General features: G+C 62.4%; 49 protein-coding genes (1 of these 49 running past the window's edge). 30 read left to right on the plus strand and 19 right to left on the minus strand.

Going from position 1 to position 56,970, the window contains the following annotated elements; translation table 11 throughout:
- The first annotated feature begins 95 nt into the window (after window positions 1-95).
- Entirely contained in the window at window positions 96-302 is a 207-nt protein-coding gene (locus QWY79_RS11595) for a cold-shock protein (protein ID WP_141317549.1), read from the plus strand.
- 187 nt (window positions 303-489) lie between these two features.
- Window positions 490-1,164 (plus strand): alpha/beta hydrolase, encoded by a 675-nt coding sequence (locus QWY79_RS11600; protein WP_290272870.1) that lies wholly within the window; start codon window positions 490-492, stop codon window positions 1,162-1,164.
- A gap of 119 nt (window positions 1,165-1,283) precedes the next feature.
- On the opposite strand, the gene QWY79_RS11605 is transcribed toward QWY79_RS11600, so the two are convergent.
- Complete coding sequence (locus QWY79_RS11605) at window positions 1,284-2,696, minus strand: PhoH family protein (protein ID WP_141317551.1); 1,413 nt, start codon at window positions 2,694-2,696, stop codon at window positions 1,284-1,286.
- A 398-nt stretch (window positions 2,697-3,094) separates the two neighbouring features.
- On the opposite strand from QWY79_RS11605, the gene QWY79_RS11610 reads away from it, so the two are divergent.
- Window positions 3,095-5,230, plus strand: coding sequence for a PhoX family protein (locus tag QWY79_RS11610; RefSeq protein ID WP_290272873.1), 2,136 nt, complete (start codon window positions 3,095-3,097; stop codon window positions 5,228-5,230).
- A gap of 139 nt (window positions 5,231-5,369) precedes the next feature.
- On the opposite strand, the gene QWY79_RS11615 is transcribed toward QWY79_RS11610, so the two are convergent.
- Entirely contained in the window at window positions 5,370-5,783 is a 414-nt protein-coding gene (locus tag QWY79_RS11615) for a GNAT family N-acetyltransferase (protein ID WP_290272874.1), read from the minus strand.
- 17 nt (window positions 5,784-5,800) lie between these two features.
- Between QWY79_RS11615 and QWY79_RS11620 the strand changes: the two genes are divergently transcribed.
- The 3 genes from QWY79_RS11620 to QWY79_RS11630 all read left to right on the plus strand — a co-directional run bounded on the left by QWY79_RS11620 (window position 5,801) and on the right by QWY79_RS11630 (window position 8,789).
- Window positions 5,801-6,256: a hypothetical protein gene (locus QWY79_RS11620; RefSeq protein ID WP_290272876.1), complete on the plus strand. Its 456-nt coding sequence runs from the start codon at window positions 5,801-5,803 to the stop codon at window positions 6,254-6,256.
- Between the two features lie 59 nt (window positions 6,257-6,315).
- The gene (locus QWY79_RS11625; RefSeq protein WP_290272878.1) at window positions 6,316-7,563 is read left to right on the plus strand and encodes a trypsin-like serine peptidase; all 1,248 of its coding nucleotides are present in this window, start codon (window positions 6,316-6,318) and stop codon (window positions 7,561-7,563) included.
- A gap of 140 nt (window positions 7,564-7,703) precedes the next feature.
- Window positions 7,704-8,789 carry a helix-turn-helix transcriptional regulator gene (locus tag QWY79_RS11630; RefSeq protein WP_290272880.1) on the plus strand — a complete coding sequence of 362 codons (1,086 nt, stop codon included), beginning with the start codon at window positions 7,704-7,706 and terminating at the stop codon, window positions 8,787-8,789.
- A gap of 78 nt (window positions 8,790-8,867) precedes the next feature.
- On the opposite strand, the gene QWY79_RS11635 is transcribed toward QWY79_RS11630, so the two are convergent.
- On the minus strand, window positions 8,868-10,733 hold the full coding sequence (locus QWY79_RS11635; RefSeq protein ID WP_290272882.1) for a putative bifunctional diguanylate cyclase/phosphodiesterase: 1,866 nt from the start codon (window positions 10,731-10,733) through the stop codon (window positions 8,868-8,870).
- A gap of 330 nt (window positions 10,734-11,063) precedes the next feature.
- Here QWY79_RS11635 and QWY79_RS11640 point away from each other — a divergent pair, with 330 nt between their 5' ends.
- From QWY79_RS11640 to QWY79_RS11650, 3 genes are all read left to right on the plus strand, one after another.
- Window positions 11,064-12,650, plus strand: coding sequence for a sensor histidine kinase (locus tag QWY79_RS11640; protein WP_290272884.1), 1,587 nt, complete (start codon window positions 11,064-11,066; stop codon window positions 12,648-12,650).
- A 3-nt stretch (window positions 12,651-12,653) separates the two neighbouring features.
- Window positions 12,654-14,873 (plus strand): GGDEF/EAL domain-containing response regulator, encoded by a 2,220-nt coding sequence (locus tag QWY79_RS11645; RefSeq protein ID WP_290272886.1) that lies wholly within the window; start codon window positions 12,654-12,656, stop codon window positions 14,871-14,873.
- Between the two features lie 72 nt (window positions 14,874-14,945).
- Window positions 14,946-15,722 (plus strand): substrate-binding periplasmic protein, encoded by a 777-nt coding sequence (locus tag QWY79_RS11650; protein WP_290272888.1) that lies wholly within the window; start codon window positions 14,946-14,948, stop codon window positions 15,720-15,722.
- A 10-nt stretch (window positions 15,723-15,732) separates the two neighbouring features.
- Here QWY79_RS11650 and QWY79_RS11655 read toward each other — a convergent pair whose 3' ends face one another.
- The 4 genes from QWY79_RS11655 to QWY79_RS11670 all read right to left on the minus strand — a co-directional run bounded on the left by QWY79_RS11655 (window position 15,733) and on the right by QWY79_RS11670 (window position 20,070).
- A complete protein-coding gene (locus QWY79_RS11655; protein WP_290272889.1) occupies window positions 15,733-17,640 on the minus strand; it encodes a putative bifunctional diguanylate cyclase/phosphodiesterase in 1,908 nt (635 codons plus the stop codon).
- A 259-nt stretch (window positions 17,641-17,899) separates the two neighbouring features.
- Complete coding sequence (locus QWY79_RS11660) at window positions 17,900-18,331, minus strand: GFA family protein (RefSeq protein ID WP_290272891.1); 432 nt, start codon at window positions 18,329-18,331, stop codon at window positions 17,900-17,902.
- Window positions 18,332-18,528: 197 nt separating this feature from the next.
- Window positions 18,529-19,002, minus strand: coding sequence for a peroxiredoxin (locus QWY79_RS11665; RefSeq protein ID WP_290272893.1), 474 nt, complete (start codon window positions 19,000-19,002; stop codon window positions 18,529-18,531).
- Window positions 19,003-19,341: 339 nt separating this feature from the next.
- Window positions 19,342-20,070, minus strand: coding sequence for a murein L,D-transpeptidase catalytic domain family protein (locus tag QWY79_RS11670; protein WP_435389788.1), 729 nt, complete (start codon window positions 20,068-20,070; stop codon window positions 19,342-19,344).
- Between the two features lie 153 nt (window positions 20,071-20,223).
- On the opposite strand from QWY79_RS11670, the gene QWY79_RS11675 reads away from it, so the two are divergent.
- Entirely contained in the window at window positions 20,224-21,858 is a 1,635-nt protein-coding gene (locus QWY79_RS11675) for a L,D-transpeptidase family protein (RefSeq protein WP_290272895.1), read from the plus strand.
- A 72-nt stretch (window positions 21,859-21,930) separates the two neighbouring features.
- On the opposite strand, the gene QWY79_RS11680 is transcribed toward QWY79_RS11675, so the two are convergent.
- Window positions 21,931-23,670, minus strand: coding sequence for a peptidoglycan DD-metalloendopeptidase family protein (locus QWY79_RS11680; RefSeq protein ID WP_290272898.1), 1,740 nt, complete (start codon window positions 23,668-23,670; stop codon window positions 21,931-21,933).
- A 407-nt stretch (window positions 23,671-24,077) separates the two neighbouring features.
- Window positions 24,078-24,932, minus strand: a complete 855-nt coding sequence (locus QWY79_RS11685; RefSeq protein WP_290272901.1) for a pirin family protein — start codon at window positions 24,930-24,932, stop codon at window positions 24,078-24,080.
- Window positions 24,933-25,032: 100 nt separating this feature from the next.
- Here QWY79_RS11685 and QWY79_RS11690 point away from each other — a divergent pair, with 100 nt between their 5' ends.
- Together QWY79_RS11690 and QWY79_RS11695 are read left to right on the plus strand one after the other, a co-directional pair.
- Window positions 25,033-25,950: a LysR family transcriptional regulator gene (locus QWY79_RS11690; protein ID WP_290272903.1), complete on the plus strand. Its 918-nt coding sequence runs from the start codon at window positions 25,033-25,035 to the stop codon at window positions 25,948-25,950.
- A gap of 75 nt (window positions 25,951-26,025) precedes the next feature.
- Window positions 26,026-27,033: a glutathione S-transferase family protein gene (locus tag QWY79_RS11695; protein ID WP_290272905.1), complete on the plus strand. Its 1,008-nt coding sequence runs from the start codon at window positions 26,026-26,028 to the stop codon at window positions 27,031-27,033.
- On the opposite strand, the gene QWY79_RS11700 is transcribed toward QWY79_RS11695, so the two are convergent.
- Both QWY79_RS11700 and QWY79_RS11705 read right to left on the minus strand, forming a co-directional pair.
- The gene (locus QWY79_RS11700; protein WP_290272908.1) at window positions 27,014-27,241 is read right to left on the minus strand and encodes a hypothetical protein; all 228 of its coding nucleotides are present in this window, start codon (window positions 27,239-27,241) and stop codon (window positions 27,014-27,016) included. The genes QWY79_RS11695 and QWY79_RS11700 overlap by 20 nt on opposite strands.
- Window positions 27,217-27,669, minus strand: coding sequence for a YaiI/YqxD family protein (locus tag QWY79_RS11705; RefSeq protein ID WP_290272910.1), 453 nt, complete (start codon window positions 27,667-27,669; stop codon window positions 27,217-27,219). Before QWY79_RS11705 ends, QWY79_RS11700 begins: the two co-directional genes overlap by 25 nt.
- Window positions 27,670-28,062: 393 nt before the next feature.
- On the opposite strand from QWY79_RS11705, the gene QWY79_RS11710 reads away from it, so the two are divergent.
- Window positions 28,063-29,706 (plus strand): DEAD/DEAH box helicase, encoded by a 1,644-nt coding sequence (locus tag QWY79_RS11710; protein ID WP_290272912.1) that lies wholly within the window; start codon window positions 28,063-28,065, stop codon window positions 29,704-29,706.
- 132 nt (window positions 29,707-29,838) lie between these two features.
- The gene (locus tag QWY79_RS11715) at window positions 29,839-30,822 is read left to right on the plus strand and encodes a DMT family transporter (protein ID WP_290272914.1); all 984 of its coding nucleotides are present in this window, start codon (window positions 29,839-29,841) and stop codon (window positions 30,820-30,822) included.
- On the opposite strand, the gene QWY79_RS11720 is transcribed toward QWY79_RS11715, so the two are convergent.
- Together QWY79_RS11720 and argE are read right to left on the minus strand one after the other, a co-directional pair.
- Window positions 30,819-31,562: a glutamine amidotransferase gene (locus QWY79_RS11720; protein ID WP_290272916.1), complete on the minus strand. Its 744-nt coding sequence runs from the start codon at window positions 31,560-31,562 to the stop codon at window positions 30,819-30,821. The genes QWY79_RS11715 and QWY79_RS11720 overlap by 4 nt on opposite strands.
- Window positions 31,559-32,725: an acetylornithine deacetylase gene (gene argE / locus QWY79_RS11725; RefSeq protein WP_290272918.1), complete on the minus strand. Its 1,167-nt coding sequence runs from the start codon at window positions 32,723-32,725 to the stop codon at window positions 31,559-31,561. The genes QWY79_RS11720 and argE overlap by 4 nt, the downstream gene beginning before the upstream one ends.
- Window positions 32,726-32,954: 229 nt before the next feature.
- On the opposite strand from argE, the gene QWY79_RS11730 reads away from it, so the two are divergent.
- Window positions 32,955-34,073, plus strand: coding sequence for an alkene reductase (locus QWY79_RS11730; protein WP_290272920.1), 1,119 nt, complete (start codon window positions 32,955-32,957; stop codon window positions 34,071-34,073).
- Window positions 34,074-34,138: 65 nt separating this feature from the next.
- Here the strand turns inward: QWY79_RS11730 and QWY79_RS11735 are convergent, their stop codons facing one another.
- Window positions 34,139-35,344 carry an ROK family transcriptional regulator gene (locus QWY79_RS11735; RefSeq protein WP_290272921.1) on the minus strand — a complete coding sequence of 402 codons (1,206 nt, stop codon included), beginning with the start codon at window positions 35,342-35,344 and terminating at the stop codon, window positions 34,139-34,141.
- A 169-nt stretch (window positions 35,345-35,513) separates the two neighbouring features.
- Between QWY79_RS11735 and QWY79_RS11740 the strand changes: the two genes are divergently transcribed.
- From QWY79_RS11740 to QWY79_RS11800, 13 genes are all read left to right on the plus strand, one after another.
- Window positions 35,514-36,284, plus strand: coding sequence for an SDR family NAD(P)-dependent oxidoreductase (locus QWY79_RS11740; protein ID WP_290272923.1), 771 nt, complete (start codon window positions 35,514-35,516; stop codon window positions 36,282-36,284).
- Window positions 36,284-37,813, plus strand: a complete 1,530-nt coding sequence (locus QWY79_RS11745) for a sugar ABC transporter ATP-binding protein (RefSeq protein WP_290272925.1) — start codon at window positions 36,284-36,286, stop codon at window positions 37,811-37,813. The genes QWY79_RS11740 and QWY79_RS11745 overlap by 1 nt, the downstream gene beginning before the upstream one ends.
- On the plus strand, window positions 37,806-38,807 hold the full coding sequence (locus tag QWY79_RS11750) for an ABC transporter permease (protein ID WP_290272927.1): 1,002 nt from the start codon (window positions 37,806-37,808) through the stop codon (window positions 38,805-38,807). Before QWY79_RS11745 ends, QWY79_RS11750 begins: the two co-directional genes overlap by 8 nt.
- 52 nt (window positions 38,808-38,859) lie before the next feature.
- On the plus strand, window positions 38,860-39,858 hold the full coding sequence (locus QWY79_RS11755) for an ABC transporter substrate-binding protein (RefSeq protein ID WP_290272929.1): 999 nt from the start codon (window positions 38,860-38,862) through the stop codon (window positions 39,856-39,858).
- Between the two features lie 78 nt (window positions 39,859-39,936).
- Window positions 39,937-40,992, plus strand: coding sequence for a sugar phosphate isomerase/epimerase family protein (locus tag QWY79_RS11760; protein ID WP_290272931.1), 1,056 nt, complete (start codon window positions 39,937-39,939; stop codon window positions 40,990-40,992).
- 29 nt (window positions 40,993-41,021) lie between these two features.
- The gene (locus tag QWY79_RS11765; RefSeq protein ID WP_290272933.1) at window positions 41,022-42,185 is read left to right on the plus strand and encodes a Gfo/Idh/MocA family protein; all 1,164 of its coding nucleotides are present in this window, start codon (window positions 41,022-41,024) and stop codon (window positions 42,183-42,185) included.
- Window positions 42,186-42,280: 95 nt separating this feature from the next.
- Window positions 42,281-42,787 carry a GFA family protein gene (locus QWY79_RS11770; protein ID WP_290272935.1) on the plus strand — a complete coding sequence of 169 codons (507 nt, stop codon included), beginning with the start codon at window positions 42,281-42,283 and terminating at the stop codon, window positions 42,785-42,787.
- A gap of 222 nt (window positions 42,788-43,009) precedes the next feature.
- Window positions 43,010-44,119, plus strand: coding sequence for a protein adenylyltransferase Fic (gene fic, locus QWY79_RS11775; protein WP_290272937.1), 1,110 nt, complete (start codon window positions 43,010-43,012; stop codon window positions 44,117-44,119).
- A gap of 91 nt (window positions 44,120-44,210) precedes the next feature.
- A complete protein-coding gene (locus tag QWY79_RS11780) occupies window positions 44,211-44,411 on the plus strand; it encodes a type I restriction-modification system subunit M N-terminal domain-containing protein (RefSeq protein ID WP_290272939.1) in 201 nt (66 codons plus the stop codon).
- Window positions 44,411-46,126, plus strand: a complete 1,716-nt coding sequence (locus tag QWY79_RS11785) for an SWIM zinc finger family protein (RefSeq protein ID WP_290272941.1) — start codon at window positions 44,411-44,413, stop codon at window positions 46,124-46,126. Before QWY79_RS11780 ends, QWY79_RS11785 begins: the two co-directional genes overlap by 1 nt.
- A 119-nt stretch (window positions 46,127-46,245) precedes the next feature.
- Window positions 46,246-46,629, plus strand: coding sequence for a lysozyme inhibitor LprI family protein (locus QWY79_RS11790; protein WP_290272942.1), 384 nt, complete (start codon window positions 46,246-46,248; stop codon window positions 46,627-46,629).
- A 76-nt stretch (window positions 46,630-46,705) separates the two neighbouring features.
- Entirely contained in the window at window positions 46,706-47,014 is a 309-nt protein-coding gene (locus QWY79_RS11795; protein WP_290272944.1) for an iron chaperone, read from the plus strand.
- Between the two features lie 255 nt (window positions 47,015-47,269).
- Window positions 47,270-48,676: a bifunctional diguanylate cyclase/phosphodiesterase gene (locus tag QWY79_RS11800; RefSeq protein ID WP_290272947.1), complete on the plus strand. Its 1,407-nt coding sequence runs from the start codon at window positions 47,270-47,272 to the stop codon at window positions 48,674-48,676.
- A gap of 67 nt (window positions 48,677-48,743) precedes the next feature.
- Here QWY79_RS11800 and QWY79_RS11805 read toward each other — a convergent pair whose 3' ends face one another.
- Window positions 48,744-49,601, minus strand: coding sequence for an SDR family oxidoreductase (locus tag QWY79_RS11805; RefSeq protein WP_290272949.1), 858 nt, complete (start codon window positions 49,599-49,601; stop codon window positions 48,744-48,746).
- 142 nt (window positions 49,602-49,743) lie between these two features.
- Here QWY79_RS11805 and QWY79_RS11810 point away from each other — a divergent pair, with 142 nt between their 5' ends.
- Entirely contained in the window at window positions 49,744-51,171 is a 1,428-nt protein-coding gene (locus QWY79_RS11810; RefSeq protein WP_290272951.1) for a Glu/Leu/Phe/Val family dehydrogenase, read from the plus strand.
- A 96-nt stretch (window positions 51,172-51,267) separates the two neighbouring features.
- On the opposite strand, the gene QWY79_RS11815 is transcribed toward QWY79_RS11810, so the two are convergent.
- Window positions 51,268-51,798: a PadR family transcriptional regulator gene (locus QWY79_RS11815; RefSeq protein WP_290272953.1), complete on the minus strand. Its 531-nt coding sequence runs from the start codon at window positions 51,796-51,798 to the stop codon at window positions 51,268-51,270.
- A 101-nt stretch (window positions 51,799-51,899) separates the two neighbouring features.
- Between QWY79_RS11815 and QWY79_RS11820 the strand changes: the two genes are divergently transcribed.
- Entirely contained in the window at window positions 51,900-52,271 is a 372-nt protein-coding gene (locus tag QWY79_RS11820; RefSeq protein WP_290272954.1) for a DUF2306 domain-containing protein, read from the plus strand.
- 39 nt (window positions 52,272-52,310) lie between these two features.
- Here the strand turns inward: QWY79_RS11820 and QWY79_RS11825 are convergent, their stop codons facing one another.
- The 3 genes in view from QWY79_RS11825 to QWY79_RS11835 are tightly spaced (at most 19 nt apart) and all read right to left on the minus strand, a layout consistent with a single transcriptional unit that may run on beyond the window.
- Window positions 52,311-53,300, minus strand: a complete 990-nt coding sequence (locus QWY79_RS11825; RefSeq protein ID WP_290272956.1) for an alpha/beta hydrolase — start codon at window positions 53,298-53,300, stop codon at window positions 52,311-52,313.
- A 19-nt stretch (window positions 53,301-53,319) separates the two neighbouring features.
- Window positions 53,320-56,625, minus strand: a complete 3,306-nt coding sequence (locus tag QWY79_RS11830) for an AAA family ATPase (protein WP_290272958.1) — start codon at window positions 56,623-56,625, stop codon at window positions 53,320-53,322.
- On the minus strand, window positions 56,622-56,970 hold the 3' portion of the coding sequence (locus QWY79_RS11835) for an exonuclease SbcCD subunit D C-terminal domain-containing protein (protein WP_290272960.1). The gene runs 881 nt beyond the window's last position; only the last 349 of its 1,230 coding nucleotides appear in the window; its start codon lies beyond the right edge, outside the window — the gene reads right to left on this strand; it ends in the stop codon at window positions 56,622-56,624. The genes QWY79_RS11830 and QWY79_RS11835 overlap by 4 nt, the downstream gene beginning before the upstream one ends.

Below are 56,970 nucleotides of genomic sequence, written 5' to 3' on the forward strand. Positions count from 1 at the left end.
GCTCTAGTGTCGATTTCCCGGTGAAACGATTCTTGTTTTACCCACTGCAACTCGGGTATTTCCCGGTAAATCTTCGCTATTGAGGAATTCGCAAAATGGCTACTGGTACAGTTAAGTGGTTCAACGACACTAAAGGCTTCGGCTTCATCTCTCCGGACGACAACGGTGACGACCTGTTCGCTCACTTCTCCGAGATTCAGGCTGAAGGCTTCAAGTCTCTGCAGGACGGTCAGAAGGTCTCCTTCGACGTCACTCAGGGTAAGAAAGGCCTGCAGGCTTCCAACATCAAGGCTCAGGATTAATCTCCTGATTTGATGTTTGTCGTGCTCCTTGCAGCATGACACCCAGGTGGGGCTCGCGAAAGCGGGCCCCACTTGCGTTATGGCCCCCGAAATTCCGCGCGTCGCGTCAGCCCGAGGCTGTCAGTGATTTATTCGCTCCGGCCAGTGCGCTAGGGTGTGTCCTTTGTCTTGTGTAGAGGATGTCGCCATGAGCGCCCCGGAAGAGCTGATCATCGAGCCACGCAACGGCCAGGTAGCCGACGCCTGTGTGTTCATCCTGCATGGCCTGGGGGCCGATGGCCGGGATTTCGAACCCCTGGTACCGGCCCTGCAGCTCCCCCCCGATGCCAATGTGCGTTTCATCCTGCCCCATGCGCCGCGTCTTGCGGTTACCGTCAATGGCGGCATGGTCATGCCGGCCTGGTACGACATCATCGAGATGAGCCTCGACCGCCAGGTCGATGAAGCCCAGCTGAAAGAGTCCGCGCAGCGCATACAGGCACTGATCACCGAGCAGATCGGCCATGGCATCGCGCCCGAGCGGATCATCGTAGTCGGGTTTTCGCAGGGCGGCGCCGTGGCCTATGAGGCGGCCTTGAGCTTTCCCGAGCGACTGGGCGGACTGCTGGCGCTGTCCACCTACCTCGCCACCGCCGACAGTCTCGACTATGCCGAAGCGAATCGGCAACTACCCATCGAGGTGCATCATGGCAACATGGACCCGGTAGTGCCCGAATCCCTGGGCCGTTCCGCCGTGGAGCGTCTGCAGTCCATGGGCTATGCGGTGGAGTTTCGCCAGTATCCCATGGCGCATGCGGTCTGCCCGCAGCAGATCGGTGATATCAGTCGCTGGTTATCGGCGCGGCTGACCGCAGCTGGCTGACCGGCGAGCCACGAGCCACGAGTTACGATCTGCTAGCTTCTAGCTTCTAGCTTCTAGCTTCTAGCTTCTAGCTTCCAGCTTCCAGACGAGGCCGGCCGTGGGGCCGGCCTCGTGCTGTGTCAGAGCAGCTCTTCGCCGGCGAGTGCCAGGCGCGAGCGTTCGACGCTCATCAGGGTGACGTGGCCGGCGTGTGGCCAGTCGCGGAAGTTCTGCACCACGGCGGCCATGCCGCAGGTGTTGGCGGTCAGATAAGGCGTGTCGATCTGCCCCACGTTGCCCAGGCAGACGATCTTGGTGTTGCGCCCGGCGCGAGTGATCAGTGACTTGAGCTGTTTGGGCGTGAAGTTCTGGGCCTCGTCGATGATCAGGAAGGTGTCGTTCAGGGTGCGGCCACGCATGAAGCCCGGAGCGCGGATCTGTACGCGGGAGCCCAGCAACTGGCGCGTGGCTTCCTGATTCCATGTGGTGCTGCCGTCGTGCTCGTCGCGCAGCAGGTTGTCCATGTTGTCGTGGAAGGCGCCCATCCAGGGCGACATCTTTTCTTCCTCGGTGCCGGGCAGGTAGCCGATGTCCTCGCTCATCGAGATCGGGGCGCGGGTGAAGACCACACGCTCGAAGCGCTTGGTGTCCAGCGTCTGCTGAAAGGCCGCGGCCAGCGTCATGAAGGTCTTGCCGGTACCGGCACTGCCGGCGATGGTGACCAGGTCGATGTCGTCGTCCATCAGCAGGTTGAGGGTGAAGTTCTGGCGGCTGTCGTGGGCATGCACTCCCCAGACGCTGGCGCCGTGGCGATAGTCGGTGAGCAGCTCGAGCCTGGCATGCTGCGGGCTGACCTCGCGGATCACGGCCTCGAAGCTGGCGCCGTTGTCACTGTCCGAGACCAGCATGCCTAGGTGCCAGTCTTCCGGAATCTCGCCGTTGAGATGGTAGATGACGCGGTCGTCCTCGCGCTCGACCTTGACCTCGACACGCAGGTCTTCCCACAAACCGCGGCCGTCGTGACCGGCCTCCGGATAGACGCGCGCGCCGCCCAGCATGGCGTCGCTGTCATCGAAGGCGCGATCGGTCAGGTAGTCTTCCACCGGCACACCCAGTGCCGCCGCCTTGACGCGCAGGTTGATGTCCTTGGTCACCAGGATGACCGAGGCGTCTTCACGCTCTTCGCGCAGCCGGAATATCTCGGTCAGGAGTCGGTTGTCGGGGCTGTCCTCGAGGTGTTCCAGCGGCTTGAGGTCGTTGTAGCACAGCAGGCGCAGGCGACCTTCCGTGCCGTTGATGCGCTGAATGGGAATGCCTTCACGAATCTGGCTGATATCGACGTTGGCGGTCAGGTCGGAGAGGGTGCGGCTGACTTGCCGGGCGGTGCGAGCGATCTCGCGGATGCCGTTCTTGTGCTTGTCGAGTTCCTCGAGCACGGTCATGGGGATCACCACCTCGTGCTCATCGAACTGATAGAGGGCGGCGGGGTCGTGGATCAGGACGTTGGTGTCCAACACGTAAAGCCGGGTGGCCTTCTTGTCGATGCGTACCATCGGCGCTGCTCTCCTGATTGTCACCGGATCGACGCCACAAAAGATGACGTCTCGATGTCGACACTGTCAGCGAAAAATGTCAGGTCTGTGACAAGTCGCGACGTGTCTCCTTTCAGCGTGGGATGCATCCTCCTTGTGAGTTTGGACTCTGGATGACGCCGTGAGTGCGATAGGCGGTATCAGCCACGGCATCATGTTCAGCACTCAATGCATTCTTAGCATGGACCATATCGCCTTGTCTGCAAGTGTGCAGGGACGCCGGAGCCCGGGCATTGTCATGGCGTTGTCACCAAAGGGCATCAGGCTTCGTGTATCGAGCCTGATTGACCATTGCTGAGTACAAAAACTGTCAGCCGAGTGACCGACCACGTGACCCCTGGAATGATGAGGAGACCTGTATGAGCAAGGAAATCGAAGACCATCGCCTGTTGAATCCGAGCAGCAACGAGCCCTTTTCCTCGGTGCTCGAAAAGCATGTCTCGCGTCGTAGTGTCATGCAGGGCGGGCTCGGCATGGCGGCCATGACCATGCTGGGTGGCTTCGGGCTGCTGGGCTCGGCCAATGCCAGTGAGTCAGCCGCCGGCGAGAAAACCCCGCTTGCCCTGGCCTTCGATGCCGTGCGCGGTGCGATGACGGATGCCGTCGTGGTGCCGGCCGGCTACACCGCCCAGGTACTCATTCCCTGGGGCACGCCGCTCAACGGCAAGGCACCGGCCTGGAGTGCCGAACGCAACATCACGCCGGAGATACAGGCCAACAGTGTCGGCATGCACCACGATGGCATGCACAACTTCGCCCTGGACGAGGCCACCGCCTCGCGCCACATGCTGCTGGCCCTGAACAACGAATACATCGACCAGAAGGCCCTCTGGGCGCCCCAGGGCGGCCCGACCGGCATGGACGAGGGCGGCAAGCGGCCGGCCGATGAGGTGCGCACCGAAATCAATGCGCATGGCGTGACCCTGGTCGAGCTCAAGAAGGACGGCGATGGCCATTGGCACCCCGTGGCCGACTCGAGCTACAACCGTCGCTACACCAGTGCCACCGACATGCTGTTGAGCGGTCCGGTTGCCGGCAGTGATTACGTCAGGACCCGGTATTCGCCGAATGGCACCAACACCCGCGGCACCAACAATAACTGTGCCAATGGGTACACGCCCTGGGGCACCTACCTGACCTGTGAAGAAAACTGGCCGGGGTATTTCATCAAGGATGCCGGTCGCGAAATGGACGATAACCGCATTGGCATCTCGGAGGGGCGTGGTCGCTATGGCTGGGAAACCGCGGCCGGCGATGCCAGCGAGCAGAATGACGAGTTCGCGCGGTTCAATGCCACGCCGCGTGGTGACAGCGCTACCCAGGATTATCGCAACGAGCCGCGCACCTTCGGTTATATCGTCGAGATCGACCCCTATACCGGCGAGAAGGCGGTCAAGCGCACGGCGCTGGGGCGCTTCCGCCACGAGGGGTGCTGGCCGGGCAAGCTGGTCGAGGGCGAACCGGTGGTGTTCTACTCCGGTCATGATTCGCGTAACGAATACATCTACAAGTTCGTCTCCGAGGCGGCCTGGGATCCGGCCGATGCCAACCGTCCCGGCGCCGAGCGTGATCGCCTGGCGATTGGCGCCAAGTACATGGACAGGGGCACGCTCTATGTCGCTCGCTTCAATGCCGACGGCAGCGGCGAGTGGTTGCCGCTGACCCCGGATGCGACCACCCAGGATGGCCGCACTCTGGCGCAGGCCCTGAATCTGGAGGCCGATGATCTGGCCGGCGTGATCATCAACACCTGTGATGCCGCCGACCTGATGGGCGCCACCCCCATGGACCGTCCGGAGTGGGGGGCCGTGGATCCGGCGTCCGGTGATGTCTACATGACGTTGACCAATAACTCCGATCGCACCGCCGAGGGCACGGACGCGACCTATACCCGGGATGGCTCGGCCATCGAGGAGCCGGGGGTCGCCTACGGCACGGCGCCGACCAATGCCGCCAATCCGCGTGCCGAAAACGCGGCCGGCCAGGTCATCCGCTGGCGCGAGGGTGATGCCGCGACCCGCTTCGACTGGCAAGTGTTTGTTTTCGGGGCCGCTGCCGGCGATGCCGACAACTTCTCGGGCCTGACCGAGCAGAACCAGTTCGCCAGTCCGGATGGTCTCTTCTATGACGACCGCGAAGATGAGCAGGGCATCCTGTGGATCCAGACCGACAATGGGTATCCCGGGGTGGCGGATTACACCAACGACCAGGTGCTGGCCGTGGTGCCGCAGCGTGTCGATCATGCCGCAGGTGATGCCGCCGTGATCGATGGCAGCGATCAGGCGCAGCTCAAGCGCTTTGCAGTCGGACCCAACGACTGTGAGGTAACCGGAGTGGCCTTCACGCCCGACAAGACCGCGATGTTCATCAACATCCAGCACCCGGGCAACTGGCCCTCCGTGGATGACGCCACGGTCGAGACCGAGGGCAGCGTGCGTCCGCGTGCCGCCACGGTCGTAATCCAGCGCGAAGATGGCGGCAGGATCGGTGTCTAGCCGCGCAGACTCGACCGAGTGTCCCGGCCCGCTGGCCGGGCTCGCGGCCAGCAACACACAAGCCCTCGGTACTCGCCGAGGGTTTTTTATGGAAGGGTCCGGGTCGGTTTTCCGTGTGGTGGCCGGCCCGGCGATGGGCTCAACCGGACAGCTGGAGCCCCATGCTGATGCGGTCCTCTGTCGCGAAGCCGAGTGAGCGATAGAACTCGGCGACCTCCTCGTTGCCGCCTCGAATCTGCAGGTTGACCTTGACGCAACCGAGCTCGCGCAGTCGCTCCACGGCGAACTCGACCATGCGCCTGCCGAGACCTTCCCCCTGGCGTGAATCCGCCACGGCAACCGAGTACAGCCAGCCACGATGGCCATCGTAGCCGATCATGCAGGTGGCAATAATCTCGTCGCCGTCCTCGATGACGTAGATGTGATCATCCAGCAGACGCTTGGCGCGTAGTACGGCCTCGGGGGCGTTATAGCCCTGATAGTCGGGAAAGCTGGATCGCCACAGGGCCGCGACCCGAGGCTCATCGTCTGCGGTGTACTTTCTCGGTGTCATGTAGCAAACCTGGCCGAATGAAATTCACCCACACGGGTGATGGCGAAACCCTGAGTTGGTTACATGCTTACCTGCAGAGTGTCAGGGATAATTGCAATATTAACATGGACTGTCCTGATGCGAAGAAGGTCGGAGAAGGAGCGGGAGGCGGTTATGAATATTACCTCAAGGCGGTGGTGTTGGTAAGCATGGTGATTTTTTCATCCTTTTCTTATGGGCAGTGTGCTCAGACATTGAGCAATGGTTCAAGTGTCGATGGGATGATAGCTGAAGCCGGCAGTGCCAGGGAGCTTCTGAAACTTTCCAGGGCCCAAATAGATGAATATGACAAATGGCTTGGTGAGCTCAGGAAATCCATGAATCAAGGAGTTGCTGAAAATGAAATACGGCAGCTATACAGTTCCGGACAAATGGCCAAGAAACTGGAGGAGGAGCTGAGCCGAGCCTTGGAGTGTCGATTGGCTGGGAGTTGAGTGTCGTTCGTTATAACGGATGATGGTGAGGTAAGCTATAAGATAAATGGAGAAGAAAGATGTCCTTTTTCGAGAGGCTGGTTTTCGTTATTAGATCCTTGGGTTATTTGTTTTATCGAGCTTTGTTGCCGGTGTTTTCTGGTTTGTTGGCGGCTCTTCTTATATCGGGGTGCGCTTCCAAGGCGGATTATAGCTATGTCAAAGAGTCCAAAAAGTATGGTAATAAAGGGTTTGAAGCCATAATCCAAGGAAATGAGGGGGTGGCAAAGTCCAGTTTTCATAGATCAACACGAATCCTGGCTGCTGGAGTCGAAGAACATGTTGAGAAAGCCAGTAGTCGTGCAAAGTGGCAAAGAGGGCTTAATGATGCCTTTACGGTTGTTGCCGGAGTTGGCCTGGCCGTGGCTGGAGCTAAAGCACAGGCTAGTGGGACACAGCAACAGGTTGCATCAATAAATAATTCTTTAAACCAAGGCTTGGATGCACTGGTCCAGATAAACAGGTTCATGGATTATGAGATTGATGAATCAGAGCGGGAGGTTCTCGACTCACGTGTCAGCCCAGTAGATCAGGATGTTTGGCGTGCTGCCGTTATTTCTGACCACCCAATATCCGAAAGTGTGGTAAAAGTATTGCCTAGTCGGTGTACGGGTTTTTTTATACAGCCAAGAGTTGTTGTCACGGCTGCACATTGTATTGATGATGGAAAGAAGGTCAAAGTTTACCATGAGAACTTTGGTTCCGGCGAGGATTTTATGACAGGGAATTCATATATAAACCCAGCCGTCCAAACAATAAGGCATCCACTTTATGAGTATAACAATGAGTGCGTTTTTAGAAATACAGAGGATGGTTGTATTACTTATGATGTTTCGTTCGTGGTTACAAAGTATAGCTCTGAGAGCTATCTGCCTCTTTACTTTGGAGAGGTGAGAGGTGGTGAAACGGTGTTTAATGTTGGGTATTCGGCTGATCTGAACAATGGTTTTTTGAAGAGGATAGACTATGGGTGCACGATTAGCGACACTCCTTCGTACGAAGAAGAGGCCTTTATTATTAAGACGAACTGTGAAAGTTATGGGGGGAATAGCGGTGGTCCTGTGGTAGCAATTTCTGAAGTTCCTAGCGGTAAAAGAGGAGTGGGCGTTTTGGGAGTCCATACATCAGCTGTAAGGGATTCGCCTGATCGAGCCGAAAGTCGGTCCAGCGAGGCGTATCTTGGCGTAGGAAAAAATATTTATCGAGCTATCGTCGAGGCCAACCCGGGATCGGGTGATCCATCATTGCTGGACAGGCTATCGATATAATTTATACGGAGTGTGAAATTTCATGATCGCTGGAGGGTTTGAAGCTTTGAGGGGCGGTTACTGGTTTCCTGGCTTATAATGGAGCTGAGTGTTGAAAACTTCTGGCTTGGGCTAGGTGGGTCGAGAAGTGGGTGGCATCCATGGAAGGTTTCGATGAAGGGAAAGCGATAGAGCTGATCTACGCGGCCATGTTGGGTGAAGCGGCCTGGCAGGATTTCATGAGGTACCTTGCCAATAGCGCTGCGAATGGAAAAACCGTGTTGGTTCTGCATGATGAGGCCATGCAAAGGGGCTATATACCCATCGCACATGGTGTGGAAAGCTCTACTCTGAATGATTACGCTGCTTATTATGCAAGTGTCAATCCATTCATGTCTCCGGCATCCGCCATGATGCCGGGAAGAGGAACGCCCGATATCGAGCTGATCAACGAGAAAGCGCTAAAAGCAACAGAGTTTTACAATGACTTTCTATTGCCGCATGAGATGTCGGGCCGCGTTTCCATGACGATTGAACATAGTCATCAATGCATGTTCGTGCTTGCTCTGCTATCCGACGCTCTTGATATTGACGAGAAGCATCAAGTGGCTCAACGATTAACCCGCCTGGCCCCTCATCTTCAGCGTGCATCCAGGTTTTATCGAGAAGCCGGACCCGGTTTTATTCTGGGTGATTTCAATGGTGCGATTTTTGATGCAATCAATAAAGGCGTGGTTGTCATCGGCGAGTATATGCATGTCAAGGCCATGTCGAAAAAGGCGGAGCAGTTGATCGAGGGGAGTGAAGTCGTCGGATTTACCGCATTGGGAAGACTGAGGTTCAAATCTCCAGATATTCAGGAGTCACTTCGAGGCATGCTGGACAGATGGTATATGGGCAACAAATTAGTGACCCACTATGTGGAGAAGATCAAGGTTAGCCTGGTTCTGATCGAGAAAAACGATATCTCAAACTACTTTGAAGGGCCTACTGTTGTCGCCATTCTGGAAGAAACGCAAGGCATGAAAAAGGATTTCGATATCGCGCATTTTTCGAGTTGCTATGGCCTGACACGAGCCGAGACCCGATCTCTCCAGGGGATTGCCAATGGCTATTCAGTATCCGAAATCGCCCAACAGGCGCGGCGTTCGGAAGAAACGGTGCGTACCCAAATCAAGAGTCTTTACAGAAAGACCCGGACCAATAGTCGTGAAGGTATTATTCGCAAGCTTTTTGGCGCTTCCTGACAAGGAGGATGTCTCTTTGGGTGCTGAGATTGAGGTCATGGCGTTCTGAATGTACGCATCTTGAGACTTGTCGGCGGCTCATCCCGCGCGACGCGCCAGGTCTCTCAGCAGACTCTGTATGGGGACCGGCTTGCTGTAGAGGTAGCCCTGGAGGTAATCGCAGCCTCGGTCGGTCAGCCATTGCTCGTGCTCCGGCGTTTCCACGCCTTCGGCGACCACTGCCAGGTCCAGCCCATGGGCCAGCCCCAGGATGGACAGGGTAATGGCGCAGTCGTCGGCGTCCTCCGGAATGTCCTGGATGAAGGAGCAATCGATCTTCAGCTTGTCGAAGGGTAGTTGCTTGAGGCGCGCCAGTGATGAGTAGCCGGTACCGAAGTCATCGATCGATAGCCGTGCTCCTTGGGACACCAGCCGCCGGAGCACCGATTGAAGAACCTCCGAATCCCCCGTAATGACATCTTCGGTCAATTCGAAATCGAAGTTGTCCCCGGCGATGCCATGGCTGATGTAGATGGCCTTGAAGTGTTCCGGGAGACAGGGATCGAGCAGTTGTTCCGGTGCCAGGTTGACGGTCACGCGCGGCAATACCACGCCGGCATGCTCAGCCTGACGCAGGTGCTGGCAAGCGCGGTGCAGGACGGCCGAACCCAGTTCGGCCATCAGGCCGACCGAGCGAGCCAGTTCGAGAAAGTGGGCGGGTTGCAGCATGCCGTGATCGGGATGATCCCAGCGGACCAGCGCTTCGAGCTGGTGGATAGTACCGTCGCTGGCTCGGATGATGGGCTGATAATGAACATCCAGTTCGCCATTGCGGATCGCCGAGCGCAGCTGAGCCTCGAGCAGGAAGCTCGAGCGTGCATCGTCGTTGAGCGAGCTGTTGAAGAATTGTACCTGCCCTCTACCGCACTCCTTGGCGTGATACATGGCCGCTTCAGCGTGCTTGAGCAGGCTCGCCGGGTCCTTGCCGTGCGCCGGGCAGAGACAGATGCCGAGACTGGCGGAGACGCTCACTTCCTGATCGCGTAACCCTGCAGGGTCGCTGGCGATGTCGACTTGTCCATGCAGTTGGATGGGCTGGCGGACACAGTCCAGCAAATAGGTGGCGAGGTCCTGCAACTGATTGGTATCGGTCGGCTGGCGAACCAGCAGGATGAATTCGTCACCACCAGTACGCGCGATGCGGTCCTTGCCGGGCAGGGACAGGTTTCGCAGCCGATTGGCAATCTCGATGATGACCTGGTCGCCTTCCAGTTGGCCGATACCGTGATTGATCGTCTTGAGTCGGTCCAGATCCAGCCAGAACAGGGCGAAAGCTTCCTGATTGCAGACCATACGCTGCAGACGCTCGCGCATCGAGGCCATATTGGGCAGGCCGGTCAACCTGTCGAAATGGGTGATGTAATCGAGTTGTTGTTGCGACTGGCACCAGGCCTCATAGGTGTTGATCAGGCTGATCGTGTCGGCGATGGCAGTGGCCAGCGAAACCTCCGGCAGGGTCCAGTTGCGGTGTTGCAGCGCCTCCAGGCAGATCACGCCACTGAGCCAGCCAACGTCGAAAACCGGAGCATCGAGCATGGAGTGAATGCCCAGCTTGCTCAGGTAGCCGTCATTGAAGTCCCGAGTACGAGGATCCTGGCGTGCATCACTGGCATCGATGACACGGGCTTCGAGGAGGGCATCGAAGTAGGCCGGGTTGAGGTGGCGCTCCAGGCGCATTCGGCTGTGATCGTGGCCTGTGCCTCGGGCGTAGAGTACTTCGCATTCGATGGCATCGGCTTGTTGATCCAGCCGCCAGACACTGACTCGATGGATGTCCAGAAGGTCGCTGCACAGCTGGGTCAGGTCAGCCAGTTTGGCATCACGCCCATGGGCGATGAAGCCCGGGTCGTGACAGAGCTTCAACAACGCCTGGTGAAATGCGGTAAACCGCCTTGTCTCATTCATTATCCCACGCCCAGCATGAAGCGTTCTCATCAAGCATGGCCGTCTTGTTTCAGGCTGTCCAATGCGATTGCCCCGGCAGCTCATGATGGCAAGGGGCAGTCGGGTGGTGGGCGGCCAGGTTGGTTGCTGTCGTGATGGTGCTGCCGGTGTCTTACTCACCAGTTTGCGGAATACTCAACTCTCTCACTATCCTTTATTAAGGTTTTCTCAACTGATGGTGCTGCGGTGTTCTACCGGGTTTGCCTGTTGCCGGCTGCTTGCGTTTGATGGCGGGCACGCGAGTCAACTGCGGGCTTCGGGGTGATGGTGACGTGAGGGAGGAGAGCTCCAATGACCGATGCAGTGGCTCAGGGCGGCACGGATCGTGCCCCCCCGACAGGCCGCAACCGACTGATGCAGCGCCTCGCATCGCGCTTTGCCGCCCTGGTGGTGGTGGCGATCACCCTGGGCAGCGCGGTTTTCGCCGCCGTCTCGGCGGTATGGCTTTACACCTCGTCGCTGGAAGGTGCTGAAACGACGGCGCAGGCATCCCTGGAAGCGGCCAGGCCCACCCTGACCAGCACACTCTGGAAGTATGACTACGCTGCCTTGCGTGACCTGATCGGCGGGCTGGAAAGCATTCCGGAAATCGGCGCCATTCAGGTCAGCACCAGTGACGGTGAGACGCTGGGGACTGCCTTCGATGCGGCGACCGCGGATTTTGAAATGGCAATTCGCGAGACGAATTTCGAAGGCAAGGAGCTGCTGATCGGGCAGCTGAGTGCCAGGCTCGATCGGGCTGCCGTCCAGGCACGCATCGAACACCTGCTGCTGGTGCAGGGTGCGATATTCATCGGTTTGATCATCGTCATCTACCTGTTGGTGCGCTGGACCTTTCGGCGCCTGGTGAACACACCGCTGCGCGGGCTCACCGATTTCGTCCTCCGCCCCGATCTGTTGACCACTGGGCCTGAGCTGCGCATCAGCGACGGCCCCGGCGGTGGCGCGCTGGAATTTCAGCAGCTCGAACGCGCCATCAATGATCAACTCCGCGATCACCGTCGTGATTGGCAGGAGCTGGAAGATTACAAGGCGAGCCTGGAAGACAAGGTGGCCGAGCGCACCCAGCAGCTCGAAGCCGCACAGGATGAAATCGTGCGCAACGAGAAGCTGGCAGCCCTGGGGGCTCTGGTCGCGGGCGTCGCGCATGAGCTCAACACGCCCATCGGTAATGGGCTCACTGCGGCATCGACGGCGAGTGAGACGGTACGCGCGGCCGAGCGCGAGCTCGCCGAGGGCACCCTGACCAAGAGCCGTCTGGAAGACACCCTGGCCAGCACGCGCGAAGCCAGCGATATCATTACCTCCACCCTGGGACGGGCCCGTGAGCTGGTGGGCAATTTCAAGCAGGTCGCCGTCGACCGTCAGAGCGAGAACCGTCGGCAGTTCGCGCTGGATGAGGTCATCGAGGAAACCCTGGCCACGCTGCAGCCATCCCTGAAGAAAACGCCCTACCGGGTGGAAACCGACCTGACGGTCGGGTTGAGCATTGACGGTTATCCGGGGCCGCTGGGCCAGGTGATCACCAACCTGTGTGACAACGCCGTGCGTCATGGCTTCGACGGGCGGGACAGCGGCCGTGTCCTGATCACCAGCGCGGCCACCGACGATGACCAGGTACGGATTCAGGTGCGGGACGATGGCCAGGGTATCCCGGACGACCACCTGAAAAAGATCTTCGAGCCCTTCTTTACCACCAAACTGGGGGCAGGTGGGTCGGGTCTCGGCATGTCCATCGTCCATCGCCTGGTCACCCAGGTCATGGGCGGGCGCATCGATGTCGAGTCCCATCCCGGCGAGGGCAGCGTCTTTACCATTGTGCTGCCGGTCAATGCGCCCACCGCGGCTGAACCCTCTGATTCCACCAGGGAGGAATAACGCATGTCCCTCGATTTTCTGGCCGACGACACGCCGGCCGCGCCGAGCCAGGGCACGGCGGCACCCTGGAAAGTCCTCATTATCGATGACGTCAAGGACGTGCACGATACCACCCGGCTGGCGCTGCAACAGCTGACGTTCGAGAACCGGGGCTTGTCGTTTCTCCATGCCTATTCCGCCGAGGAGGCCAGGGGCATCTTCGCGGAGCACTCCGATATTGCGGTGGCGCTGGTCGATGTGGTCATGGAAACCGAAGACGCCGGCCTTGCCCTGGTGCAGTGGCTGCGCGAGACCCACGGTAACAACCTGGTGCGCATCATTCTGAGGACGGGCCAGCCCGGTTATGCGCCCGAGGCGGAGGTGATCGACCGTTACGAAATCGATGACTACAAGGACAAGACCGAGTTGTCCCGCACCAAGCTGACCACGGCGCTGATCTGTGCCTTTCGCGGCTATCGTCAGCTGGATGCACTCGAGCGCAACCGACATGGCCTGGAGCGGCTGATCAACAGCCTGAAAACGCTGTATTCCCGGCAGGCCCTGGATGAGTTCGCCAATGCGATTCTTCAGCAACTCAGTGCGCTGCTGGACGTCGAACTCGACGGCATGGTGTGCGTCGTGGATCAGTCACGCGAGGCCGGCGAGTCGCTCAATCGTGTACTGGCGGGCGGTGGTGAACTGGAGGCCTTTACCGGCAAGCTGATTGATGAGCTGCCGGATCAGGAGTGTGCCGATCTGATTCGCCGTTGCATCGCCCGGGGTGAAACCCTCTGGGAACCCGTCGGCATGGCACTGGCGTTGACAACCGGAGAAGGCACCCAGGGGGCCGTCTTCCTCAAGGCGCCGCCCGAACACATCGCCGAGGACGACGCGAATCAATTGCTGCGGCTATTCACCATGAACGCCTCCGTGGCCTACGATAACGCCACCCTTTTCGAAGAGGTTCACACCCTGGCATTCACGGACCCCGCCACCGGCTTGCCCAGTTTCAGTGCATTCTGCAAGTCGTTCGAGACGGCTCGTGATGAGGAACGGTCCCTGGTGCTGGGACTATTCGATGTCTATCGCTCGCGGGAAATCGCGCATGGGCTGGGGGAAGAACGCACCGAACGAATGATGCAGAAGATCGGCGAGCGTCTGGCGACGGAGCTGGATGAAGTCATCACCGTGGCACGCCGGGAGAGCGATGAATTTGCCATTCTGTTCGAGCGCGATGCGGATCTTGACCCCCATGAGCTTATCGCGCGCATCGATGAGATCTTTCATGAACCCATCGAGCTGGATGATGCCAGCCTGATGGTGCGCGGTCGCCTGGGGCTTGCCCGCCAGGGCATCGACGGTGACGATCCGCGTGAGCTGGCCCGTTACGCTGCCATTGCGCTCAATGAGCTGCGACGTCAGGGCCACGGCAGGGCGAAGCTGTTTCAGCCGGAGTTGCAGGCAATCGCCAGCGAGCGGCTGCGCCTGGCCTCCATGCTTACGCGCGCCTCAGGGGAAACCGAGACCCGGTTGGTATTCCATCCCGTGGTCGATACCCAGAGTGGCGTGACGACGGCCGCCGAAGCGCTGATCCGTTTTATTGGGCCGGATGGCACTCCATTGCGCACCGACAAGATGATCGATGCCGCCGAAGCCAATGGAATGATTGTGGAGATCGGTGCCTGGGTACTGCGTGAGGCCATGCGGCAGCATGTCATGGTCATGGATGCCGGTTCGCCGCATCGGCTCAACGTCAACCTGTCACCGGCCCAGATTCACACGCCGCGGATCTACGTCGATATCGAAAAGGGGCTATCGGAGAGCGGACTGGACCCGGCGCTGTTGAACATCGAAGTGACCGAAAACCTCTTTCTCGACAATGACGACGAGACACTGGCGTTGCTGCGCTGGTTGCGCGAGCGCGGGGCGCGTATCTACATCGACGACTTCGGTACCGGCTATTCCTCGCTGAGTTACCTCGGCAAGCTCCCGGTGGATGGCCTCAAGATCGATCGCAGCTTTGTCATGAACATGGACGAGGATACTGAAGCCGCCGCGGTCGTGGGGTCGGTGATCGCTATCGGGGCCAAGCTGGGGCTGGATGTCGTGGCAGAAGGCGTGGAAACGCAAGACCAGCGCCGGCTGCTCACCGATCTGGGAGCCAACAAGTTGCAGGGCTTTCTCTTTACCAAGCCGTGCCCGGCCGAAGAACTGAAACAGTTTCTCGGCGGTCGGCAGCTGTGAACGAATGCAGCATGCCAGCCACAGCAGTCGGCGCGTCCGGCGTTGCCTGGCACCAATCTCGTGGAGGTCATCATGCGTTGCACTCGCGCCATCCTGGTGTTACTGGCAAGCCTGATGCTCTGCTCGGCCGGCGGAGCTCATGCCGACAGGATCGTGATCGCTTCCGATGAATGGTGCCCCTACAACTGCGCGCCGGGCAGCGACAAGCCGGGGTACGTGGTGGAACTGGCACGACATATCTTCGAGAAGGCGGGGCACGAGGTGGTCTACAAGACCCTGCCCTGGCAACGGGCACTGCAGGCCGGCGTGGATGGTGACGTGACGGCGGTCATCTCGGTCAGCGAGGAACCCGAAGGTCGGCAGATGATCAAGCCACGCGAGCCCATGGGGTTCTACCAGGTCGCCTTCTATACCCGGGCCGACAGCGACTGGCAGTATGACGGCGTCGCCTCGCTGGAGGGCAAGGCGATCGGGGTCATCGGCGGTTATTCATATTTTCTCGCCCTGGATGCCTACATTGCCCGGCGACCCGACAGGATCAGTACCAACCGCGGCCCGACGGCCCTCGAACGCAACCTGAAGATGGTCGCCAACGGCCGCCTCGAAGTCACCATGGATAACAGTGCCGTGGCCAATTACACCATCGTGCAGTCGGGACTCCAGGACAAGCTGCGTCTGGCCGGCAAGAACCCCACGGCCACCACATTGCATCTGGCCTTCACGAAGGAACAGCCGAACACCGCCCACTACGCCCGGCTCTGGACCCAGGGGATTCGCCGCCTGCGCGAGTCCGGCGAACTCGCGACCTTCCTGGGGCGTTATAATGTCGCGGACTGGCACCGGGAATGAGTGCCTTGCCTCATGACGCTTGTCGCGAGCCGTCGCGGTACTCCAACAACGCCTGGAAAGGCATCGGTCTGGCGAAATAAAAGCCCTGGACGATGTCGACGCCGGCCCGGCGGATGACATCGAGTTCCGCCTGCGTTTCGACGCCTTCGGCAACGACGCTCAAATCGAGTGCGCGCCCCATCTGTACGATCGCGCGTACCAGAGCCTGATTCTGGGGGGTAGCATCGATATCCTGGATAAACTCGCGGTCGAGTTTCAGCCCGCGACACGGCATGTGGGCCAGGCGTGACAACGATGAGTAGCCCTTGCCGAAGTCGTCGATGATCAGGTCAGCGCCCAGGGACTTCAGCCATTCAAAGCCCTCTTCGTTCTTGGTCCACTCCGACTCGGTGATCTCGAAGCGCATCTCGACCGCTTCCTGACAGTTGACTGTCAGCCTGTAGATCAAGGGTTCCAGCCGCTCCCTGGCATAAAGCTGTTCGGGACTGAGGTTCACCTGCAGAACGAGTGGAGCTCCATGAGACTCGCGCATTCGCGTCGAGGCCAGATCCCGGCACAGCGCCTCGACCAGAGCATCGGCTACCTCATGAATCAGGGGCGATTGCAAGGCGAGGGGCAGGAATTCGTCGGGCCCCAGAAGGCCGTGCTCGGGATGATTCCAGCGCGCCAGCACCTCGGCACCGATGAGCCTGCCACCCTGTATTTCGACGATGGGCTGATAATAGGCCTCGAACTGCCCCTGTGCCAGGCCCTCGCGGATGGCGTTCTCACGCTGAACCCGGCGGTCGCTTTCACCGCGATCCTGGGGATCGAAGTACTCGATACGGGGGCCCGGGACCTGCTTGGCACGGAACATGGCTCGGTTGGCCGTGCGGTGCAGGATCTCCAGGACGTCTTCATCGCTGTGTGCGGAGAAGTCGTGAATGTCCGAGCGTGCCAGCCCGATACTCGCGGCTAACCGGACATTGGCAGCGTCGATATCAAAAGGAGATGAAAAGGCCTCCGTCAAACGGTCGAGCAGGTCTTGCCGGTCGTCTCCCGTCGGGTCGATGTCGATGAGGATACCGAATTCGTCGCCACCGATGCGGCCGATCGAGCCCCCTTCGCGCAAGGCGTTTTGAAGGCGGCCGGCGACGAGTTCGATGATGCGGTCGCCTCCGGGGTGCCCCAGACTGTCGTTGACCGCCTTGAAATTGTCCAGATCGAGAAATCCGTACCAGAAGGGCGAATCGTCGCGCCGTGCTGCGACGATTCGCGTCTTGAAGCGTTGCTGGAATTCCTCGCGGTTCGGCAGGCCGGTCAACTGGTCGTAACACGCCCGATAGGCGAGGGCATCGCGGGCCTCCACGAGTTTCTGGTTCCAGCGTCCATGCAGCCAGCCATATATCAGGGCGAATTGCAGGATGACCACGGCGACACTGGTTACCGCGACGAACTTCAGGAGATGCAGCTCCGGTATGGCGAAGGGGTGCGGAACCCAGGCGGATAGGCTACGAGGCTCGAGAGCGTAGAATCCCCCGACTGCCAGTACGACCAGCAACGCCCAGCCGATACCGGCGCTGGTACTGTGAATCACCAGCGCGAAAATGGGCACCGTCACCATCCATAACAGGCTCGGGGCCGCGATGCCGCCGGTCAGCCAGGAGAAGGCGAAAACGGTGCCGAAGAGTCCACCAGTCGCCACCAGGGCACCGAGGCCAAGGTTGCCCCGGCGTTTCATGAACAGCGGGCCACACAGGATGGACAACCCGCCAACCACGGCAATCAGGCAGGCCAGGTAGGCGGACATGAACAGGTAGAAAGCAGAGGCACACCAACCGATCGCTACCACGCCGATGGCGAAGACCACCAGCAGTCGCGCGCGGTACTCGTCGATCGAGTCAGTACCCTTCAGCTCGTCGGGAATGAACCCGCTCACGAACCGGCTGTGTACCGTATGCTCTATCCAGTTCAAAATCGTCCCGGGACCCAACAAGTATGTGCGTTTCACCGGATTGTTTGCCGTTTTGCGTTATCGGGCTGGGTGGCGTTTGACGAGATGGGATAGCGTGCAACAGCCCGTCGTCATCCAGTGCAAGGGAATGGCCATACAGCTGGCAGAATGCCATTTCCCAAGAATGGTATCCTGCACGCTGCCTGTCCAAGATGGTTGACCGGCTGCCCCGAGGCCGGCAGCGTCATGAATCCGTGGGCGGCTGGTATGACTCGAAGACTTCTCGGCCGGTGAGGTTGTGGGTGTCATTGCCGAAGTGGTACCAGGCCGGTTTTTCGTCGATGAAGATCTGTGAATCCAGTGTCCAGGCTTCCCCCTGGTCGACGAGGCCCGCCGGCACGGCGTAATGTTCGCCGGTCTTGAACCGGTAGAAGAGGTGGGTGCCGCAGTGGCGGCAGAAGCCGCGTTCGGCCCATTCGGAAGAGGCGTAGAGGCTGACCTGGTCCTCGCCTGCCAGTGTCACGCGGCGCACGGACTCCATGGCCAGCAGGGGACCGCCACCCCAGATGCGGCACATTCGACAGTGGCAGGCGGTGACGTTCTGGCGCTCGGCCTCGACGGCGAGCGACACGGCACCACACAGGCAGCTTCCGCGCAGTGTCATGGCATCGTTCATGGTCATCTCCAGCATGGCCGAGCATGTCGCCCGGCCGCCAAGGGAATGGAAGCAGGTAGGGATTTGCCCCTACCTGCAGATGGTACGGCCGGTCAGGGCGGCGCCGGGGCAAGTGGGCGTATCCGGCCGATGTCGCCCCATCACCTGCCCAGGAGAGGCACCGAACCCTGTGTCCGGCAGTATAGCGTGGCGTGCGCTCAGAGTTGCCCGAGGACCGTTTCGGCACTGCTCTGGTCGACGCCCTTGGCATCGACGCCGAGGTATTCCACCACACCGTCATTGGCGATCAGCGCAAAGCGCTTGCTGCGCGTCCCCATGCCGCCACCACTGGCATCCATGTCCAGCCCGAGGGCGCGGGCGAACTCGGCGTTGCCGTCGGCCAGCATGGTGAACTGCTGAGCGTTCTGGTCCTTCTGCCAGGCGTCCATCACGAAGGCATCGTTGACGGCCATGCAGGCCACCACGTCGACCTTGTCGAGCAGCTTGTCGGCATTGACCACGAAGCCCGGCATGTGGGTATTGGAACAGCCGGGAGTGAAGGCACCGGGAACGGCAAACAACACGACTCGCTTGCCGGCGAAGAGCTCGCCGGTGGCGATGTCCTCCGGTCCCTGGTCGCCGTTGGTCTTGAGGGTGATGTCGGGGATGCGGTCACCGATAGCGATCGTCATGTCAGGCTCCTTTCACTTTGGATAGAGGCGGCGACACGCCGCGCTCTGTGCCGCTCCAGCATGGCCATATATGAGAGGCTGTGCAACGTGGCGAGCCGGGATATCACCGCAACACTAGCGGTTGGGGCTGAACCGTTGGGATGGATGGTGGTGCCAGTCTTTGCTGTCGGGAGAACGCAAAACGTCCCCCGGCGCCTTGCTGCATCTAGGGCAGGATCAGGAGTGCCGCTCTCAACGCAGCAAGAGGGCGCCGAGCGCCTTCTTGTTGATCAAGGGCAAGACACAGAACGTCGCCACTCCCGCCATATGCACACCAGCATGGTGCCGAAAAGATCGCCTTCATTGCATGGCGAAGTGACTATTCTCGTCGGGGCAGCTCAGGTAGCTGGATTGACGCAGCCACTCCCGATCGGGGTAATAGGTGAAGAGATACTGCTGATTCTTGATGCTGTCGATCAGCGGGCGGGCCACTTCCTGACGCACCGCCGGACAGCCGTGGCTGCGTCCCAGGCGACCGGCCTTGTCGATGAATTCCTCGCTGACATAGTCGGCGCCATGCATGACGATGGCCCGATCATAGGCGCGGTCGTTGACTCCCGGTTCCAGTCCCTTGAGACGCAGCGAATAGCCGTTGCTGCCTTGATAGCTGTTGAGGGTGCGAAACAGGCCGATGCTCGACTGATGGCTTTCGGGAATGTTGGAAAAGGTGGTGGCCATGTTGTCGCCCGAGCCCTGTCCGTGGGAGACCAGCTCGCGGAACATGAGACGCGTACGGGCCAGATCGAAGACCCAGAGCCTGGGCTCGGTGGAGGGCAGCGAAAAGTCGATGACCGCTAGACGTTCGGCGCCGGGATCGGCACAGTCAAGGGCGCGTGCCGCGAGATGGAGCACGCCGGGGTTGGCTTGCGGTGCCAGACGCGTCAGTTCCTGCGCCAGAGGAGAGTGATCGAATTGCCGGGGGGAGTAGGCCTGGTCCATGAAGTCGCCCGCCTGCAGCGGAGAGGTAAACAGCGCCAGGGCACCGGTCAGCAGGCAGCCGACACCATGGCGGAGCTTGTAATATGACATCCCGCGAGTTCCCGTCGGTGATCATCTGGACTGGACCCTGGGTCCAGCGAAGGATTCGTCCTGGCGCGTGTTGAAGCGGCGCCTCGAGGCAGTATTATGGCAATATTGGCCAGGATGGCCAATATTGTCGACTATTTGCAGGGAGATTACCTCATGTTCGCCGCCGATGTTTGTCGAACAGCCCGATGTCGCACGGCCCTGGCATTGGGGGGCTGGCTGATGCTGGCTGCGCCGGCCCTGGCCCAGTCGGAGGCGCCTGGAGCGTTGTCGGGCGAGGCCTGGCAGACGCAGCTGGCCGATGCCTCAGCGCGACTGAGCCGGCTGTACCAGGTGCGCAGTGAACGGCCCATCTGGCAGGACGCCCAGCGCGTGGAAGCCCTGGTCCAGGCCCTCGGGAAGCTGGATGCCGATGGCCTCGTCCCCGAGGATTATCGGCCCGGTGAATTACAGGAGAAGGCGCGGGCGGCGCTCGCGGACCCTACCAATGCCGAGACCAGGGCACGCTTCGAAATCCACGCCAGCCGTACCATGTTGACGGCATTGACGCATCTGCAACGTGGCAAGGTGGATCCGCAGCGGCTCTCCTCTGACTGGGAGCTGGACGTCGAGTCCCCGGACCTGGATATGGCGGCTATCTCACAGGCTCTGGACAAGGGGAACGTCGAGGCAGCATTCGATCAGGCACGCCCCCCTTTCGACCCCTACCAGCAGCTGCGCGAGGGCCTGGCGCACTATCGCCGCATCGATCGACAGGGAGGCTGGCCGACCCTGGAGCATGAAGATGTCCTGCGCCCCGGAGACAGCGGCGAGAGTGTCGAGCGTCTGCGCGAGCGGCTGGCGGCCATCGGCAATACTGAGGTCGCGGCGGCGGACGCCAGCTTCTATCCGACCATCGAGCTGCAGGCGCCGGACCCCCATGCTTACGACGACACCCTGGTCGAAGCCGTACAACGTTTTCAGCGTCACCACCTATTGGCCGATGATGGCATTGTCGGCCCACGGACGCTCAAGGCACTGAACATGAGCGTCGATCAGCGCATCGACCAGATCCGCGCCAACATGGAGCGGGCACGCTGGTTGCTGCATGGCCTGCCGGAGTCGTTCGTGCTGGTCGATATTGCCGGCTATGATCTGCGCTACTTCCGTCCCAATGGCGAGACCTGGCGCTCCAGGGTCGTGGTGGGGCAGCCGTACCGGCGTACGCCGTCGATGCGTTCGGAAATCACCCACCTGACCATCAACCCGACCTGGACGGTACCGCCGACCATCATGCGCGAGGACGTACTCCCCGAGGTGCGGCGTGACCTCGATTACCTTCAGCGCCAGAACCTCTCGGTGCTGAGCCCTTCGGGCGAGCCGCTGGATCCGCAGAGTGTCGACTGGTCGAATCCGGGAGGGGTGATGTTGCGTCAGCAGGCCGGGGCCGGTAACCCGCTTGGCCGGATGGTCGTGCGCTTCCCCAATGACCAGATGATCTATCTGCACGATACGCCATCGCGAGGGCAGTTCGCGCGTTCCAAGCGTGCCCTGAGTTCCGGCTGTATTCGGGTGGAAGGCGTCATGGAACTGGCCCAGCTACTGTTCGACGATACCGGCACGCAAGCCGATGCCAGTCGCCTGGTGGCCGATGGCAAGACTCGCAACGTGTTGCTGGACCGTCATGTGCCGGTGGTATTGCATTACTGGACGGTACAGCCCGAGCCTGACGGGGAGCTGGCATTTCGACCGGACATCTATGAACGCGATGACGATCTGGTGGCGGCGCTGGACAAGCCGGTCGCCCTATAATCCAAACGACAACGCCCCACCGTCCTGAGGGGGGTGGGGCGTCGCGTTGCTGGTGGCCGGAGTGTCGGGCCGTCAGCCTTCGTTGTCGTCGTCGCTGTCGTCCTTGTCCGCGACGCTGGCCACGACCGTGCCGGTCTGACCGCTTTCCAGGGCTGCCAACACGGGCTCGGCCCGGCGCTTGAACTCGGCCAGGGCCTCGCCGCGCAGGCTGCCGCCTTCCGGCAGCTCGACATTCATGGCATTGACGGCCTGGTTGTCGACCAGGACTTCATAATGCAGGTGCGGCCCGGTGCTGCGTCCCGTATTGCCGGATAGCGCGATACGCTCGCCCATCTCGACGCGATCACCACGACGTACCGTCGGCTTGGAGAGGTGCAGGTAGCGCGTCTTGTAGCCATTGTCGTGACGAATCACGATGTAGCGTCCCGCCGCGGGGTGATGCCCGACCAGCTCGACCCGGCCGCTGGCGGGCGCTGCCACCGGGGTGCCGGTTGGCATGGCGAAATCGGTGCCCTTGTGCGGACTGATGCGCCCGGTGACCGGATGGTGGCGCTTCAGGTTGAATGGCGAGCTGATGCGATATTGGCCATCGAACGGATAGCGGTTGAAGGAGGGATTGAGTCCCTTGCCTTCCGGGGTGTAGAAGTGGTTGTCCTGCTCGTTGCGCACCAGGGTGATGTCCATGCGCGAGCCGTTGTAGTCGACGGCCAGGATGCGCGGGTCGAGGGTTTGGCCATCGATGATGTCGGACTCGACCAGGACCTCGAAGCGGTCACCGCGCCGGGTGTCGCGACGGAAGTCGAGCTTTTTCTCCAGCACGTGCGAAAGGCTGGAGACCTCCGAACTGGTCAGTCCCGTGGCCTGAGCCGAACGAGCAAAACTGCCGCTGACCGTGCCGGCATAGAGTCGCTGGGTCTGCTGACCGGCACGCTCGATGGTGGCAACGTCCAGGCCCTCGCTGCTGCGGGTGATCAGAAAGCCGTCGCGGATATTGCTCATGATGCGCAACTTGGCCAGCTCGCCCGCTTCGTTGAGCTGGTAGTCGAACTGGTCGCCAATGTCCCAGCGCGTCAGCAGCTTCTGTTCCGGCAGCTTGTCCAGCAGGTTCGAGACCTCGGAATAGCCCAGGCCTAGACTGCTTTGCGCCAGCTCGGTGAAGGTATCACCGGACTTGACGGTATAGGTCTGCCATTCGGGGACGAAGGGTTCGTCGGCGGCGATGGCATGAGCCAGCTGGATCGGGCCGTCGTCGAACAGCTGAAGCTCGTCCTCATCGATATCCTTGTAGGAGGTCGCGTCGACCACCATCGGTTCGCCGGATGGGGTATCGCTGTTCAGATTCCCCAGGACCACGGCAATCTGTCGGGCGCTTTCGTCGATGTCCGGCAGTGGGGCGGCCTTCTCGACACTATTGACGGCAAGCGCCGCTGCGGTCTCGACCCGGGGCGTCGTCTCGTTGTCCGCCTTTTCCACTCTGGCGTGAGCCGGATTGATGAAATCGACATTCACCACTTCGCTGGGTTCGAGCTGCGAGAGCGGGATGTGCTGGCGGGTTGCATCCATGGCGCGTGAAGCGGCATCGATCGCCCTGGAAACCGGTGTCTGGTCCATGGCCAGGGAGGGAACGCCCGGACTGCTGTCCGCCTCGAGCGGGATCATGATCGTCTCGGTCTGAGCGGTCGTGTCCTGCTCGTATTGGGCTTCGTCCAGCGTCGCGACAATCTTGTGAGCGCCCAGCACGGTGACCATGGTGGCAACCGGTAACAACAATAACTTGTGCGTGCGGGGCAGCGAATGAAGGATTCGCATCATGAAATTGGGCCGTTGTGACTGTGATGAATAAACAAAAATGACATAGAAATAGGCATGCGAACCTTAACCGATCAAGTCGGTAGTGCCTAGTCTATATATTTTTACAGTACACGAACGGCTCGCCTCGAGAGTGCCCGGGGCAAGAGGTGCGTCAGCAATTAAAACAGCGTTTGCTAATCCGCACCGTGGCATGCCGTCATGTTGCCTGACAAGCCTGTGAAGCGAAAACAAGCATGAACTGTCGATCCGGCATATTCATCGGCCTTGTCTTCCAACTCCCCGTTAATAAAGCCCTTTTTCATGAAGGCAGGGTGGCAGGTCAGCGCCTCGAGTGTGCACGCCGCCGCTTTCACTGGCAGCGTGTCAGATGCTGAATCGGGGCGCACGAGGCGCTGAGTGTGCCCTCATCAGGCGGGCGAAACTGCCAGGCTGCCGTCCCGATAATCGCGCATGGCCTGCTCGATTTCGTGTTGATGATTCATCACGAAAGGGCCGTGGTGGGCGATGGGTTCGCCATGCGGCTCACCGGCCAGCAACAGCAACTGAGTCGCTTCACGGCCTGTTAACGTCAGGGTGTCGCCCGGGCCGAAGGTGGCCAGTTCGCCCTGGGCAATGGAATCGCCGTTGGCGTCGAGGCTGCCCGCGAATACCAGCGCCAGGAGTGTCGTTGCGGTATTCGACAGGCTCAGGGACGCTTCGCTGTCGAGCCGCAGGTGGGCGACAGCGCCCTGGCCGGCCAGGGCATCGAGGGGGCCATCCAGACGCTTTCCGTCGAGAACCTGCCAACTGCCCCCAAGTGCCGTCAGGGTCGCGCCGTCCTGGGTATGCTGCGGCATCTCGGCAGCCTGCACATCACGATAGGTGGGGGCGCTCATCTTGTCCCGGGAATGCAGGTTGAGCCACAACTGAAAGGCATGCAGCCCCTGGTCATCCGTGAAAGGTGTTTCGCCATGGATGATGCCGCGACCGGTATGCATCCATTGGGCATCCCCGGCGCCGATGCTGCTGCGATGCCCCATGTGGTCCTCATGACGCAAGCCGCCGTGCAGGACAAAGGTCAGCGTCTGGATGCCGCGATGAGGGTGCGGCGGAAAGCCGCCGATGGCGTCGTTTTCGGGAGCTGCGATCAGCTCGTCGAGCATCAGGAAGGGGTCGATGCCGCCGCCGAAATCGTGCAGGCGCTGGATGGCCACGCCATCGCCATCACGCGAGGGCTGACTGTGCTGGCGGCGAATGACGGGGCGCAGAGTGGAAGTCGTCATGGTCGTAATCTCCACGTTGGAGGCTTTGATTGGCATTTTAGTCCAATATTTTCGAAAATTAAGCGCATAGTTTTGCGCTTTAGGTTCGAGGAAATCGAAAATGTCTCGCGTTACGCTCGCTCAATGGCAGATGCTCGCCGCCGTCGTCGACCATGGCGGTTTTGCTCGCGCTGCCGAGGTGGTTCACAAGAGCCCCTCCACGCTCAATCACGCCGTACACAAGCTGGAGGAACAGCTGGGTGTCGAGGTGCTGGAACCATCCGGACGGCAGGTACGCTTGACCGAGGCAGGGGAGCTCCTGCTGCGGCGGGCGCGTCAGTTGCTCGAGAATGCCGATGCGCTGGAGGATGTTGCCGAACGTCTCGGGGAAGGGCTGGAGGCGGAAGTCGTGCTGAGCGTCGATCAGATCTTCCCGCCCGATGCGCTGGCGAGCGCCATGGAAGCCTTCTCGAGGGACTACCCGCATGTGCGCGTGCAGCTGCACGAGTCGGTGCTCAATGGGGGCGTGGAAATGCTCTACGATGGCTCGGCGGATCTGGTCATCTCGGGGCTGGCGGCTCAGGGCTTTCTGGGCGAGCCACTGGTCTCGGTGCGCTTCATTGCGGTGGCGCATCCCGAGCATTCCCTCCACCAGCTGGACCGCGTGCTCGACTTGCGCGACCTGGAACAGCATCGCCAACTGGTGGTGCGTGACTCGGCACAGCGCCAGCCCCTGAATGCCGGCTGGTTGAAGGCCGAGCAGCGCTGGACGGTCAGCCACCTGAGTACCTCCATCGATATGCTGGAGCGGCGGCTGGGCTTCGCCTGGGTCCCCGAAACCCTGATTGCCGCCGCCCTGCAGAGTGGCCGCCTCAAGCCCCTGCCGCTCTCGGTGGGCGGCACCCGCGAGGCGCCGATGCAGTTGATTCATCGCGACCTGGATCGGGCCGGACCGGCGACGCTTGCCATGGCGCAGCACCTGAGGGAGGCGGTGGCGACATGCCCCGATGGGCGAAGGGTCGAAAAAGTCGAACAATGAGCGGCAAAAACTGCGCTTGAGCAGCGAACTTTTCGGCTTAAGCTGGCATCAATTCGATGATCGGAGGATAGCCGCATGGGTTTGTTGATTGAAGGGCAGTGGCATGATCAGTGGTATGACACCAAACGGCATGGCGGAGAATTCGTGCGCGAATCCGCCAAGCTGCGCGACTGGGTCACGGCAGATGGCAGCCCCGGGCCGGATGGGCAACCGGGGCTGTCGGCCGAGGCCGGCCGTTACCACCTGTATGTCTCGCTGGCCTGCCCCTGGGCGCATCGCGTGCTCATCATGCGCCGGTTGAAGGGGCTGGCGTCGCTGCTCGATGTCTCGGTCACCAGCCCGCTGATGCTCGACCAGGGGTGGAGCTATCAGCGCGACGAAGGCTCGAGCGGCGACCCGCTCAACGGCGTGGCGTATCATCACCAGCTGTACACCCTGACGGACCCCGCCTATACCGGTCGCGTCACCGTGCCGGCGCTGTGGGACAAGCAGCAGGGGCGTATCGTCAACAATGAGTCGGCCGAGCTGGTGCGCATGCTCAACACGGCCTTCGATGACGTGACCGGCAACCGCCTGGACCTGTATCCGTCCGATCTGCGCGAGACCATCGACGCCGTCAATGCCGAGGTCTATGACGGCGTCAACAACGGGGTCTACAAGGCCGGCTTCGCCACCGACCAGGCAGTCTACGAGAAGCATGTCACTGCCTTGTTCGAGACCCTGGATCGGCTGGAGCAACGTCTCGGTACGCAGCGTTACCTGGCCGGCGAGTGGCTCACCGAGGCGGATATCCGCCTGTTCACCACCCTGGTGCGTTTCGACGCCGTCTATCATGGCCACTTCAAGTGCAACCTGCGGCGACTGGAAGACTACCCGAACCTGTCGAACTATCTGCGCGAGCTGTATCAGTGGCCGGGCATCGCCGAGACGGTCAACTTTGACCACATCAAGCGCCACTATTACGTCAGCCACGGCACCATCAATCCCACCGGCATCGTCCCCGCCGGGCCGGTACTGGATCTCGAGCGCGCCCACGACCGCGAACGGCTGGTGGGGAAGGGGATCAGACAGAACGCAGCGTAGCTGCTTGAAGAGGGAAGAACGGCGCTACGCGCCTTGAAGAGGGAAGAAAAAACCTTGACTCCATGCCGTCGTGGGTCATGCTGCCTTCCTTCTTCCTTCTTCCTTCTTCCTTCTTCCTTCTTCCTTCTTCCTTCTTCCTTCTTCCTTCTTCCTTCTTCCTTCTTCCTTCTTCCTTCTTCCTTCTTACCCGGCGTTCTTCGCCAGCCATCTATCGAGCGCATTGGCGAATTCGCGGCGGTCGACGTCGGAGTAGCCTTTCGGGCCGCCGGTGTGTTCGCCGCTGGCGCGCAGGGTTTCCATGAAGTCGCGCATCTGGACACGGGCGCGGATGTTGCTTTCGTCCAGTTTCTCGCCGCGGGTGGTCATCACGCTGGCGCCGCGTTCGATGGCGGCCATCGCCAGCGGCAGATCGGAGGTGATGACCAGGTCGCCATCCGCCAGGCGGTCGACGATCTCGTCATCGGCGGCCTCGAAGCCATGGCTCACGGCCAGGCCCTTGACCCATCTGGAAGGGGGCAGGGGGACCTGATGGTTGGCCACGAAGGTCGTCAGGGTCGTGGTGCGTTCGGCGGCGCGGACGATGATATCGCGGGCAATGCGCGGGCAGGCGTCGGCGTCGACCCAAAGGCTGGGCATGCGGGAGGCTCCATGTGAAAAGGACTGGTCAGCGCAGGCAGACGATGGTAGCATACGCGCTCCTCGCATGTGCTGACCCCACCATCATGACGACGCGACCCGTTCATTGCTGTGAACGCGGTGGTCGACAACGCCGGGCCGAGGCCCCAAGCGTTTTCACTGTGTAGATGGAGCGCCATTCCCTGTTCGCCACCCGGTGAACTCGGCGCAGACGGTCGCCACGACGATGCACTCGCCATCAGGGCGAATGAGCATCGGATGCTGGGTGCGACCGGCGTCCCTGACTCCGCTTGAGATTTCCGCCATGGGCGGAATCCGACTGTACGCCAGGCGTATGGGACGCCATGACTGTTGTTTTTTGCCGGTAAACCCCGGCCTACCAAGGTGTGATTCATGACCTCGACTTCTGTCGCCAATTTCAGCGATCTGGCTCTGCTGCCTGCTGTTCTCTCCGCCATCGAGACGCTGGGCTACCAAACGCCGTCGCCGATTCAGGCCCAAACCATTCCGGCACTGCTGGATGGCCGCGATATGCTGGGTCAGGCCCAGACCGGCACGGGCAAGACCGCTGCCTTTGCCCTGCCGATCCTTTCGCGTCTCGACCTCGAGCGTCGTGAACCACAGGTGCTGGTGCTGGCGCCGACCCGTGAACTGGCGCAGCAAGTCGCGGTGTCGTTCAGCAAGTACGGCCAGAACCTCAAGGGCCTGGAAGTGGCCACCCTGTGTGGCGGCATGGAATACCGGGATCAGCTCCAGGCGCTGCGCCGCGGCGCCCAGGTGGTGGTAGGTACACCGGGGCGTATCATCGACCACCTGGATCGTGGCAGCCTCAAGCTGGGTGGCCTCTCGGCCCTGGTGCTGGATGAAGCCGACGAGATGCTGCGCATGGGCTTCATCGACGACGTCAAGCGTGTCGTCGCCGATACCCCGACCAATGCCCAGCGCGTCTTCTTCTCCGCGACTCTGCCGACGGAAATCGAGCGCATCGTCAATCAGTACCTGGTGGACCCGGTCAAGGTGGCCATCGAGTCCAAGGCGTCGAGCGGCGACAACATCGAGCAGCGGCGTGTGCGCGTGGACGGTGGCGCCAAGCTGGAAGCCCTGTCACGCATCCTGGAAGTCGAGCCGGTCGACGCGGCGATCGTCTTCGTGCGCACCCGTGCCGCCTGCACCACCCTGATGGAGCAGTTGACTGCACGTGGCGTCAACGCCGCCAGCCTGTCCGGCGACCTCGACCAGAGCCTGCGTGAGCGCACCATCACGCGCCTCAAGCGCAGCAAGGTCGATGTCCTGATCGCCACCGACGTGGCGGCCCGTGGTCTGGATGTGCCGCGCATCACTCACGTCATCAACTACGACCTGCCGCAGGATGCCGAGGCCTACACGCACCGCATCGGTCGTACCGGCCGTGCCGGGCGTCCCGGCGTCGCCATCACCTTCGCCGGCAACCGCGAAGGCCGCAAGGTCGGCTGGCTCGAGAAGGCTGTGGGTCGTCAGATGCAGGACATGGAGCTGCCCGACGAGGCGGCGATCCGCGCCCATCGCGACAACGTCTTTCATCAAAGGGTGATCGGCTCGCTGACCAAGGATGCGGATACCCAGCGCGAACTGGTCGAGCGCCTGATCAGCGAAGGCTATGATGCCGCCGAACTGGCCTGTGCCTTCGCCGCCCTGGCGCGTGCCGACGAAGCGCCCATCGGTCGCCTGCAGGCCCCGCGCAAGGACAACAAGGAGCGGGCGCCGCGTGACAGCAAGGCGCCGCGCAAGGAGCGTGCTTCCAGCGAGGGCATGACCCGCTACCGGGTTTCCGTGGGCCACAAGGATGGCATCAAGCCGGGCCAACTGGTGGGCGCCCTGGCCAACGAGGGCGGTATCGAGGGCAACCGTATCGGTCGCATCGATATCCGTAATGCCTTCTCGGTGGTCGAGTTGCCGAGTGGCCTGCCCACCAGCATACTCAGCAAGATGGCGCGTGCCCGGGTGGGCGGACGCCAGCTGGAAATCAGCGAGGATCGTGCTCCGCGCCGTTCCGCCTGAGCCGGATGCCGGTCCGCGCGACCGGCCTGAACAGCCAGCCGCCTGAACGGGCGGTGACAGAAGTCAGTACTGACGGGCCGGGGGATTTCCCCTCGGCCTGTTGTCGTTTGCGGGCAACAAGGAGGTCCTGCCATGTGGCAACAACTGCCGTTTCGTCTGCGCGGTTATCTGATCGCCATGACCGGTGTCCTGCTGCTGTCGCCGGACGCCCTGCTGATCAAGGATACCCAGGCGGAGGTGGCCACCTTCATGTTCTGGCGGGGCCTGCTGCTGGGCATCGTGCTCTCGGGAGTGGCCCTGCTGCGCTATCGTTCGCGTCTGCCACAGGCGCTGCGGAATTGTGGTTCGGCTGCCTGGTGGTGCCCGCTGGCCTTTGCCTGCAGTGCCTGGGCCTTCGTCGTCGCCGCGCGGCTGACGGCGGCGGGCAATGTGCTGGTCATGATGAACCTGGCACCGCTGGTCGCCGGGCTGATCGGGATGGTGGTATTCGGTCAGCGCCTGCGGCGACAGACCTGGGTCGTCATCGTGATCTGTGTCATCGGGGCTTGCCTGATGGCCGCGGGAGAGGTTGGGCAGGGTAGCCTGCTGGGCCTGGGCGTCGCCTTGTTCGTGCCCATTTCGATTGCCGTCAATACCACGGTGGCCAGCGTACAGCGGGGCGAGCGTCAACGCGGGGTGGATACCACCGTGGTGCTGCCGCTGGGCTGCCTGGTCATGTTGATCCCGGCTGTGCTGCTGGGCGGGGTGCAATTACCGCCCGCCGATGACGTTCAGCGCCTGGCGCTGATGACGCTGTTCCTGCCGGCGGCCTACTTCCTGATCCAGACTGGGCCGCGCTATCTGCCGGGGGCCGAGGCCAGTCTGGTCATGATGCTGGAAACCCTGGTCGGGGCGCTGCTGGTGTGGTGGTGGCTGGACGAGGTGCCACCGCCCCTGGCCTTCGTGGGGGGTGGCATGATCGTCTCGGCCATGCTGATCAGCGGGCTGCGTGACCTGCATCGCCAGCGCCGCAAGGCGGCTGCCGGCGCACTCGATGAACGCCTGCTGCAGGAGCAGGCCATGCAGGAGTCCGGGCCGGACGACGCACACCAAACCGCCGATGGCAGTCGTGGCTAGCTAGCCATGGCCCCACCGCTGGCCACCAGCCGGGCAAAGCGCGCCAGCAGGCCGGTGGCTTCGGGCGTCTCGGTCACGCCTGCGATCAGGCGCTCCGGATCCTGGCCCTGTTCACTCAGCGCCTGGCGTTGATGGCTCAGATAGCCCCGCATCACCGGGGCCGTGAATTCGGGGTGGAACTGTACGCTCCACTGGCGCGGGCCATAGCGGAGGGCCTGGTAAGGGTCATGGGCATTGTGGCCGAGTATCGCGGCACAGTCCGGGGGGCGCAGCACCGACTGGGCGTGGGTCAACTGGGCGGCAAACTGCCGGGGCAGCTCGCCGAAGAGGGCGTCGCCGTTGATGGCTTCCGTCATCTCGACCCGGAAGGTACCCGACTCGCGGCCGGCCGGATGGTAGCCACTCTCGCCGCCCAGGGCGGCGGCCATCAGCTGGTGGCCGTAGCAGACGCCGAGCATCGGCAGGTCACGCTGCCAGGCGTCGACCAGCCAGGGCTTCAGTGCCTCGCTCCAGGCCTCGGCGTGGCTGACCATGGCATGCGAGCCGGTGATCACCAGGCCATCGCCCTCCGCCAGTTCGGGCGGTTCGCCGTCATGGCGGGCATCGTGGACGGCCAGCTCGAGCTCGGGGTAGGTGTCGGCCACCGGGCCCATGGCACTCAGGAAGAAGTGCTCGAAGTCGCCATGCTCGGCGATGACATCGGCAAAGGCGTCGCCGGTCTTGATGACCCAGAGTTTCATGAGTTCCCTCGTGTCGATAACCGCTCGCCCAGGGCGCGCATGAAGGCTTCGCCCTGGGCCAGCTGTGCCCGGTCGATGTACTCATCCGGCTGGTGGGCCTGACTGATGCTGCCGGGGCCGCAGATGAGGGTGGAAAGCCCCTGGCGCTGGAACTGGCCGGCCTCGGTGGCGTAGGCCACCGCCGAGGTATCGGCCGCCTCGCCGAGCAGGCTGCGGCAAAGGGCCAGTACCTCGTCGTTATCGCGGTCGGCCAGGGCCGGCACGGTGACGTTCAGGGCCTGGGTCTCGATGCCGGTCTCCGGGGCGATGCGTTGCATCTCGGCTGCGAGTTCGGTGGCATAGGCATCCACTCGGCCACGCAGGTCCGCGAAGTCGTCGCTGGGCAGGTGGCGCACCTCCCACTCGAAGGTGCACTGACGCGCCATGATGTTGATCGCCGTGCCGCCCTCGATGCGCCCGACATGCAGGCTGGAGTGCACCACGTTGAAGGCCTCGTCGACACGTCCCTCGGCCTTGAGCTCGCGCATCACGTCCTCGATCCGGGTGACCAGGCGCGCCGCCACGTGGATCGCCGAGACACCCTGATAGACCTGGCTGGAGTGCGCCTCGCGGCCGGTCACCGTGGTGCGCAGGTTGGTCGCACCCTTCTGGGCGACCACCGGCTGCATCAGGGTCGGCTCGCCGACGATGACTGTCGACGGGCGCGGGTGGTCGGCCATGAGGCGCTCGATGAGGCGCGGCACGCCGACGCAGCCGACCTCCTCGTCATAGGAAAAGGCCAGCCAGATGGGCTTGTCCAGTCTCAGCTCGGTCCAGCGCGGTACCTCGGCCAGGGCGCAGGCAATGAAGCCCTTCATGTCGCAGGTGCCTCGGCCGTACAGCCGGTCGTCGTCCCCATCGCGCAGCACGAAGGGATCGCTGGACCAGGGCTGGCCATCCACCGGGACCACGTCGGTGTGGCCGGACAGCACCACGCCGCCTGCCTCGTTCGGCCCGATGCGCGCCAACAGGTTGGCCTTGCTGCCATCGTCGTTCTCGACGCGCCAGTGGTCGACGCCATGGTCATCGAGCCAGGCTTCGACCCACTCGATCAGGGCCAGATTGGAGTCTCGCGATACGGTGGCAAAGCCCACCAGGCGTTCCAGGATCTCGACAGCGGTCACTTTGGGCTCCAGAGCAGGGTTTCAGGGGAAGATTATCATGGGCATCGGGCCGGTCGCAGTGCCGGCTGCCATCGGGCCTGCTGTTCAGCGGCGCCACGCGCGGTGCGTCGGCATCATTGGCCGCGGCTATCGAGTCAATCGATACACACTGGTCGCATAAAATAATTAACATGCTTATTGTGTGCGCAACTTATCGATTGCTCGATGCATTGCTCACAGGAGCCTGATCATGTCGCATCCCACGCTCTTCACACCGCTTCAACTGGGCAGCCTGGACCTGCCCAACCGCGTCATCATGGCACCCCTGACCCGTGCCCGGACGCCCGACAGTGTCCCCGGCGAGCTGCAACAGGCGTACTATGCCCAGCGCGCCGGCGCCGGCCTGATCATCAGCGAGGCCACCAACATCTCGCCGACGGCGCGCGGCTATGTCTACACCCCGGGGATCTGGACCGATGAACAGCAGGCCGGCTGGCAGCAGGTCGTTGAGGCCGTGCATGCCAAGGGCGGTCGTATCGCCCTGCAGCTCTGGCATGTGGGGCGTGTCTCGCACGAGCTGGTGCAGCCCGATGGCCAGCCGCCCGTGGCTCCCAGTGCGCTGAAAGGCGAGGGCGCCCAGTGCTTCGTCGAGTTCGCGGATGGCTCGGCCGGGCAGCACCCCACCAGTACGCCGCGTGCCCTGGAGACCGAGGAGATTCCGGGTATCGTCGATGATTATCGTCAGGCGGCCCTGCGCGCCAAAAGCGCCGGCTTCGACATGGTGGAGGTGCACGCCGCCAACGCCTATCTGCTGAATCAGTTTCTCGCCACCGGCAGCAACCAGCGCACCGATCGTTACGGGGGCTCCCTGGAGAACCGCGCACGCTTTCCGCTGGAAGTGGTCGATGCCGTCATCGAGGTCTTCGGCGCCGACCGGGTAGGCATTCGTTTGACGCCGTTCATCGAGATCTTCGGCCTGACGGACGACGAGCCCGAAGCCATGGCACTCTACCTGGCCGAGCAACTGGACCAGCGTGGCTTGGCCTATATCCACCTCAACGAGCCCAACTGGGCCGGCGGGGAGATCACCTTTCCGGACGGTTTCCGCGAGAAGATGCGCGAGCGCTTCAGCGGCAGCCTGATCTATTGCGGCCATTACGATGCCGAGCGTGCTCGGCAGCGGCTGGAGGAGGGCACGGCGGATGCCATCGCCTTCGGCCGGCCCTTCATCGCCAATCCCGACCTGCCCGAGCGCTTTCGTCTGGGCACCACGCTCAACGAGCCGAACCATGCCACCTTCTACGGCGGCGACGAACAGGGCTATACCGACTACGCCTTCCTCGATAACGGCCACGACCGCACGGCCTGACCCTCTCAGCCAGCACGAGACTCCTTGTGACTGCTTGCCCGGCCGCCTGGTCGGGCTTTTTTGTGTTACCCCGCCAGTACCTGAGGATCGGTCGCCTGAAGGGCCATGGCGATGCCGCCGAGGCAGGTCATGTCGCGATCCCAGGGGCAGCTGGCGATGCGGGTAGAGCCGACCAGCTCGGGCACCAGGGCCTCGTCGATGGCGGTGTGCATGGCGTCGTGCATGGCCGGGTAGCCACGCACCCCTGAACCGGTGATCAGCACCAGGTCGGGGTTGAACAGGGTCAAGAGATTGCCCAGACCGTAGCCCAATGCGCGCCCCGCTTCGGCGAAGATACGTTGCGCCTCGGGTTGACCCTGCAGGGCCAGCTGCGTCAGCGCCTGCATCTGCGACTCCGAGGGGTGGGCGCTATCGCCGGCGGGCAGCTCGATGACCTCGCTCGCCTGGCGATAGAGCGCATAGTCGCTGATGTAGGCTTCGATACAGCCGCGCTTGCCGCAGGCGCACAGGGCGCCACCCGGCTGGTACTTGCTGTGGCCGAATTCGGCGGCGGAGCCGTTGGCGCCCAGAAAAGGCTTGCCGTCGATCAATACCGACATGCCGATGCCGTAGCCCAGCATGATGACCACCAGGTTGGGGTGTTCGGCGTAGGCGGGCTGTGTCGCCAGCACGCTGGCGATGCAGTTGGCATCGTTCTCGAGCAGCACCGGGCAGTCAAAATGCGCCTCCAGCAACGCCGCCAGTGGCGCGTTGCGAAAGCTCAACGCCGGCGACCAGATCAGCGTGCCGCTATGCGATGACACGACCCCCTGCACCGCCAGACAGATGCCGGCCAAACGGCGGTGGCGAGTCAGTGCCAGGTCGCAAACGGCGGCGGTCTTGTCTTTCAGCAGCGTGACGAGCGCCTCCTGGCTCAAGCCCAGGGTGTCGATGCTGTGGTGCTCGCTGTGGGTGATCTGGCCGGCGTAATCGCCGACCACCAGCTGCAGCTCATTGATCGAGAGCTTGATGCAGATGACGCAGGCCGCCTCGGGAGCGAGCTGGATCAGTGTCTTGGGACGTCCACGCTCGTTGGGCCGGGGCATGTCGGGGGGGCGTTCACTGATCAGCCCCTGCTGCAACAGGTCGGCGCTGATCGAGGTGACCGTCGCGGAGCTGATGCCGTTGAGGGTGCCGAGGTCGACACGCGCCACCGGCCCCTTGTCACGCAGGCTGCGTATCACCGCCAGGGTGTTGTCGAGGCGGCTGGTGTCATGGGACCTGGAAGCCATGTTTGTCGCCATTGCGGAGTGAAGTCTGATGCGACCCGGGCTTGATGAGACCTAAGTTGCATTGGTGGATATTTATTTTAGCGACTAAATTAAATGTCAGCCAACCGCATGACGCCATCGGCAGGAATACTCATCGGCGTTAGCCACAACAACAATGAGGGAAATTGACATGCGCGAGCCGATGGCCCGCTATCCCAGCCTTGCCGAGCGCGTCGTCTTCGTTACCGGGGGCGGTGGCGGGATCGGTGCGGCCCTGGTGCAGGCCTTTCACCTCCAGGGAGCCAATGTCGCCTTCGTCGATATCGACGACGCGGCAAGCCAGTCGCTGTGCCGTGAACTCGAAGCGCGCACGGGCCGCTCGCCCTGTTATCGCCATTGCGATATCCGCGACATCACGGCCCTGCAGGCCATCATCGAGGAGGTGAGCGAGACCCTGGGGCCGATCCGCACCCTGGTCAACAACGCTGCCAATGATGATCGCCATGACTGGCGCGAGGTCAGCGTCGACTACTGGGACGAGCGCATGTCGCTCAACCTGCGGCCGATGTTCTTCACCAGCCAGGCAGTGGCAGAGCGAATGGCCGAATCCGGGGGCGGCTCGATCATCAATTTCGGCTCGATCGGCGTGCGTCTGGCGCTGGGCAACCTGCCAACCTACGTGACCGCCAAGGCAGCGGTGCACGGTTTGACCCGCAGCCTGGCGCGTGACCTGGGAGAGCGTAATATTCGCGTCAACACGGTGGTGCCGGGCTGCGTCCTCACCGAACGCCAGCTCGACAAGTGGATCGGCCCCGAGGACGAGGCACGCATTCAGCAGCACCAGTGTCTCAAGGTGCGCCTGACCCCGGAGCATGTCGCGCCGATGGTGCTGTTCCTGGCGGCCGATGACAGCGCCCAGCTTACCGGCCACGAATTTTCCGTCGATGCGGGGTGGGGATGATGAGTGCCCAGGAACAGCCGCGGTTGTCGGCTCACCGTATTTGTCGCTCGTTCGGCCCCAACCAGGTGCTGTTCGATATCGATCTCGACCTCTATCCCGGTGAAGTGCACGCCCTGCTGGGCGAGAACGGTGCCGGCAAGTCGACCCTGGTGCGTATCCTCGCCGGCTATCTGAGTCCGACCCGGGGCGATGTCTGTCTCGATGGCGAGGTGCGCCATTATCGCGACAGCGGTGAAGCCGAGGCCGATGGGGTGGTGATGATCCACCAGGAGTTGGCGCTGGCCGAGCAGCTGAGCGTGGAAGAAAACATCTTCCTGGGACGCGAGCTGCGTCGCGGCCCCTTTCTCGATCGCCGCGCCATGCGTGCACGCGCCAGTGAGACACTGGCCGAACTCGAAACGCGGGTCGACCCGCACACCCGGGTCAAGGACCTGGGGACGTCCGATCAGCAGATGGTAGAAATCGCCAAGGCGATCACGCGTGACGTGCGCGTGCTGATCATGGATGAGCCCACGGCAGCGCTCACCGAGCATGAGGTCTCCGTGCTGTTCGAGTTGATTGCCCGGTTGCGTCAGCGTGGCGTGGCGATTCTGTATATCTCCCACAAGTTGCGCGAGATCGAGCAGATCGCCGATCGGGTCACGGTACTGCGCGATGGCCAGTTGATCGACAGCGGGCCGATGGCCGGTCGCAGCAAGGAGGAACTGGCGCGGCTGATGGTCGGGCGCGAGATCCATGACATGTACCCCGAACGCAGCGTGCTCTCCAGCGATGCGCCGGTGGTGCTGGAGGCGCGCGATATCGTCGTGCCCGGCGCCGTCCATGGGGCAAGCTTCACCCTGCGCCGTGGTGAGGTGCTGGGCTTCGGCGGGGTGGTCGGCGCCGGCCGTACGGCGCTGATCGAGGCGCTGCTGGGGTTACGTTCCCACAGCCGGGGGCAGGTGTTGCGCAACGGCCGGCCCGTGGTACTGCGCCACCTGCGCGATGCGGTGAACCAGCGCATCGCCTATCTCACCGAAGATCGCAAGGGCAAGGGGCTGGTGCTCAACATGGGACTGCGTCCCAATCTGACGCTGCTCAACCTGCGTGCCTATTGCCATCCACTGATCGATCGGCGCCGCGAGGAGCAGGCCTTCCAGGAGGCCATCGAGCGCTTCGATATTCGCTTGCGCACCCAGGCGGATACCGCCGCCGAACTCTCCGGTGGCAATCAGCAGAAGCTGATGCTGGCCAAGGTCATGACCATCGATCCCGAGATCGTGATCATCAACGAGCCGACTCGCGGCATCGATGTCGGCACCAAGCAACAGATCTACCATTTCGTGCGTGAACTGACCGACGCTGGCTGCTCGGTAATCCTGATCTCCTCGGAGATGTCCGAGCTGATCGGCCTCTCCCATCGGGTTGCCGTGATGTGCGCCGGCGTGCTGACCGGGGTGCTCGAGGGCGCGCAGATCAACGAACAGGAAATCATCCAGTACGCATCCGGTATCAAGGGGGTAGGAGTCGATGAACAGCGCCATGCCTGACACCAAGCCAAGCGGCCGCAAACGCGCCTCCGTCGATATCATGACCTGGGGGCCGTTCATTGCGCTACTGGCGCTGGCGATGCTGGGGGTCTTGATCAACCCGGCGTTTCTGGGGCTGGACAATCTCTCCAACATGCTCACCCGCAGCGCCTTCATCGGCATCATCGCCATCGGTGCGACCTTCGTCATCACCGCCGGCGGACTCGATCTGTCGGTGGGGTCGATGGCGGCCTTTATCGCCGGGGTCATGATCATCCTCATGAACAGCCTGGTCGAGCAGTTCGGGGCCGGCCTGACCACCGTGCTGTTTGGCGTGGGTGCCTCGCTGCTGCTCGGCCTGTGTGCGGGGTTCATCAATGGTGTGGTGACCACCAAGGGCAAGATCGAGGCGTTCATCGTCACGCTCGGCACCATGGGCATCTATCGCTCGCTGGTCACCTACCTCGCCGATGGCGGCACCCTGTCGCTGGACTGGGGGGTGCGCGATATCTACCGGCCCGTGTACTACGCCAGCCTGCTGGGGATTCCGATACCGGTACTGGTGTTCCTGGTGGTCGCCGTGAGCGGTTACATCCTGCTCAACCATACCCGCTTCGGCCGCTACTGCTTCGCCATCGGCTCCAACGAGAAGGTGGCCGAGTACAGTGCCATCAGCGTCGATCGCATCAAGACCCTGACCTACATGCTGCAGGGCCTGTGCGTGGCGCTGGCGACCATCATCTATGTACCGCGGCTGGGCTCGGCCTCGGGTGCCACCGGGGTGCTCTGGGAACTCGAAGCGATCGCCGCGGTGATCATCGGTGGCACCGTGCTCAAGGGCGGTCATGGCCGCATCTGGGGCACGGTGGTGGGGGCGATCATGCTGACCATGATCGGCAATATCCTCAACCTCACCGATGCCATTTCCAATTATCTCAACGGCACGGTGCAAGGGATCATCATCATCGTCGCGGTGTACCTGCAACGTGCCTCGTGGAGGAAGTTGGCGCCATGAGGCGCTCAACAGGCAGCAACACAACAAGCACAAGCAGCAAAGGAGCGTCACCATGCCCAACAAGCATCTGCCAGGTACGAACCAGCCCCGCACCAGCGTGACCTTTCCCAGGCGCACGCTCGCGGCCTTCGCCACAGTGGCGGCACTGGGGTTACCCACGCTGGCCATGGCCGAGGAGACCGTCATCGGGGTATCGATTCCCGCCGCCACCCATGGTTGGACCGGTGGGGTCAACTTCCATGCCGAACAGGCCAAGGAGCGTCTCGAGGGGTTGTACCCCGATATCTCGATCACCATCAGCACGGCCGGTGGCCCGGGCGAACAGGCCAATGACCTCGAGGATCTCGTCTCGCTGCGCGGTATCGATGCGCTGGTGGTGTTGCCCTTCGAGTCGGGACCGCTGACCGGACCGGTGCGCCGAGTCAAGGAATCCGGGGCTTTCGTCACCGTGGTCGACCGTGGCCTCGAGCAGGAGGGTATCGAAGACCTCTACGTGGCCGGCAACAACCACGAGATGGGCCGTGTCTCCGGTGAATACATTCGCCAGGAACTCGATGGACAGGGCGATATCGTGGTGCTGCGTGGTATTCCCACGGTGATCGATGACCAGCGCGTGCAGGGCTTTCAGGAGGCCATCGAGGGCTCCGATATCAACATTCTCGACATGCAGCATGCCAACTGGAATCGCGATGATGGCTTCGAGGTCATGCAGGACTTCCTGGCGCGCTTCGACAACATCGACGCGGTGTGGGCCCAGGATGACGACGCCGCCCTCGGCGTGATCGAGGCGGTGCGCCAGGCCGAGCGCGAGGACGAGCTGTTCATCGTCGGCGGGGCCGGCATGAAAGACATCATCAAGCGCGTCATGGAGGGCGATGAACTGGTGCCGGTGGATGTGCTCTACCCACCCGCGATGATCGCCACTGCCATGGATCTCACCGTGCAGAACTTCGTCTCCAACGGTCCGGTCGTCGGCGAATACATTCTCGGTTCGCCGCTGATCACGCCGGAGAACGCCGAGCAGTACTACTTCCCCGACTCGCCGTATTGATCGACGCACGCGGACGGGCGCCCCTTGCCCGTCCGCGCCTTGCTATCAGCTACCCGGTAACCCATCGGAGAGCCCCTCATGCAGACCATCAAAGGACCGGCGCTGTTTCTTGCCCAGTTTGCCGGTGACCAGGCCCCCTTCAACAGCCTCGACAGCATCGCCGCCTGGGCGGCGGAGCTGGGCTACAAGGGGGTACAGATTCCCAGCTGGGACTCGCGCCTGATCGACCTGAAACGGGCCGCCGAGAGCCGTACCTACTGTGACGAGATCAAGGGCACGCTGGCGGAACATGGCGTGGCACTGACCGAACTCTCCACCCATCTGCAGGGCCAGCTGGTGGCCGTGCATCCGGCCTACGACGAGGTCTTCGACGGCTTCGCGGCCCCCGAGGTGCGTGGCAATCCCAGGGCCCGTCAGGAGTGGGCGGTAGAACAGCTAATGCTGGCTGCCCGTGCCTCGCACAATCTTGGCCTCACCGACCACGGCACCTTCTCGGGCTCGCTGGCCTGGCCATTCCTCTACCCCTGGCCGCAGCGCCCCGCCGGGCTGATCGACAGCGCCTTCGATGAACTGGCCAAGCGCTGGCGACCGATCCTCGATGCCTTCGACGAGGCCGGGGTCAACCTGTGTTACGAGATCCATCCCGGTGAGGACCTGCACGACGGCATCACCTTCGAGATGTTTCTCGAGCGGGTCGGCCATCACCCGCGCTGCCACATCCTCTACGATCCCAGCCACCTGATCCTGCAGCAGCTCGATTACCTGGGCTTTCTGGATGTCTACCGCGATCACATCCAGATGTTTCACGTCAAGGATGCCGAGTTCAATCCCAGCCCCAGGCAGGGCGTCTACTCCGGCTATCAGTCCTGGACCGAACGGGCAGGGCGCTTCCGCTCGCTGGGCGACGGCCAGGTCGATTTCAAGTCGATGTTCTCGTGGATGGCGGCCAACGACTATCACGGCTGGGCGGTGCTGGAGTGGGAATGCTGCCTCAAGCACCCGGAGGTGGGGGCCCGCGAGGGGGCGGCCTTCATTCGCGACCACATCATCCAGGTCACCGAGCGGGCCTTCGACGATTTCGCCGACGCCGGCGCCGACGAGGCGACCAATCGCCGCCTGCTGGGCCTCGGCTGAGGAATGGAACCACTGAGGGATAGAACGACATGAGCCAACATCACGAGACTCCCCGCCGACTGCGCCTGGGCATGGTCGGCGGCGGCCAGGGTGCCTTTATCGGCGGTGTGCATCGCATCGCCGCGCGCATCGACGACCATTTTGAGCTGGTAGCCGGCGCCTTCGCCTCCGACGCGGCACGCAGCCGGGCGGCCGCCGCGGAACTGCACGTGGCCGAGGAGCGCGCCTACCCCGACTACCGCGCCATGGCCGAGGCGGAGAGCCAGCGCCCGGACGGCATCGACGTGGTCGCCATCGTCACCCCCAACCACCTGCATTTCGAGGTGGCGAAGGTCTTTCTCGAGGCCGGCATCCACGTGATCTGCGACAAGCCGATGACCACCACTCTGGAGGATGCTCGGACGCTGGCGGAACTGGTCGAGCGCAGCGGGCTGTTTTTCGGCCTGACCCACAACTATTCGGGGTACCCGCTGGTACGTCAGGCGCGCGACATGGTCGCCGCCGGTGAGCTTGGCGAACTGCGGGTGGTGCAGGTCGAATATCCCCAGGACTGGCTGTCGACGCGCCTGGAGGACAGCGGCGTCAAGCAGGCCGAATGGCGTACCGATCCGCAGCGCAGTGGCCCGGCCGGTTGCCTGGGCGATATCGGCACCCATGCCTATCACCTGGCGCGCTTCGTCACCGGGCTCGAGCTCGAGTCACTGGCGGCGGACATGCACACCTTCGTCGAGGGGCGCGTCCTGGATGAAAACGTGCACATGATGCTGCGCTTCAGGGGCGGCGCGCGGGGCATGTTGTGGTCGAGCCAGGTGGTGCCGGGCAACGAGAACGGCTTGAAGCTGCGGGTCTACGGCAGCCAGGGCGGCCTGGAGTGGCACCAGGAAACGCCCAACCGACTGTTTCATTCGCCGCTGGGTGAGCCATCGCGCATCCTGACGCGCAATGGCCCGGGCCTCGGTGAGGCCGCGCTTGCCGCATCACGCATTCCGCCGGGGCATCCCGAGGGCTATCTGGAAGCCTTCGCCCAACTCTATACCGACTTCGCCGAGCAGGTTCGCGCCCACCAGGCGGGGCGCCAGGCCGCGGCACTGGCGGCCAATACCCCGGGCGTGACGGATGGCGTCGATGGTCTGGCATTCATCACCCGCGCGCTGGAATCGTCCGCCGCTGGAGGTGGCTGGGTGGATATGTGACACTCTCACTCGCTCACACCTTGAGGCCTTGATATGCCCCGCGACCAACCCCGCCGTTTAGCCGAGGTGGGGTTGGTTCATGCAAGGAGTCGTCAGTGTCCCGAACAACTGTGTCCATATCGCGCTGTACCTGCGGAGCAGTCGAGCTCGAAGTGACCGGCAGTCCCATCCTGGGCGCGGCCTGTCATTGTGATGACTGTCAGGCGGGCGCGCGGCAGGTTGAGCAGCTGGACAATGCGCCGTCCATTCTGGACGCGGCGGGCGGTACTCCCTATCTGCTTTACCGCAAGGACCGCGTGCGCTGCCCGCGAGGCGACGAGAATCTCGTCGAGTACAAGCTCAAGAGCACCTCGCCCACCAGCCGGATCGTCGCCGGTTGCTGCAATACCTTCATGTACCTCGACTTCCAGCGAGGCCACTGGCTCTCCATGCACAGGGCGCAGTTCGTCGATGCCAGCTGGCCGCTTCAAGTGCGCATACAAACCCGCTTCAAGCCCGAGGGCAGCACCATGCCCGATAACGTGCCCGCCTACTCGGCCTATCCGTTCAAGCTGATCGGCAAGCTCGTGGCGGCACGTCTCGCCATGCTGTTCAAGCGCTAGAATATTCGCCGAGCGGCGCCCGAACAGGTCCACGCCATCGACATGTCAGCGTTATATGTTCACAAAACGCTGTTTTTTCGACACGTCTCGTGGACATGTTGATGGTATCGACATGTCCCGACAACATGTTTAAGAAAGTCATTTTTTTCGACACGTTCTCTGGATATGTCGATACCGTCGACATAAACTGACGATGTGTCGATTTTTCTGGAAAAGATGAACATGAGCTGGCGCCCCGATCATCCTTACAACGACCTGCCGCCGCTGCCCCCCGCCGAAGAACTCGAGTCGCCGGCCGTACTGAAGGCCTGTATTCCGGCTCGGGCAGCACTGGCGGAGCTGAAGCAGGCGGGTGAGTTGCTGCCCAACCAGGGACTCCTCATCAACCTGTTGCCTCTGCTGGAAGCCCGCGACAGTTCCGAGATCGAGAACATCGTGACCACTACCGACAGGCTCTTTCAGTTCGCCCAGGAAGATACCCTCGCTGATCCTGCCACCAAGGAAGCGCTGCGCTATCGCACCGCGCTGAACCGAGGCTATCGAGAGCTGGCCATGCGACCTCTGTGCACCAACACGGCGGTGGAGATATGCAGCACCATAAAAGGCGTCGACATGGAGATTCGCCGGGTGCCTGGCACCACCCTGGCCAATCAGACCAGCGGTGAGGTGATCTATACTCCGCCGATGGGAGAGGAGACATTGCGAGAGTTGCTGGCGAACTGGGAGCGCTATCTCCATGAAGAAGATGGTGTCGACCCCTTGATCAAGATGGCCGTAGCCCACTACCAGTTCGAGGCGATCCACCCCTTCACCGACGGCAACGGGCGTACGGGTCGCGTGTTGAACATCCTCTACCTGATCGAGCAGCAATTGCTGTCGCTACCGATTCTTTACCTAAGTCGATATATCGTGCTGCATAAGCCCGATTACTATCGCTTGCTGCTGGGAGTGACCCGTGAGGGGCAGTGGCAGGAATGGCTGCTGTACATACTGAAGGCTGTCGAATATACGGCCCGCTGGACTGCTGACAAGATTGCGGCGACCCGCACGCTACTCGAGGATACGACCCGTCATATCCAGCAGCGGTTGCCCAGGGTCTACAGCCACGAGCTGGTGCAGGTGATCTTCGAGCAGCCCTACTGCCGCATCAATAACCTGGTGGAACGTGACATCGCCAAGCGCCAGACCGCCTCCAGCTACTTGCAGCAGCTGTGCGAGATCGACGTGCTCGAGGAAGTACGCGCCGGGCGCGAGAAGCTGTTCGTGCATCCCAAGCTGGTGCGCCTCATGACGGAGGACAGCAATGAGGTTGTTCCGTACCCGCCATCATGATGTCGCTGAGTAAAATTGTGGCGCGGCGTATTTTACTTTCTGCCTGAACGTCAAATAAGGCCGGCACTGCCAGCCTTGATCGGAACTCGATATGACCCACAACGACATCGTCCCGAAGCTGTGGAACCTCTGTGACGTGCTGCGTGATGATGGCATCAACGACTCGGACTACGTCACCGAGCTGGTGATGCTGCTGTTCATCAAGATGGAGCACGATATGGTCGAGGCCGAGGTGCTCAAGCCGGCGAAGTCGCGGCGGCGCAGCACCAATACCGCCGGGGGAGAATCCTGATGGCTTCGCGGGATGATGGGGAGTTTCTGACCGATCGTCAGCTCATCACGCTGGCGGGCGAGGCGGCTTTCGGCCGGGGGCTGGATTGTTACCGTCAGGGCATGGTGACGCGCTGGAGCCAACAGGGCACGACCATCAGCGCCGATGTGGAGGGCAGTCAGCCCTACAGGGTCCAGCTCCGGGTAAGCCAGCGCGGCCTGGACGGGAGCTGTAATTGTCCGGCATCGGAGGGCATCGACTTCTGCAAGCATTGTGTGGTGGTGGCCATGGCGTTTCGCGCCGAGCAGGCCGAGCAGTGGCGGCTGGCCGAGGGCGATGCCACGGATCGCGTGCATGCCTATCTGCAGCAGATGAGCAGGGACTCGCTGATCGAGTCCCTGCAGTCTCTCATCGAAAGCGATCCGGCGCTGTATCAGCAATGGTCGATGCGTGCCGATGCTGTTCTCGGCGGGGTGGATCACAAGGAGCTGAAGAAACGGATCACGGCCGCCTTTCCCATCAATCGCGACCTGTTTCGCTATGGTCAGGTGCGCGCCTATTTCGCCGCTGCCGAGCCGGTGGTCGACCAGCTTATCGAGCAGATACCGCAGCTCCCGGCGGACAAGGCCCTCAAGCTCGCCGACTATGCCCTGTCGCGTCTGGATCGCGCGCTGCAAAGCATCGATGATTCCGGCGGCTTCCGCTTCCACTGTGAAGAGGCGCTGCAGACACTGCATGTCAAGGTTGTGGGGCAGCAGGACTGGTCCGCCGAGAAGCGTGCCGCCTATCTCTTCGAACTGGCATTCGGCGATCAACATGAGTTTTATGCCGCCATTCCCGATGCCTACACCGAGGCGTTGGGCGCGGCAGGGCTCGAGGCCTATCATGCTTGCCTGCAACGCGTCTGGGATGAGTTACCGAAACTGCCCGCCAATGCCGATTGGTCGCAGCGTTTCTACTACATGCGCCTGCGCGACCCGCTGATCAAACGCGCCGAGGCGGCCGGCGATCTGCCGGCCATACTGGCGGTGTATGAGAAAACCGCCAGCGACGACAAGGATTGCCTGGACGCCGCCAAGGCTTGCCTGGCCCATGGCGATTGGGAGCGTCTCGAACAATGGTTGGCACGGGTGCCGGCGACCCGGTCACCCTGGGCGGACGAGCGGCAGCGGCTGGCGATTCGCCTGCGCCTGCATCGCGGGGAGCCGGAGGCCGCAGCAGAGCTGCAATGGCAGTGTTATCGGGCCACGACGCGACTTGAGGATTACCGCTACCTGCTGGAACTGGCGGAAACTCACGCACTGACGGTTGATTATCGTCAAGGTGTGCACGACTGGTTGACGGAAAGGCTGAATCACACCAGCTCGCCGACTTTCCTTGACGCGCCGTGGCCGGCGAACTGCCTGTTGGAAATCTACCTGCTCGAGTCGCGCCTGGATGAGGCCAGGGTATTGTGTGGTGAACACAAGGTTGCGTCGGGGTTGCTGTATCAATTGGCTCAAGCTCTCGAGCCCGAGCAGGGCCTGCCGCTGTATGCACGCCTGGTGCGCCATCTCGTGCAACAAACCAGCAATCAGGCCTACCGGCAGGCCATCGTCTGGTTGCAGGAGTTGCATGGGCGCCTGCATAAACCCGCCGATTATCAGGCCTTCAACGCGCTACTCGCCGAGGTGCGGGCCGAGTTCAAGCAGAAGCGCAACTTCATCAAGTGGCTGAACGAGACTTTTACCGACTGAGTTGCCATATGCCTGGCATGTCAGGGCGGTGGTTGGCTCGACACCGCGTTATGTATCACGCGCATTCCGGGGAAAAGTGTGTTGAGCTACTGTCTCTGCCGCCAGGGAAGTCGCTAGCCATGATCAAACGTCTATCTGTCGCCACCCTCTGCCTGATCCTGTCATCGGTCGCCCAGGCCGATGTGGCTTATTCCGGGCACTATGCGACCTGCATGGAGGAGGCGGGCGGCGTCACCATGAAGATGATCGAGTGCATCGGCGCCGAGTATGAAGCGCAGGATGCCCGCTTGAATGGCGCCTATCAGGCGTTGCGCGACGGGCTGCCGACCGAGCGTCGTCAGTCACTGCTGGAGGCTCAGCGGCTGTGGATCGACTACCGGGACGCCAACTGCCGGTTCTACGCTACGGCCGGCGGCACCTTGGCACGGGTCGCCGCGAATCAATGCATGCTGCGCGAGACCGCCGAACGGGCGGATGAGCTGGAAGCGGGGCGGCGTTTTTGACAGGACGACGGAGGGCAGTGGTGTGAGTGGACAAAAACTGGATTCTGTCGATGCTTTCCTGTGCTCGTTGGAGCCCATGAAAGCGCGCACGTTATGCCGGGTCATCGAGGCTATACTGACCGACTTTCCCGAGCTTGAAACCCGGATGGCCTGGAATGTCCCCCAGATCTGCCGTGGTGGGGATTATGTCTTTGGTGTCTCGGCGGCAAAGAGCCACCTTGCTCTGGCTCCCTGGAGCAGCCAGGTCATCGAGGCATTCAAGCCGACTCTAGAGAGCCAGGGCTATGTAGTGAAAAAGCACCTGTTTCAGGTGCCTGTCGATTGGCAGGTCGATTCAGCGCTGTTACGTGAGCTGGTGAAGGCGCGACTTGCCGAGTTGGCGTGAGGGGATCCTGCATTGGACCCACAGACGACTTGCCTCGGTGCGATCAGGAACCTTGATACCCGCGCTCGGTTGCTACACTCAATAGAATGATACTGGTAAATGAAAGGAGAGAAGACGCCGTGAACAGCTGATCGTGCCAGCTGTTCACCCCATGGCTGACCATGAGAAACATAGCATGCCATCTGCGCCGCTTGATTCCATTGCAGGCTATGGATAGAACGCAAAGCTAACCAGGTGGTTCTGTCAGGGGCGTCCATGAAAACGTATAAGAAAGCAGGTGCGGGAAAGCGGGGATTTTCCGAGAGCGGGGTCAATTCCATATCGCCGCTCTTGCTGACCGAGATATTCGATAATTTCTCGGAAGCCGTTATTGTGGCCGATGCCAGTCGACGTATGGTGTACGTCAACTCGGCGGCAGAAGTTCTGTTCGGGTACTCGGTCGATGAACTGCTGGGTAAAGAGACCAGGCTGCTGTATGCCGATGAGAGTGAGTATTCGGAGCAAGGGCGCAAGCGTTACAATGCCGCCAGCAACCTGGCCACGAAAACGTACCGGGTTGCATACCGCCGCGCGAGTGGAGAGCGTTTTCTCGGGTTGACGACGGGAGCGGCCATGCGCTCCAAAACAGGCGGAGTGGCCGGCTTTATCGGCATTGTTCGTCCCGCTAGGAATGCGGATAACTCACTGGAAACCTTGCAAAAAGTACACACCATAACGTCCGATGTCATCCTTTCGGACAACCACAAGATCGCATCATTGCTTCGGCTGGGCCTGCGCCATTTCGGATTCGAGATCGCCATCCTGTCTCGCGTGGTGGGTAACGACTATATTGTCGAATACTGTGTGGACGGCAGGAATGAGCTGAAACCCGGAACACGCTTTGATGTATCGGGGACCTGTTGCGAATACACCCTTGATGCCCAAAAGACGGAGGGGTGGTGTTGCGCGGGAAAAGGCGATATACGACGCCATCCCTGTTATCAGACCATGCAGATCGAGTCCTACATCGGCAGCCCGGTATGGGTGAACGGAGAAGCTTACGGAACGCTCAATTTTGCCAGCTGTTCTCCGGCAGAACCCTTCTCCCGGGATGATTACATTCTCATGGGGTTATTGTCCGATACCGTCAGCTATTTTCTATACAAGCAGATATTCGAAGAGGAAATCCTGGCGCTGGCGAGAACCGATGAACTGACGGGCTTACCGAACCGTCGTGCTACCTGGGAGCGGCTGAACGATCTCATGGAAATATCGAATCGTTCCGGGTTTCATCTGACGGTTCTCTCGGTCGATCTTGATTACTTCAAGCAAATCAATGATCAATGGGGCCATGCGGTGGGCGATATGGCGCTGGGTGCCTTTGCGCGCATCGCGGGGGAGCTGGGAAGAAAAACGGACTTCTGTGGCCGAGTGGGAGGCGAAGAGTTCCTCTTCGTGTTTCCCGGGGCGACGCTGGATGATGGGTGGGAGTTCGGCGATCAGTTGAGGCGGGAGCTGAGGCTGACGCCGGTGGAACCGGTCAAGGGTGAGTTCTTCACGCTCAGTGTCAGCGTGGGCATCGCCATGCACGAGAGCGGTGAGTCACTCGCGAACCTGCTGGCACGTGTTGATGCCGCCCTGTACCGAGCCAAACAGGGGGGTCGGGACAGGATATGCCAATGAGCCGGGCGCCACGGTTGGAACCGGGCAGAAAAAGCGGTCGCCGACGTGTGGCACCTTGCGTGGCAGCTTACTCGCGCTCACTGCGGGTCGATCGCAGCAGTACTCTGTCCATGCCTCGCGTGCTGAGTAGCCGCTTGAGGGCGGCGAACAGGTGGGTGGGCAGGGTGACGGCATAGCGCGCTCTGGGCCGCGGGTGTTCGAGGGCGTGGATCAGCTTGGCGACGACGGCATCGGCTTCCAGCGAGAAGGGAGTCTTGCCGTTCGGGTCGGCGAGTCGTGCCTCGACCCTTTCATAGGTCCTGGCGTGGGCGCTGCGGGCAGTATCGATATGCGTCTTGAAGGCAAGGTGGGCGTTTTCACGAAAGCGGCTGGCAATGGGGCCGGGTTGGATCAGGCTGACGTGTATGCCGCTGCCCTGCAGTTCCTGACGCAGGGTATCCGTCAGACCCTCTAGCGCGAACTTGGAACACACGTAAGCGCCGCGATAGGGCAGGGCGGCGAAGCCCAGTACCGAGCTGTTGTGGACGATTCGGCCATGGCCCTGAGCGCGCATTATCGGCAGCACACGCGCGGTCAGTTCATGCGTGCCGAGCAGGTTGGTCTCAAGCTGCTGGCGCAGTACATCGCGCGTCAGGTCCTCGACGGCGCCGGGCTGGCCGTAGGCGCCGTTGTTGAACAGCGCGGTCAACTGGCCCTGGGTGCGCTCCTCTACCTCCACCACGGCGGCCTGAATGGAGTCGCTGTCGGCGAGATCGAGCCTCAGGGCTTCCAGGCCTTCCTCCCGCAGTCGCTCGACATCCGTCTGTTGTCTGGCACTGGCCAGGACGCGCCAGCCGCGTGCCTGCATGGCATGGGCGGCGGCGTGCCCGATGCCGCTCGAGCAGCCGGTGATCAGCAGGCTGGGGGCCGGGGTATTAACTGCCATGGTGGGCTCCTCGAGGAAATTCGCCGTGTCGTCGAAGGTTCAACGTTCAAGCGCAAATGAAGTTGCTAGAGTGTACTGGAGTACGTTGGCACGCCTGCCGCGTGTCGCAAGGCCAGGATAACAATGACCATGGAGGCATTGGATGAGCGATAGCAAGTACGCGCAGCAAGGCATGTCATTCCGCGAGAGTGTGGAGCACATGGTGGACCATGCCATCGAGATCATGGAGCTGGACGAGGGGATCGGCAATGCATTGAAGATCTGTCAGAGCGTGGTCCAGGTGTCCTTCCCGGTGGAAATCAATGGCAAGGCCGAGATCTTTACCGGCTGGCGAGCCACCCACAGCGACCATCGTCTGCCATCCAAGGGCGGGATTCGTTTCGCGCCCATCGTCGACCAGGATGAGGTCGAAGCCCTGGCAGCACTGATGACCTACAAGTGCGCCATCGTCGATGTGCCCTTCGGTGGCTCAAAGGGCGGCCTGGTCATCGATCCGCGCCAGTATGAACCGCATCAACTGGAAGCCATTACCCGGCGCTTCGCGCGTGACCTGATCAACAAGGGCTATCTCAGCCCGGCACAGAACGTGCCGGCCCCCGACATGGGTACCGGCCCGCGCGAGATGGGTTGGATGGTGGATACCTACCGCCAGATGTTCCCCAACGACATCAATTACATGGGCGCACTCACCGGCAAGCCGGTGGAGCATGGCGGGGTGCGTGGGCGCAACGAAGCGACCGGGCGGGGTGTGCAGTATGCGCTGCGTGAACTCTTCCGCCACCCCGAGGAACTCCAGCGCTGCGGCCTCTCCGGCACCCTCGAGGGCCAGCGTGTCATCGTGCAGGGCCTGGGTAATGTGGGCTATCACGCCGCCCATTTCCTACAGACCGAGGATGGCAGCCTGATTACGGTGATCAGCGAGCGCGATGGTGCAGTGGTGAACCCGCAAGGCCTGGACGTGGCTGCCGTGCGTGAACACATCGCCGAGACCGGTGGGGTCAAGGGCTTCAGTGGAGGCGAGTACATCGAGGACGGCATGGGCGTGCTGGAGATGGAGTGCGATATCCTGATTCCGGCGGCCCTGGAAAGCGTGATCACCGTGGACAATGCCGAGCGCATCCAGGCCAAGCTGATCGCCGAGGCGGCCAATGGCCCGGTGACCTTCCTGGCCGACAAGATCCTGCAGGAACGTGGCATCGAGATCCTGCCCGATGCCTACTGCAACGCCGGCGGCGTGGTGGTCTCCTATTTCGAATGGATCCGCAACCTCAACCATGTGCGCTTCGGTCGCCTGGAACGGCGCTTTCACGAAGCGCGTGGTGAGCAGATCATCGAGGCCATCGAGCATGCCACCGGCGTCGAGGTGCCCGAGCATCTGAAAGACCGTATCGGACGCGGTGCCGACGAGTTCGACCTGGTGCGTTCCGGCCTGGACGACTCCATGCGCCTGGCGCTGCAGTCGATCATTCGTCTGCGTCAGGAAAACCCCAAGATCAATGATTACCGCATGGCCGCCTATGCCCTGGCCATCGAGAAGGTATCGCGTCACTACAAGGACATCGGCTTCTAATCCTGGGCTCGCTGTCGAGCCCAGGAAAGCGCTGCTCGGCATCGACGAAGCAGCAGCCAGTCCATGTATCCCTAACGCCCCTGCGGGGGCGTTGCCTCAGGCATCTTCCGCCATCACTTCCTCGACCCATTCCAGCCAGGTGTGCGTCAGCCGCTGGCCCAGGCGCAGCGTGTGCCATGGCGCGCGCTGTTCAGGCGTCAGGGTCTCGGGGGCGCTGAACCATGTCTGTTCGATCTCGGCATAGGTGGCCAGTCGCTGATTTAGCTGTTGTTTCAGTGCCTGAAGCTCCCGTAGCCGGGCTTCGCTCGGCCAGTCCTGCCAGGCAAAGAACTTGGCGAATAACGGCTCGCGTACCGGTCCGGCACTGAGTGGCTCGGCCAGCCAGGCTTCCAGCGTCTGCCGGCCCGCGGCGGTGAGCTGATAGACCTTGCGGTCCGGGCGTTCGGACTGCGCTACCGCCCGACACTCGAGCAGCGCCTCGCGGCGCATGCGGTCCAGCTCACGGTAGATCTGCTGATGACTGGCCTGCCAGACGTGGGCCAGCCCTGTTCTGAAACGCTGCAGGATGTCATAACCCGTGCCGGGCTCCTGCTGCAGTGTAATGAGGACAACGGCGCGCAATGACATGAGGCATCCAGGCTCCAACTTTGTTATGCACATGGTTGCATATAGAGTAGTGGTCGACTAGCTTTATGCAACTAGTTGCATAATTTTCGGGAGGGCATCTTGTGGCGTTCACGTTGCACCTTTACGCCTCGTTTCTGGCATTGGCGCTTGGTGGGCTGGTGCTGTTTATGCGCAAGGGAAGCTGGCTACACAGGACGCTGGGGAGCATCTGGGTGAGCAGCATGATGCTCTCGGCGCTCAGTTCCTTCTGGCTGGGGAGCAGCCTGCTGCCGCTGGTCGGTCACTTCGGCCCGGTGCACCTGCTTTCGGCCTGGGTGCTGGTATCCGTCACCATGGGGCTGGTCAGCATACTGGGGCGCCAGGCACGCCAGCATCGTCAATGGATGGTGGGTGCCTATCTCGGTTTGGTGGGTGCCTTCGTCGGCACCCTGATGCCGGGGCGCTGGGTCTCGGCGCAGCTCGGGCTCTGGTAGTGGCTGTCGCCCCTCTCGCTTGTGGCCGGGCAGCCCGAGTTACTCGGCAGGGCCGGTGTCGAGCAGGTGGCGGGTCTCGGTGATGATCGCCTGGAGCGCGTCGGATTTGACCACCAGGCCGACATGGCCGATGCCGGGTAGCAGGGTGACCGGCACATCGCGGCTGGCGTGCTGGAACACTGTCTCGAAGTGTGTCGGGTCCAGGACCTGATCATCACGACCGGCGATCAGTCGTGTGGGATGGTCGATGGCCTGGATGGTGGCACGGTAGTCGGCCCGGGGGCGGTAGTTCTGGGCAAGGCGGAACGAATAGGCAGGGGTGAGCAGTCCCCGGGCATCCTCGGCCAGGGCGAAACGCACCACGGGCAGGTGGTTGAAGGCGCTGATGCCCAGCTGGTTGAGCAGCGCGATGCTGATATAGCGGGGAATGCCGACCTGGGTCCAGCCGCCGGTGTCGGGGCGGTGGGTCGGTGCCTCCTGACTGATGAAAGGGGACAGCAGCAGGTAGTGAGCGAAGAGGTCCGAGCGCTCGCTGCCGGCGATGCGCAGGGCGAAGCCGCCCCCGGCGGAGAAGCCGGTCAGGGTGCGCGGTGTGTCGGGATTCACCGCGTCGACGAAGTCCTCGAGGTCGTCTTCCAGCTGGCCGATGTAGGCGATATCGCCCCGTGGGCCCGAGTCGCCGTGGCCGCGCACATCCAGTGCATAGGCGCTGAAGCCGGCCTCGGCATAGGCCGTGGCGAGGGGATGCAGGCTGCGGCTGTCGGCGGATGAGCCATGCAGCAGCACCACGCTGCCGTTGCTGGCGTCATCGCGGGTCTCGGCCGGATAGTGCCGGTAGGCGAGCTGGCTGCCATCACGAGCCTGGTAGCTGTCCAGCTCCGGCAGACCGCTGTAGTCCAGGTTCTTGAAGGGCTCGTTGATGCCGGCCATGGCGGGAGGCTGGGAAGGGCCACCGAAGATCAGTGCCATGACCAGTGCTGAGGCCAGCACCAACCCGATAACCAATATCACACCGGCCGCAATTTTCATGGCGCCACCTCCTTGCGTGTCAATGACTCACCAGTGTGGCACGGCTGGTGCCGTTACCCTCGGGTGAGACGTGAATCTGTACCGGGATGCGTTCATGCATTTCCTGCACATGCGAGATGACGCCGACCCGGCGCCCCAGGACCTGGAGGCCGTCGAGGGCGTCCATGGCCAGGGCCAGGGAGTCGGGGTCGAGGCTGCCGAAGCCCTCGTCGATGAACAGCGATTCGATCACCAGTTCGCCGGAGGCCATGGAGGCCAGCCCCAGCGCTAGCGCCAGTGACACCAGGAAGGTCTCGCCGCCGGAGAGCGAATGCACGGAACGCCGCTCGTCGCCCATGTCGCGATCGATGACCAGCAGACCGAGTTCGCTGCCGCCGCGTACCAGTTGATAGCGTCGACTCAGGCCATACAGGTGGGCATTGGCGTGTTCCAGCAACTGTTCCAGGTTGTAGGCCTGGGCAATCCGCCGGAAGGTCTTGCCATCGGCCGAGCCGATCAACTCGCTGATGCGCCCCCAGCGGTGATACTCCTGACGGGCCGCTTCGAGTTGTGCCTGGCCCTGTTGCTGGCGTTCGCGTCGGCGATCGTCGTCGCGCAGGGCGTGCTGGGCGTCATCGCGCTGCTGCTGGGCACTCTCGAGTTGCGGCGTCAGCGCTTGTCGCTCCTGTTCCAGGGCCTCGAAACGCTCCACGATGGTCTGGGTGACGTCATCGCCGAGCAGGGCGGCCTCGTCATGCGGCGTCGCCAGCAACGCCTGGTCGCGGCGTTGTGCGATCAGTGCCTGGCGACGCTCGGCCAGGGTGGCGGCGGCTTGTTGGCGCGCCTGCTCGGCGTCGTTCAACTGCTGTTCCTGGCGCTCTGCCTCGGCCTCGGATTGCGCCAACAGGCGTGTCAGGGTGGCGTCATCCAGATCGGGGTGAGCCTGTCGCCATTCGGCCAGCTGGCTTGCCAGGCTGTCGCTTTCCTGGACGAGCGCATCCAGCTGGCGCTGTTGATGATCGCGCTGCTGGGTCAGCCGCTGTACTTCCTGTTGTGCCTGGTTGGATTGCGCCAGGGCGTTGTCCCGCGCCTGATAGGCGGACGCCTGGGCCTCGTCGAGATGCTGTTGCCAGGCATCCGCCGAGGCGTGTTGTCCCAGCAGCGTTGCCAGACGTTCGGCGAGTTCATCCCGTTGTGACTGTAGAGGTGGCAACTGCTCGGCCAGTTCGTGGAGCTCGCCGTCGAGACTTTCGCGGCGCGTCTCGAAACGCGCGAGCCGGGTGGCGTCTTCCTGCAGGGCCTGCTTGAGCGGCTCGAGTGCCTGTTCCGCCTGTTGCAGGCGTCCCAGCGTGGCTTCGTGATGCGCCCGATCGGCCTGGCTCTGGTCGAGCTGCTCGGTCAGCCAGGTATCGCGCCGATCCACCTCGATGGGCTCGAGCTCGGCGTAGAGGGTCTGACGCTGCAGTGTCTGGTGGCTTGCCTGATGCTGCTCCCGGGCTTGTTGAGCCTCCTGACGATGCTGCTTGAGCGAGGCCTCGAGGGCGCTGTAGTCGCCGTCGAGTCGGTCGCGTTCCTGGCGGGCCTGTTCCAGGGCATCCCTGGCCTCTTGAAGCTGGCGTTCTTCGTCCTGTTGCTGGGCGGCCAGCTGTTGGGCCTCGGGGGTGGTCGGAGGGTGGTGACGCCAGGGATGCTCGAGCCCGCCGCACACCGGGCATGGTGCGTCCTCGGTCAGGGTCTGGCGCAGTGCGATGACCGTTTCGCTGCGCACCGCGCGGTTGCGCTCGATGGCGGTATTGAGTGTGTCCAGCCGGGTGTCTGCCGCCGCGAGTCGATGGCGGGCCTGCTGGCCCTGCTCCAGCCGTTGCTGCAGCTGTGGCTCCGTCTGCTGAATGTGTTCGCTGAGGTGCTGATGGCGGGTCTCGGCCTGTTGAAAGGCCTGCCAGTGGCGAGTCAGCTCGTCCAGCGCCAGTTGACGCTTGGCGGCCGCGTCGAAGGCCTGCCGGGCCGCTTGTCGGGCGGTCTCGAGGTCGTCGTGATCGCCCAGCAGCTCGGTCAGGGTGGCCTGCCACTCTGCCTGCTGTTGGCGGCGCTGCTGGTGTGCGCTCTCGGCCTGGCGGTGCTCGGCATCCAGGGTGGCGAGTTGTTGTTGGCGCTCGGTTCGGAACCTTTCCTTGTCGCTTACCTGCTGTTGCAGGCTGGCCAGGTCGGTCGCTTGCCGGCGAGCCTCGCGCAGGGCCGGCTCGGCCTGTTGGCGAGCTTCCCGGGCGGCCTGCAGGGCCTGCTCGGCGGTCTCGTGCGCCTGTCGTTGCTGCGCCAGTTTCGCCTCGGCTTCGCCCAGCGCCTCGAGGGTGTGGGCGTGTTCGGCTTGCTGCCGGGCGATCAGACCGGAGAGGTCGGCCTGGCGTTGCAGGAGATGGCGTTGCGGCAGGATGACTCGGCGCCATGCCTGGTCCTCGCGCGCCCCGGCCAATGCCTGCCAGGCGTGTTCCGCCTGTTGTTGCTGGTGGCGGCCCTGGTCCAGCGCCTCGCGAAGACGCGCATCGGTCTCGTGCCAGCTCTGGCGGGTTTGTTGCTGCTGGCGTTGCTGCTCCAGTCGCCGCAACTGATCGCCGGCCTCCCGGGCATTCTGTTCGATCTCCGCGCGCGCCTCGGGCTCTGCCGGCAGGTCATCGGCGAGGCGGCTTTCCAGTGCCTCCAGGTGGCGCTTCGCCTCGCTGGCACGCCGGTAGGCGGCGCCCGAGATGGCGGAGTACTCCGCCGTCCCGGTCAGGCGTTCGAGCAGATCGCTGCGCTCGTTGTCATCGGCCTTGAGAAAGGCGGAGAATTCGCTCTGGGCCAGCAGCACGGCCCGGGTGAACTGCTCGAAGGTCAGACCCAGGCGTTCGGGCAGTTGCTTGTCGAACTCCCGTTTCTGGGTGGTCAGCAGGCGGTCATCCTCGAGGTCGCGCAGCGATTGATCGACGCTCTGCAGGCGGCCGTCGGCCTTGTGGCGGGCGCGGCGTACCGCCCAGCGGGCCCGGTAGCGGCGGCCATCGCGGCCGACGAAATCGACCTCGGCATGGCCGCTGGCGGTGCCGCGACGCAGCAGGGTGCGGGGGTCGCTGGTGGTCACTGGATCGCCGGCCGGGTCATCCACCTGGCTGTCGCGATTGGGGGCCTGGCGCAGGCGCGGCGTATTGCCGTAGAGCGCCAGGCACAGCGCATCGAGCAGGGTGCTCTTGCCCGCCCCGGTGGGACCGGTGATGGCGAACAGGCCGGCATTGGCCAGGGGCTCGGCGGTAAAGTCGAGTTCCAGCGGGCCGGGCAGAGAGGCGAGGTTTTCCAGGCGCAGGGCGAGGATCTTCATGCGTTGCCCTCCGTGTCGTCGAGCACTTCCTGATGCAGGCGGTCGAAGTCGGCCAGGACGTCGTCATCCGGCGGCGTGTCCCAGCGGTTCTGCCAGGTGCGTTCGAAGAGCTTGCGCGGCCCCAGGGATTCCAGGTCGACCCGCTGTGTCGCAGCGTCGCCGGTGGTGTCGGGCAGGTGTCGGGTGAGGCGCAGCAGACGCAGTGCCCGACCTTCCAGGGCCGCGTCGAGGCGGGCGCGCAGGTCGGGCACCGGGGCATCCAGCTGGACGCTGACTTCCAGCCAGGGCCAGTGCTCGCGCGGCAATTTGGGGTCGTCCTCCAGGGCCGCCAGTTCATCCAGCACC

The sequence above is a fragment of the Halomonas sabkhae genome (assembly GCF_030409265.1).
Classification (GTDB): domain Bacteria; phylum Pseudomonadota; class Gammaproteobacteria; order Pseudomonadales; family Halomonadaceae; genus Halomonas; species Halomonas halmophila.

What these genes read in the sequence shown, in the direction of transcription:
- QWY79_RS11735 (WP_290272921.1), bottom strand. Translation starts at nt 35,344, where the DNA reads ATGGCTTCCAGGTCCCATGACACCAGCCGCCTCGACAACACCCTGGCG.
- QWY79_RS11710 (WP_290272912.1), top strand. Translation starts at nt 28,063, where the DNA reads ATGACCTCGACTTCTGTCGCCAATTTCAGCGATCTGGCTCTGCTGCCT.
- QWY79_RS11670 (WP_435389788.1), bottom strand. Translation starts at nt 20,070, where the DNA reads ATGTCATATTACAAGCTCCGCCATGGTGTCGGCTGCCTGCTGACCGGT.
- QWY79_RS11825 (WP_290272956.1), bottom strand. Translation starts at nt 53,300, where the DNA reads ATGAAAATTGCGGCCGGTGTGATATTGGTTATCGGGTTGGTGCTGGCC.
- QWY79_RS11695 (WP_290272905.1), top strand. Translation starts at nt 26,026, where the DNA reads ATGGGTTTGTTGATTGAAGGGCAGTGGCATGATCAGTGGTATGACACC.
- QWY79_RS11615 (WP_290272874.1), bottom strand. Translation starts at nt 5,783, where the DNA reads ATGACACCGAGAAAGTACACCGCAGACGATGAGCCTCGGGTCGCGGCC.
- QWY79_RS11760 (WP_290272931.1), top strand. Translation starts at nt 39,937, where the DNA reads ATGCAGACCATCAAAGGACCGGCGCTGTTTCTTGCCCAGTTTGCCGGT.
- QWY79_RS11595 (WP_141317549.1), top strand. Translation starts at nt 96, where the DNA reads ATGGCTACTGGTACAGTTAAGTGGTTCAACGACACTAAAGGCTTCGGC.
- QWY79_RS11730 (WP_290272920.1), top strand. Translation starts at nt 32,955, where the DNA reads ATGTCGCATCCCACGCTCTTCACACCGCTTCAACTGGGCAGCCTGGAC.
- QWY79_RS11620 (WP_290272876.1), top strand. Translation starts at nt 5,801, where the DNA reads ATGAAATTCACCCACACGGGTGATGGCGAAACCCTGAGTTGGTTACAT.
- QWY79_RS11705 (WP_290272910.1), bottom strand. Translation starts at nt 27,669, where the DNA reads ATGCCCAGCCTTTGGGTCGACGCCGACGCCTGCCCGCGCATTGCCCGC.
- QWY79_RS11625 (WP_290272878.1), top strand. Translation starts at nt 6,316, where the DNA reads ATGTCCTTTTTCGAGAGGCTGGTTTTCGTTATTAGATCCTTGGGTTAT.
- QWY79_RS11700 (WP_290272908.1), bottom strand. Translation starts at nt 27,241, where the DNA reads ATGGCTGGCGAAGAACGCCGGGTAAGAAGGAAGAAGGAAGAAGGAAGA.
- QWY79_RS11795 (WP_290272944.1), top strand. Translation starts at nt 46,706, where the DNA reads ATGAAAGCGCGCACGTTATGCCGGGTCATCGAGGCTATACTGACCGAC.
- QWY79_RS11720 (WP_290272916.1), bottom strand. Translation starts at nt 31,562, where the DNA reads ATGAAACTCTGGGTCATCAAGACCGGCGACGCCTTTGCCGATGTCATC.
- QWY79_RS11790 (WP_290272942.1), top strand. Translation starts at nt 46,246, where the DNA reads ATGATCAAACGTCTATCTGTCGCCACCCTCTGCCTGATCCTGTCATCG.
- QWY79_RS11815 (WP_290272953.1), bottom strand. Translation starts at nt 51,798, where the DNA reads ATGTCATTGCGCGCCGTTGTCCTCATTACACTGCAGCAGGAGCCCGGC.
- QWY79_RS11805 (WP_290272949.1), bottom strand. Translation starts at nt 49,601, where the DNA reads ATGGCAGTTAATACCCCGGCCCCCAGCCTGCTGATCACCGGCTGCTCG.
- QWY79_RS11680 (WP_290272898.1), bottom strand. Translation starts at nt 23,670, where the DNA reads ATGATGCGAATCCTTCATTCGCTGCCCCGCACGCACAAGTTATTGTTG.
- QWY79_RS11785 (WP_290272941.1), top strand. Translation starts at nt 44,411, where the DNA reads ATGGCTTCGCGGGATGATGGGGAGTTTCTGACCGATCGTCAGCTCATC.
- QWY79_RS11810 (WP_290272951.1), top strand. Translation starts at nt 49,744, where the DNA reads ATGAGCGATAGCAAGTACGCGCAGCAAGGCATGTCATTCCGCGAGAGT.
- QWY79_RS11745 (WP_290272925.1), top strand. Translation starts at nt 36,284, where the DNA reads ATGAGTGCCCAGGAACAGCCGCGGTTGTCGGCTCACCGTATTTGTCGC.
- QWY79_RS11685 (WP_290272901.1), bottom strand. Translation starts at nt 24,932, where the DNA reads ATGACGACTTCCACTCTGCGCCCCGTCATTCGCCGCCAGCACAGTCAG.
- QWY79_RS11830 (WP_290272958.1), bottom strand. Translation starts at nt 56,625, where the DNA reads ATGAAGATCCTCGCCCTGCGCCTGGAAAACCTCGCCTCTCTGCCCGGC.
- QWY79_RS11650 (WP_290272888.1), top strand. Translation starts at nt 14,946, where the DNA reads ATGCGTTGCACTCGCGCCATCCTGGTGTTACTGGCAAGCCTGATGCTC.
- QWY79_RS11750 (WP_290272927.1), top strand. Translation starts at nt 37,806, where the DNA reads ATGCCTGACACCAAGCCAAGCGGCCGCAAACGCGCCTCCGTCGATATC.
- QWY79_RS11635 (WP_290272882.1), bottom strand. Translation starts at nt 10,733, where the DNA reads ATGAATGAGACAAGGCGGTTTACCGCATTTCACCAGGCGTTGTTGAAG.
- QWY79_RS11660 (WP_290272891.1), bottom strand. Translation starts at nt 18,331, where the DNA reads ATGAACGATGCCATGACACTGCGCGGAAGCTGCCTGTGTGGTGCCGTG.
- QWY79_RS11630 (WP_290272880.1), top strand. Translation starts at nt 7,704, where the DNA reads ATGGAAGGTTTCGATGAAGGGAAAGCGATAGAGCTGATCTACGCGGCC.
- QWY79_RS11740 (WP_290272923.1), top strand. Translation starts at nt 35,514, where the DNA reads ATGCGCGAGCCGATGGCCCGCTATCCCAGCCTTGCCGAGCGCGTCGTC.
- QWY79_RS11755 (WP_290272929.1), top strand. Translation starts at nt 38,860, where the DNA reads ATGCCCAACAAGCATCTGCCAGGTACGAACCAGCCCCGCACCAGCGTG.
- QWY79_RS11645 (WP_290272886.1), top strand. Translation starts at nt 12,654, where the DNA reads ATGTCCCTCGATTTTCTGGCCGACGACACGCCGGCCGCGCCGAGCCAG.
- QWY79_RS11600 (WP_290272870.1), top strand. Translation starts at nt 490, where the DNA reads ATGAGCGCCCCGGAAGAGCTGATCATCGAGCCACGCAACGGCCAGGTA.
- QWY79_RS11765 (WP_290272933.1), top strand. Translation starts at nt 41,022, where the DNA reads ATGAGCCAACATCACGAGACTCCCCGCCGACTGCGCCTGGGCATGGTC.
- QWY79_RS11605 (WP_141317551.1), bottom strand. Translation starts at nt 2,696, where the DNA reads ATGGTACGCATCGACAAGAAGGCCACCCGGCTTTACGTGTTGGACACC.
- QWY79_RS11640 (WP_290272884.1), top strand. Translation starts at nt 11,064, where the DNA reads ATGACCGATGCAGTGGCTCAGGGCGGCACGGATCGTGCCCCCCCGACA.
- QWY79_RS11800 (WP_290272947.1), top strand. Translation starts at nt 47,270, where the DNA reads ATGAAAACGTATAAGAAAGCAGGTGCGGGAAAGCGGGGATTTTCCGAG.
- QWY79_RS11780 (WP_290272939.1), top strand. Translation starts at nt 44,211, where the DNA reads ATGACCCACAACGACATCGTCCCGAAGCTGTGGAACCTCTGTGACGTG.
- QWY79_RS11610 (WP_290272873.1), top strand. Translation starts at nt 3,095, where the DNA reads ATGAGCAAGGAAATCGAAGACCATCGCCTGTTGAATCCGAGCAGCAAC.
- fic (WP_290272937.1), top strand. Translation starts at nt 43,010, where the DNA reads ATGAGCTGGCGCCCCGATCATCCTTACAACGACCTGCCGCCGCTGCCC.
- QWY79_RS11690 (WP_290272903.1), top strand. Translation starts at nt 25,033, where the DNA reads ATGTCTCGCGTTACGCTCGCTCAATGGCAGATGCTCGCCGCCGTCGTC.
- QWY79_RS11675 (WP_290272895.1), top strand. Translation starts at nt 20,224, where the DNA reads ATGTTCGCCGCCGATGTTTGTCGAACAGCCCGATGTCGCACGGCCCTG.
- QWY79_RS11715 (WP_290272914.1), top strand. Translation starts at nt 29,839, where the DNA reads ATGTGGCAACAACTGCCGTTTCGTCTGCGCGGTTATCTGATCGCCATG.
- QWY79_RS11665 (WP_290272893.1), bottom strand. Translation starts at nt 19,002, where the DNA reads ATGACGATCGCTATCGGTGACCGCATCCCCGACATCACCCTCAAGACC.